The organism is Burkholderia sp. Bp9004, from assembly GCF_003858025.1.
Taxonomy (GTDB): domain Bacteria; phylum Pseudomonadota; class Gammaproteobacteria; order Burkholderiales; family Burkholderiaceae; genus Burkholderia; species Burkholderia diffusa.
Map to the genome: position 1 here is coordinate 1 of NZ_QTQD01000027.1, position 56,489 is coordinate 56,489.

Sequence of the window (56,489 nt, forward strand, 5' to 3'; positions counted from 1 at the left end):
GCGCTCGCTCGCGAAGGGCGAGGCGATCACGCAGGACACGTCCACGCTCGAGAACCCGGCGATCCTCGAGCAGCTCGGCCAGTCGCTCTGAATGACGGGGCCGGCATCCGCCGGCCTTACCCAATCTCTTCGACGCACGCGCGTTCGGGCGGCCATCCCCGCCATGAACGCGTCGCATGCGGCCGACACCCGGCCACGCACGTGCGTTCCGCCGCGCCCCATCGTGCGTATGCGGCCCGCGCGCCGGACACCGCTTCGCGGCGGTCCGTCGCATTCCCCGTTCGATGCATCGACGTACAACAACACTGGAGACACCCAATGAAAAACAGAATCGTGATCGGTTGCGCTGCGCTGGCAGGCGCGATGGTCAGCAGCAGCGCCTTCGCACAGAGCAGCGTAACGCTGTATGGCAACCTCGACGCCGCGGTGCTGTACACGAGCAAGACGCTCGACGCCGCCACCGGCGCGAACGCCGGCCATCAGTTCGCGATGACCGACACCGGCATGACGCCGACGACGTTCGGGATGATCGGCACCGAGGATCTCGGCGGCGGACTCAAGGCGAAATTCCAGCTCGAAAGCGGCTTTGCCGTCACCAACGGCGCGTTCGCCCATTCGAACGGCAACTTCTTCGGCCGCCAGGCGTGGGTCGGGCTCGACGGCGGCTTCGGCACGGTCAAGGCCGGCGTGCAGTACTCGCCGTTCCTGCTCGCGATCTTCGATTCGGATCCGCGCAGCTTCTCGCACTTCGGCAGCGGGCTGATCAACTACGTCGACAACGTGCTGGTGACGGGCCTGTTCAACCCGAACGCCGTGTCGTACACCAGCCCGACGATCGCCGGCCTCACCGGCAGCGCGATGTTCGCGTTCGGCGGCAAGGCCGGCGACTTCCAGGCCGGCCGCCAGTATTCGGCGAGCCTCAAGTACGAACATGAGGGCTTCACGATCGACGCCGCGTTCTACGACGGCAACGACGGCACCAACCCGACTCCGACGCCGAGCACCGTCGCGTTCGTCGGGCGCACGATCGGCGCCGCGTACCGCTTCGGCCCCGTCACCGCGAAGGCATCGTTCACGAGCTACAAGATCGGCGGATCGTTCAGCAACAACGTGTATGGCGGCGGCCTCGATTACCAGGCAACGCCGGCCGTCGACCTGAACGGCGGTGTCTGGTTCACCAGCGATCGCAACGACACGGCCAATCACTCGCTGCTCGCGGCCGTCGGCACGACCTACAGCCTGTCGAAGGCAACCGCGCTGTACGCGCAGGTCGCGATGGTCAACAACCACGGTGCGATGAACACCGGGCTCGGGATCAACAACGCGCTTTATGCGGTCACCGGCACGACCGTCGGCGCGAACGTCGGAATCCGCCACATGTTCTGATGCGCAGGTGGCGGTTTCGGTGCCGAATCGCCACCGCCATGCATTCGCAGTCCGAATCATCTCGCGCCGATATCGGTACGCCAGGACGCGTTCGGATTCGGCGCGATCTCCATCGCGCACGAATCCGTGCCCGACGTATCGCCCATCTCACGCCCGCGCGATCCGCCACGTGCAGCATCCACGCACACCGCAAGATCAGCGTCCGGTATAGACCGCCATCGGCGCGGCCCGGACCGCCGGGCGCCGAACCTGCTGATACGCGGAGTTGCCCGGCTGCGCCATCCGTGTCGTTTTCGACCGGTTTCCGGGCGCATGACCGATAGTCCGCGTTTCCCGTTTCTCTACACTGCTTCACACCAGCACACACCTGCCGGATGTCGCATGACGCGCGCCGCATCACCGACATCACGGCGATCCCGAGACAACCGCCTTCGTCCCCGACGGTTCCGCATCCGCTCGGCCAGCCGAAGGCTCCTCCAGGAGCGTTCTTTGAGTTCATCGCAAGCGCACCCCGCGAAAGCCCGGTCTTCGCGCAAGTCCCTCAAGCTGGACGACATCACGATCGTCGACCCCGCCGTCCTGAAGCGAGCGGTCGGAGCCATGGCGTTCGGCAATGCGATGGAATGGTTCGACTTCGGCGTCTACAGCTATATCGCCGTCACGCTCGGCAAGGTGTTCTTCCCCTCCAGCAGCCCGTCCGCGCAGTTGCTCGCGACCTTCGGCACGTTCGCGGCCGCGTTCCTCGTGCGCCCGCTCGGCGGCATGGTGTTCGGCCCGCTCGGCGACCGCATCGGCCGCCAGCGCGTGCTCGCCGCCACCATGATCATGATGGCCGTCGGCACCTTCGCGATCGGCCTGATCCCCAGCTACGCGTCGATCGGCATCATGGCGCCGATACTGCTGCTCGTCGCCCGCCTCGTGCAGGGCTTCTCGACCGGCGGCGAATACGGCGGCGCCGCCACCTTCATCGCCGAATTCTCGACCGACAAGCGCCGCGGCTTCATGGGCAGCTTCCTCGAGTTCGGCACGCTGATCGGCTACACGCTCGGCGCGGCCACCGTCGCGATACTGACGGCGACGCTCTCGCAGGAAGCCCTGCTGTCGTGGGGCTGGCGTGTGCCGTTTTTCATCGCCGGTCCGTTGGGCCTCGTCGGCCTGTACATCCGGATCAAGCTCGAGGAGACGCCCGCGTTCAAGAAGGAAGCCGAAGCGCGCGAAGCGGACGAACGATCGCGCCCGAAACAGTCGTTCGGCACGCTGCTCGTCGAACAGTGGAAGCCGCTGCTCCAGTGCGTCGGCCTCGTGCTGATCTTCAACGTGACCGACTACATGGCGTTGTCGTATCTGCCCAACTACCTGTCGGCGACGCTGCACTTCAACGAAACGCACGGCCTGTTCATGGTGCTGCTCGTGATGGTGCTGATGATGCCGATGACGCTTTACGCCGGGCATCTGTCGGACCGGCTCGGCCGCAAGCCGGTGATGATGTTCGGCTGCGTCGGCCTGCTCGTGCTGTCGGTGCCCGCGCTGCTGCTGATCCGCTCCGGCGGGATGCTGTCGGTGTTCGGCGGAATGATGATCTACGGCACGCTGCTGTCGACCTTCACCGGGGTGATGCCGTCCGCGCTGCCCGCGCTGTTCCCGACGCGGATCCGCTACGGCGCGCTCGCGATCGGCTTCAACGTGTCGGTGTCGCTGTTCGGCGGCACGACGCCGCTCGTCACCGCATGGCTCGTCGATCGCACCGGCGACCTGATGATGCCGGCCTACTACCTGATGGGCGCGTCGTTCATCGGCATCGTGTCGGTGCTCGCGCTCCGCGAAACCGCACGGCGGCCGCTGCCCGGCTCCGCGCCGTGTGTCGCGAGCCGCGCGGAAGCGCAGGACCTGATTCGCCGCGGCGTTGACGAGGGGCGCGTGCGCGACCGCAAGTTCGCGCCGGTCGGCGAACGCGCGTAATCCAGTCATGCAGTGATGCAAGCCGTTGCGTCGTCATGCGACGCCGCGCGGCACCCCCTCGCGGGCGCCGCGCATCTGACTGTCAGCCCGCCGCGAGCTGCTGTTCGTCGAACCAGTCGAGCAGCGTCCGCGTGACGAACGCGGGATTCTCCAGGTTCGAGATGTGGCCGGCGTCCGGCACCAGCACATGGCGGCAACCGATCACGCCCGCCATCTTCGCCGTCTCCGACGGCGGCCGCGCCATGTCGCCCGCGCCGCACATCAGCAGCGTGCGCTCGGCATCCAGTTCAGCGAGCGCGACGAGCGTATCCGGCCGCCCGAAGATCAGTCGACCGAGCGGGACGATCGACTGCCGCAGCCGGTCGGCCGGAAGGTTCGCGAGCGCGGCGCGAAACGCGGTCGGCACCGGGTCGGCGAGGTTCACGTCCGGCCGGAAGAACAGCGGCACGATCGCATCCAGCAACGGCGGCGCGATACAACCGGCGGCGGCGATCGCGTCGAGCATCCCGAAGTAGCGCAGCCGCGTCGCGTCGGGTTCGGACTCCAGCGACGCATCCATCAGCACGAGCGAGCGCACGCGCTGCGGTTCGCGCAACGCGAGCCGCGCGCCCCACATCCCGCCGACGCTCAGCCCCACGACCGCGCACTGCTCGATCTCCAGCGCATCGAGCAATGCGCTCGCGTGCGCGGCGAGGTCGTCGAGCGTCTCGGTGCCTTCGGGCAGCGGGCCCGACGCACCATGCCCCCACAGGTCCGGCACGATCACGCGATAGCGGCTCGCCAGCGCGTCGATCTGCGGCGCCCACATCGCCGAATCCCACAGGTAGCTGTGTCCGAGCAGCACCGGAAATCCGGTGCCGTGATCCTGGTAATGCAGGGTGCTGCCATGAACGATGTGTGCGGGCATGTCGTCTCCGGATGTCAATGCGATCGGCGGCGGCCCGGAAACGGGCGCCGCGATCCGCGGCGTTCTGCGACGAACGCGAAGCGGCGAATCATCGCACAGCTTGCCCGCGCTGCGTGTGACTGCCGTCGCGCGTCCCGCGACGCATGGCGTCGTGCACTTCCGCCGTGCGACCGGGACGACGCCGGGCACCGGAATGTCGAGGCTGTCGCCGTTCGAGACATACCCTTACGACGCTGCGTGCGTGAGCGATGCGGCCAGCGCGAACGCGGCGGCCGCGACGGCCCGCCATGCTGTCTTCATGTTGATGTGAATGCGCCGTGCGTGACGCGACCGTTAACGTGTTCGCGGCACCGGACAACCAGGGTCGTCCGATGCCGCGACGGGCGAAACGCATGATCAGAACACCGCGTGCCCGCTGATGAGGCTCGGCAGCCAGGTGGAGAAGAACGGCATGTACGTGACGATGTTGATCGCACTGAAGATCGCGAGGTAATACGGCCACGCCATCTTCGTCGTCTCGCCGATCGACACGTTGCCGATCGCGCAGCCGACGAACTGCACCGAACCGATCGGCGGGTGAACGAGACCGAGCGAGCAATTCAGCAGCAGCATGATCCCGAACTGCACCGGCCCGACGCCGCACGCCATCGCGATCGGCAGGAACAGCGGCGTCGTGATCAGGATGTGCGCGGCCATGTCGACGAACGTGCCGAGGAACACCTGAATGATGTTGATGTACAGCAGCATCAGCCAGGGCGCGGCGGTCGACTGCTTCAGCAGCCCTTCGATCGCATCCGGAATCTCCAGGTACGACATCTGGAAGCGCAGCATGTTGGACACGGCGATCAGCAGCAGCACGACGCCCGTCGTGCGCGCCGCATGCGACAGCGCGCGGCGCAGTTTCTCGACGGTCAGCGTGCGGTACACGATCGCGGTCAGCACGAGCGAATACACGACGGCGATCGCGGCCGCTTCGGTTGCGGTGGCGATCCCCTTCGCGACGCACACGAGGATGATCGCGATCACCATCAGGCCCGGCACCGCGCCGACGAAGCTGCGCAACACCGCATACCAGCCCGGGAACGTCGGCAGCGCGGACGAACCGTCTTCACGGCGCGGATAGCCGTGACGCACGGCTTGCCAGTACGCGGCGGCGAGCACGAAGCCCATCACCCACAGCACCGGCAGGAGGCCGGAAAACAGCAGGTCGCCGATCGACACGCCGCTCACCTGCTGGCCGTGCAGCATTCCCGTGATCCCCTGTGCGGCGAACGCGTAGATGATCATGTTGGTCGACGTCGGCATCAGCGCGCCGGCGAGCGACGCGTGGGTCGTCACGTTGACCGCGTAGGCCGCGCTGTAGCCTTCGCGCTTCATCAGCGGAATCACCACGCCGCCCATCGCGGACGTATCGGCGGTCGGCGAGCCCGACACGCCGCCGAACAGCGTGCACGCGACGACGTTGGCCATCCCGAGGCCGCCTCGGAAGTGGCCGACGGTTGCCTGCGCGAAACGTAGGATCCGGTCCGCGATGCCGCCGTGCAGCATCAGCTCGCCGGAGAAGATGAAAAACGGCACCGCGAGGAACGAGAACGCGTTCATTCCCGAGATCATCGACTGCATCGCGGTCGCGATCGGGAGCCCTTCGACCATATAGGTCAGCACGCAGGCAATCCCGAGCGCGAACGAAACGGGCACGCCGAGCACGAGGAAAATCAGAAAACTGACGGACAGGATCGCGAGTTCCATGGCGTTATTGGGCCGACGAAGAACGACGAAGCGCGAGCAGGTGCTCGAGCGAGAAGAGGATGATGGCGATCGCCGCGGGAATCGTGATCAGGTAGCGCACGCCCTCGGGCAGCCCGATGATCGGAATGCGGTCGCCCATCGTCTCCGCGGCCATGCTGCCGCAGCCGACCATGATCGCGATCGCGAACGCAATCAGGCTCAGGTGCTGGATCGCGATCACCACGGTGCGCGCGCCCGGCGACAGGCGCCTCACGAGCGAGTCGAGGCCGATGTGGCCGCCGTCGCGCACCTTCATCGCCGCACCGAACATCGCGATCACGATCACCAGCAGCAACGCGATCGGCTCGACGAAATCGGGCGCGTTCTCGAACACGTAACGCATCACGACCGCGTAGAACACCAGCACCGTGAGCGCCGCGAGACACAGCGACGCGACCACGGCCAGCGCGCGGAACAGCAGGTCGTTCACGCAACGCAGGAGCGGCGCCGCCGCGCGCGGCCGGCACGGTGCCGCACCGTCCGCGACGGCCGCATCCGGCGAGCCCGCGGCCGCCGCGCCATTCAGGGAGGTGCGACGGGTCACTTCGTTGCCTCGATCTCGTCGACGATCTGCTTCATCTGCGGCGTCTTCTCGTACTTGGCCCACAGCGGCTGCATCGCCTTCACGAATGCCGCGCGATCGATCTGCGCGGCGGGCAGGATCTTCGCGCCGCCCTTCGTCACCGTCTGCTGCGCCGATGCCTCGCGCGCGGTCCACAGCTTCTGGTAGTACGGCACCGAATCGGCCGCGGCCTTCCTGATCGCGGCCTGTTCCTGCGGCGACAGCGTGTCCCAGATCTTCTTCGAGAACACCAGCACTTCCGGCGTCATCGCGTGCTGCGTCTCCGAGTAGTCGGGCGCCACCTCGAAGTGCTTGGTTTCCTCGTACGACGGCAGGTTGTTTTCCGCCGCGTCGACGAGGCCCGTTTTCAGGCCCGTGTAGACCTCGGCGAACGGCATCGGCGTCGGCGTGCCGCCCATCGCCCTGATCTCGTCGACCATCAGGTCGGACGGTTGCACGCGCACCTTCAGCCCCTTCATGTCGGCGGGCGTGCGCACCGGGCGCTTCGCGTAGATCGAGCGCGCGCCGCTCTCGTAGAACGTCAGCGCGATCATCCCCTTCGCCGCGAACGCGTCGAGGATCTTCTGGCCGGCCGGGCCGTACATCGCCTTGCGGAAATGGTCGACGTCGCGGAACAGGAACGGGAACGACGGGATCAGCGACTCCGGCACGATCTCGTTGAACGATGCGCCGTTCACGCGCGCCATGTCGATCGCGCCGATCCGCACCTGGTCGACCGTGTCCTTCTCGGAGCCGAGCGCGCTGTTGCCGAACACCTTGATCGAGTCCTTGCCGCCCGTCAGCTTCGACAGCTCGTCGCCCATGTACTTGACCGCCATGTTGGTCGGGAAGCTGTCGCCGTGCACGTCCGCCGAGCGGAACACGCGGGCCTGCGCGGACACCGCGAAGCCGGCCATCAGCGCGACGGCCAGTGCGGTACGGGAGCGGGTGAATCGGTGCTTCATCGTCAGTCTCCTTGCTGGTTGCTCGTTGTTTGGCGGCGATCCGGTCGGCCTCCGCATGCATCGATGCACGGCCTTCGCGGATTCGCAGTCATACGTTGTATGACGTGTCGGAGCGAATGTACGTCGGTTAATCGTTTAACTCACTTGGTGCATACCCTATAACGGGCTCTGTAGCGGGCTTGCGGCGGGAGATGGGAAAAAATCGTCTCAACTCGGTGGCTGACCTGCAAAACGTTTTCCGGAAACAGGTCTGCATTTGAATCGGCACGATGTTGAATCGCTTTCGCGAGACCGGACGCCGGCTTTCGCTTCTATTTCATGCGTTATAGGATGACTGACTACTGCGCGCCCGCAGCCGCACGACGCCAAGCCAGGACGATCAATCGGCCGTGAACCTCACGCTGCACAACGTGAACCTGCCGGTTTGAGCGTCGACCGCGAACCGCGTCGTCGTGAACGTCGAGGCAACGCGCAATATGCGTCCGGCCAACGTGGTCGAGTTCGTCGACTTCCTCCGGCATCGGACCAGTCAAACCCGTTCGGCTCGACGGGGGCGCCGCCGTTGTAATGATGATGCGATGACGCTATTCCCCGCCGTTACGCGGGAATGGCGTCATCGGGCCCGGTGCGCCCGTCGTTGCGCGCTTCCGGCATGCGGGCCGGCGCCTGCGCGCGTGTATACGCCGCGGGCACGCGCGATGCGTGCTTGCGGCGACATCGGAAATGCGAATGGAGGTGTGCGATGCAGACGACCAGAACGTCGGCCGGTCCGAATCAGGACACGCCGCTGAATCCGGGCGACGAAGGGCCACCCGATGCGCCGGGCGTGGGCGAGGACCTGTGCGGCGTGTGCCGCGGCACGGGCATGGTCGAAGGACAGCCATGCACGGTGTGCGGCGGAACGGGCAAGGTGCTGCAGGGTATTGGCGGCGGATAGGCGAACGACACGCATGCAGGCCGGTTGCCGCGATGCCCGGACGGGCCGCGCCTCACATGCGACGCCTCGGCACTGGAATCTGCCGCAACGCGGTGTTCGCAGCGTCCTGGCCGGACGTGCTCTCAACGACCGAGGCGTCGATCCCGCAGGAACGCGTTCAGCTCGCCGCCCGCATGCTCGATATGCCGCTTGAGCAGCGATGCCGCCGTGCGCGCGTCGCCCTTGCGGCACAACGCGACCAGCTCGGCATGTTCGGATTCGGCCACGTCACGCGCGGCCTCGGACAGCGACAACTGCACGCGCGTGTAGCGGTCGGTCTGCTGCAGCAGCGACGCGACGATCGCCGCCGTCTTCGGCTGGTCGGCCCGCGACAACAACACCTGATGCAGCTCGGTGTTCAGTTCGCCCCAGCGCCCGGACTGGCTCGCATGCAGCACTTCGCTGTATTCCTCGAGGATCGCATCGAGCCGCGCGAAATCCTCGGCGGTCAGCTTCGGAATCGACTTCTTCAGCAGCACGGGTTCCAGCAGCGCGCGCAGTTCGAACAGTTCGGTGATGTCTTCCGGGGACAGCTCCGAGACGATCGCCCCCTTGTGGGGCAGGATCTTGACGAGCCCCTCGCTCTCGAGCTGCACGAGCGCTTCCCTCAGCGGAATCCGGCTGATGCCGAGCTCGGTCGCCAGCGCATCCTGGCGAAGCTGATAGCCGTCGACATACTCCCCTGTCAGGATACGGCGGCGCAATTCGTTCGCCGCGGCTTCGGCGCGCGTGGCGTAGACAAGAGGAGGGCGTTTCTCGTTCATGTTCGGATTGGGGGAAGGCGGTCAGGCAGATGTCGGCGCGACGGCGGATATTGCATATTTTCTACAATATTAGCAGAGCGCCCGCGCCGTCGAGCCGCCGCCGCATGGGGCTTCACCCTGTCGGGGCTTCACGCTGTCGCGCCCTGCGTTCGGCCGCCTGCGTATGTCGCTTGCCATCCCGAAGCGGTCACCCACGCGATGTGCCCTTGAGCGGCCGGTTCCGGATCGGAAGCAGCCGCTCAACAATGCTGCGCATCTCCAGCGCGACTTACCTGGAAATCCGGTTCGACTGTGCTGCCGGTGAATGCAGGACTTTCAACGCTATAACGACTCCGCAAACGATGGCGCCGATGCCGAATGCCTCGTCGAACCTAGGCCACCGATGACTTGCCACGAGCCCGAACGACGTCGCGAATACCGTCTCGGTCACGATAAGCTGACCTGCAAGCCCGATTGGCAGCTTCTTCGATGCTATCGTCCACGCCCACGAACCACCAATCGACCCTACTGCGGCCAGAACAAGTGAACTCGCCAGAACAAGTCCGAATGACGACCACTGGATGCCAAGTCTGGTGATATTCAGCAGCGACAGTGGTGCAGCGATTGGAATAAAGAGCGCAATCTCCAGCGCGCCACCGATCATCATCATCGCCGTCCACTTCCTCGGGTCCATCCCCGGGCGCTTTCTTAGCGCGTTTCGATTGGATAGGGCGAAGGCGGTCCACAGCGATACTGCGCCAAACGAGATTGCGATGCCAGCGATGACTCGAGTCGACAGGCCATCAAGCGCCTCCATCAGCCCGGACGAGTTGACCATCATCAAGCCCAACGTGATGAAGCCCAGAGGGATACTCAGAACTCTCCACGATGTGGCCTGTGCGCCCTGATTCCCAACGATGGCAAGCACCACGGGTACAGTCGCGACAATCGCTGGCGGGACAATCGGCCCGGCGAAGCGTACGGCTGACATGATCGTCACGAAATAGCCTACATACCCGACGAGACCTAGCCATGCCGCGACCAGCCAGTCGACTAAGGTCGCGTGCGACCCGCGATCCTTCACGGCGATGAACAGAACAGCGCCCAATATTCCCGAAAGCAGAAATCGCGTAACAGCCAGGTCGTAAATGGAGTATGGACCGATCACGTAAGGCGCAACAAAATTGAGCGACCAGGAGAATGCCGCGAAAACGGCAGCAAACACACCCATCAGAGACCGCGCCTGCATTCTCAGCTCCCGGAGTCAACGCAATCAGGTTAGCGGGTGCAGCGCCGTCGACCTTCCGAAAACAGCCCTGTTCTTACCCCGGAACGACAAGTTTTATGACGCCAACCCGGTAATAAGCGGCCCTCAGCGCGGCCGCTCACAGGAAAACGTCAGCGACTCTTGATGGCCGGCAAACGTCACCGTCATATAGAATGATGCGCTTTGCCCGCACGCCTATGTGGTTCAAGAATCTTCAGCTTCATCGTCTTCCGGCACCGTGGGCCGTTACCCCCGATCAGATGGAAGAATGGCTGGCGCCCCACGCGTTTCAGCCGGGCACCAGCGTCGAGATGCAGCGCTTCGGATGGGCGTCGCCGCGTGACGACGGCGCGCTTGTGTATTCGATCAACCAGCAGATGCTGCTGATGTTTCGTGCCGAAAAGAAGCTGCTCCCGGCCTCGGTCGTCAATCAGGTGACCAAGGCCCGGGCGCTTGAAGTCGAGGAGCAGCAGGGCTTCAAGGTCGGGCGAAAACAGCTGCGCGAACTCAAGGAGCAAGTGACGGACGAACTGCTGCCGCGCGCGTTCACCATTCGCCGCGATACCCGCGTGTGGATCGATACGGTGAACGGCTGGCTCGTCATCGATGCGGCTGCACAGGCTCTTGCCGACGACGTCCGCGGCCTGCTCGTCAAATCGATCGATCAATTGCCGCTCGCCGGCGTTCAAGTGGCGCTTTCGCCGGTCGCCGCGATGACGGATTGGCTGCTGTCCGGCGACGCGCCGGGCGGGTTCACCGTGGACCAGGACGCCGAGTTGCGCTCGAGCGGCGAAGGCGGGGCCACGGTGCGATACGTCGGCCACGCGCTGGAAGCGAACGACATGCGCCGGCACATCGAGGCCGGCAAGCAATGCATGCGCCTCGCCATGACCTGGGATGACCGAATCTCCTTCGTGCTGACGCCGTCGCTGACGATCAAGCGCGTCACGCCGCTCGACGTGATCAAGGAAGCGGCGGATCCCACCGCGCAGAACGACGACGAACGCTTCGACTCGGACGTCACGCTGATGACGGGTGAATTGGGGCGGATGTTGACCGATCTGGTCGATATCCTGGGTGGTGAGCGGCACGACGCGATTCATCAGGCGGCAGCAGCCTGAGTCTCGCCGGCTGTCAAGGATCATCGCCCTACGGCGGCGAGGCTTCGCGCTGACGCGACATGTCGAGCAGGAGCGTCGCCGCTCTGGCGCGGGTCGCGGCTGCGCGCTCGCGATCCGTAGGAGACCGGTGCAATCCCTGAACGCGGCCGCGATCGTCAAGGTCGCCAGGCAATTCGTATAAGACCACCGACCGTCTTCCCCGCTCTCCCCGGGAAATCCGCGCTGAACCGAAAAAAAACCACCCTCGCGGGTGGCTTCGGTGCGTTCGACCGGGCTTCGGTCGCATACGTCACGCGTGGGTGCGCCGGCTCGCCTCGGCATCGACGTCGCGCAGCGACTTGCCGCGCGTTTCCTTCGCGAGGCCCACGCAAACGATCGAGATCGCCGCCGCCGCGACCAGATACAGTGCGATCGGCGTCGACGAGTGATAGCGCTCGAGCAACGACAGCCCGATCAACGGCGCGAGCGAGCCGGCCATCAGCGGCGCGACCTGGTAGCACAGCGACAGCGCGGTATAGCGCACGTTGGTCGGGAACATTTCGGTCATCAGCGCCGAGTACGGCGAGTAGGTCATCGATTCGATGAACAGGCCGAGCACGATCGCGGCCATGATGATCCAGTCGTTGCCGGTGTCCATCATCGGGAACGCAACGAAGCCCCAGCCCGCGGTCAGCACCGCGCCGGTCAGATATACGGGCTTGCGGCCGACGATGTCCGACATGAGCCCCATCAGCGGGATGAAGAAGAAGTGAATCGCGTTGGCGGCGAACATCAGCTTCAGGATCCGCGTAGTATCGAAGCCGACGACCAGCTTCAGATAGGTCAGCGAGAACGTGACGACCATGTAGTACAGGATGTTCTCGGCAAAACGCGCGCCGATGCCGATCAGCACCTGCCGCCAGTGGTACTTCAGCACGTGGCCCACGCCGAGCTGCCTTTCCTGCTTTTGCGCGCGGCGCGCCTGCGCTTCCTTGAAGATCGGCGCATCGTCGACCTTGCGGCGAATCCAGAAACCGATCAGCACGACCACCGCCGAGAACCAGAACGCCGCGCGCCAGCCCCACGCAAGGAAGTCGGCCTCGGACAGCGAGCTCGACAGCACCAGCAGGATAATGGTCGCGACCAGGTTGCCGGCCGGCACGCCGGCTTGCGGCCAGCTGGCCCAGTAGCCGCGGCGGTTGTCCGGGCTGTGCTCGCTGACCAGCAGGATCGCGCCGCCCCACTCGCCGCCGAACGCGAAGCCCTGGATCAGGCGCAGCGACACCAGCAGCACCGGCGCCCAGTAGCCGATCGCATCGAAGGTCGGCAGGCAGCCCATCAGGAACGTCGTGATGCCGACCACGATCAGGCTGACCTGCAGCAGATACTTGCGGCCGAACTTGTCGCCGTAGTAGCCGAACACCAGCCCGCCGATCGGGCGCGCGGCGAACCCCACCGCATACAGCGCGAACGCCGCGAGCAGGCCGTCGATCGGGTTGCCCGTCTTCTTGAAGAAGTGCGTGCCGAACACCAGCGCCGAGGCCGTTCCATACAGGAAGAACTCGTACCACTCCGCCACCGATCCGACCATCGACGCCGCGACAACCCGCTTCAATTCCCGTTTCGACGCCGTGTCCTGCACGGCCGTCGCACCACCAGGCGAGACTGCCTCGCCGACCTGACTTGTCATCTCCGTATCTCCTCTCGTTGTCTTCCATTTCCCTTGACGGGCCGGTTCGCGGGTAAGCGCGCCGAAAGATTTTATACAATACACAATCCAAGCAATCTCAAAAATGCTTTCGGCGGAAATGCGACACGTCGGCGAGCCGCCGCCGGCCGTTCCGGGAGCCTGCGGGGGAACGGATTTCGGTCAGATGAAAGCGCGACGGGAACGGGCTTGCGCAACGCTGGTCGGGATTCGCGGGCATCAGGTGGTGGAGCCGGGACGCGCATCGCGCCGCCTTCGCCGGGATCGCCCACCATCCTCGCCGGAGGCCGTCGCGGCGCGGTTCGCCGCCCTCCCCGATGCCCCGAAACCAGGGGCTATGTCATGCCCTTTTTATTTTATATTGTATAAAATATGCGAACTGGCTAGAATGCCTTCGTCGATGGCTGACTTTCGGGCGAAACCGGAGGCAACGTTTCGGCACCGAGGCACGCAAGAGGTGGCCAGCCGCCATCCGGATCACGTGAAGCACCGACGAGACGGCGAGCGCGCGTACCGCCCAGGTTGTGCCAGCTATGGCAGTTGACCCTATCTGAATGTGAGGAAACGAGATGAGCGACAACATTTTTACCGGCACCATTCCGGCCCTGATGACGCCGTGCACCGCTGACCGTCAGCCGGATTTCGACGCGCTGGTAAAGAAGGGCAAGGAACTGGTGGCACTCGGCATGCGCGCGGTGGTGTACTGCGGCTCGATGGGCGATTGGCCGCTGCTGACCGAAGCGCAGCGCCAGGAAGGCGTCGCGCGCCTGGTCGAAGCCGGCGTCCCGACGATCGTCGGCACCGGCGCGGTGAACTCGAAGGAAGCCGTGTCGCACGCCGCGCATGCCGCGAAGGTTGGCGCGCACGGCCTGATGGTGATCCCGCGCGTGCTGTCGCGCGGCGCATCGCCGGCCGCACAGAAGGCTCACTTCGCCGCGATCCTGAACGCCGCGCCGAACCTGCCGGCCGTGATCTACAACAGCCCGTACTACGGCTTCGCGACCCGTGCCGACCTGTTCTTCGAACTGCGTCGCCAGCACCCGAACCTGATCGGCTTCAAGGAATTCGGTGGTGCGGCCGACATGCGTTACGCAGCCGAGAACATCACGTCGCAGGACGACAGCGTGACGCTGATGGCCGGCGTCGACACGCAAGTGTTCCACGGCTTCGTGAACTGCGGTGCCGCCGGCGCGATCACCGGCATCGGCAACGCGCTGCCGCGCGAAGTGCTCCAACTCGTCGACCTGTGCAAGAAGGCCGCGCAAGGCGATGCGGTGGCACGCGTCCGTGCGAAGGAACTGGAAGCGGCGCTGGCCGTGCTGTCCTCGTTCGACGAAGGCTGCGACCTGGTCCTGTTCTACAAGCACCTGATGGTGTTGAACGGCGACAAGGAATACACGCTGCACTTCAACGAAACCGATGCACTGAGCGACGCGCAACGCAACTACGCGGAAGCGCAGTACACGCTGTTCCGCAACTGGTACGCGAACTGGTCGAAGAGCATCGCGTAAGCGCGCTCGCACGATGCAGTGCAATATGCGGCCATGACACGGCTGCGTGATGGAAAGGGAAAGCCACGGATCACTCCGTGGCTTTTTTCTTGTCTACGCCCCGCCCTGAAGCAGCACGCCCGCACACGCTCGGCAGGCATCCGCCGCATCAGTGTTGCTGCACGGCCGCGCCGCTCGCGCGCTCCTGTTCCGTGAGTTCCGTGCGGCAGCGGCCGATCGCGTGCAACGCACCGGCCGCGACGAGCGCCGGTACCGCAAGCAGGCTGAACACATCGCCGAAGCGCCAGCCGAACCCCATCAGCATCGCGCCGGCGAACGCGCCGGCCACGCCGCCGATCCGTCCGATGCCAAGCATCCAGGCCACGCCCGTCGCGCGGCAACGCGTCGGATACAGGCTCGCCGCATAGGCCGACATCGACGTCACGGCGCTCGTCACCACGGTGCCGCACAGGAAGATCAGCGTGCCGAGCCACGCGGCATGCCCGATCGTGCGGCTCGCCACGAGCACCAGCAGCGCTGCGACGACATACGCAATCACGATCGTCCGGTTCGGATTGAAGCGATCCATCAGCCACCCGACACCGAGGTTGCCGAGCACGCCGCCCAGCGGGAACAGCGACGTCATCAGCGCGCCGCCTTCGGCGCTGAAGCCCGCATCGCGAAGCAGCGTCGGCATCCAGTTGGTCAGCAGGTAATAGATCAGCAGCCCCATGAAGTAGGCCGCCCACAGCATCAGCGTCCGCGAACGAAACTGCGCGGACAGCACCTGCGCGAGCGCGGACGCCCCGCCGGCCTGCGGGCGCGCGCCGGCGGCCACGAACGCACGGTCGTCGAAGCGCTCGTTCGGTGCGATCCGCGCGAGGATGCGCGCGATGCGCGCATGCGTGCCGGGTCGTGCCGCGAGATACTGCGCCGACTCGGGCAACAACATCACGAGCGCGACCGCCAGCGCGATCGGCCCGATGCCGCCAGCGGTCAGCACGCTTTGCCAGCCGAAGTGCGGAATCAGCCATGCCGACGTGATGCCGCCCACCGCGAGCCCGCACGAGAAGCCGCAGAACATCGCGTTGACGGCCACGCCGCGGATCCGGGCCGGCGCATATTCCGCCATCAGCGTGACGGCGTTCGGCATCGCCGCGCCGAGGCCGAGCCCGGTCAGGAAGCGAAAGGCGGTCAGCGCCTCGATCGACTGCGCGTGCGCGGACACCATGCTCCACGCGCCGAAGCACGCAACCGACAGCACGAGCACGGTCTTGCGGCCGAGCCGGTCGGCGCAGGGGCCGGCGGCGAGTGCGCCGATGCCGAGCCCGGCCAGCGCTGCGCTCATCACCGGGCCGAGCGCGCTGCGCGCGATGCCCCAGTCGTGGGTCAGCGCCGGCGCGATAAAGCCGATCGCGGCCGTGTCGTAGCCGTCGGCGGCCACGACCAGAAAGCACAGGATCAGGATCAGCCACTGGCAGGGGGAAAAGCGCTCGGCGTCGATGAACGACTGCACGTCGAGCGTACGCGGTTGGGTTTTCATCGTGTGTCTCCTTCGATCCGGTGCAAGACGGCGCTGATGCGCCGCACGCACGCGGACATCTCCATGTTCATGTTTCGTTGTAGGCCCGGCGTCCGGGTGACGTGCACAGGTCAGCCAGGCGGCGAATCCCCGGCGCCAATGCCGTCCGCGCAGCTCGTCATCATTGCCACTCTCTCCATGCGAATGGCGTCCATGTCGTATCGGGGTGTCGTCGTCATGGGCTCAGCGCGTCAGGTACGGGAGGCTCGGTAACTCGACGCGGCGGATGATGCGGCTCTCCTGCGCGACGATCAGATGGCCGGACGCCTGCAGGTACGCGGGCCAGTCCGGATCGGCATCGCGCGCGGTGCGCCGCGCGTCGTAATCGGCGATGCTGTCGTAGCCCCACAGGTGGACAACCTGGTTCAAAGCGCCGATGTCGCTCATGTAGAAGCCGACGGGCGCGCCGAGATACTTCACCTGGATCGGCATCGCGAGTCGGTCGAAGATCTCGATGAATTCCGCCATGCCGCGCGGGCGGATCGTATAGATGCGATGGTCGATGAATGCTTTCGCGGTAGTCATGGTGTGCTCCGGGTTCACGCGGTCGCGCGCGCGTCGGCGGGATGCGCCACGGCAGCGCCCGGTGTCGGTTCGGTGAGGCCGGTCAGGTCGACGAGCCCCGCGATATGGCGCGCGCTCAGATAGCCGAACGTCATGATCGGACCGAGCGTGATCCCTGCACCCGGGTAGTTTCCGCCCATGATGCTGGCGCGATCGTTGCCGACCGCGTACAGGCCGGCGATCGGCCGGTCGTCGGCTGCCAGCACCTGCCCGACCGCGTTGGTGCGGATTCCGTCGAAGGTGCCGAGATCGCCCATCACGACCTTCAGTGCGTAATACGGCCCGTCGCCGAGCGGTGCCACGCACGGATTCGGACGATGGTCCGCGTCGCCGAGATAGCGGTTGAACGACGTCGTGCCGCGGCCGAATTCGGGATCCTCGCCACGCGCGGCGTCGCGGTTGTAGCGCCGCACGGTTTCCTCCAGATTCGCCGCATCGATACCGGCCCGCTGCGCGAGTTCCGCCAACGTACGGCCCTGCACGAGATAGCCGTTGCGCAGCAGCGGCCCGAGCGGCACCGGTGCGGGCTTCGCAAAGCCGAGCCCGTATTTGCGGATCGTCGCGCGATCGCACACGAGCCACATCGCCGTCTCTGTCTCGTCGCGACATGCGGCGATCATCGCCGCACCGACGTCGTGGTAGGAATTCGATTCGTTCGCGAAACGCGTGCCGCGACGGGTCACGCCGATGACACCCGGCTTGTAGCGATCGAGGAGATGCGGAAACACCCCGAAACGGCCATCGCCGAGCGGCACGCGCGAAACGGGCATCCATGCGGCCGGTTGCGGATAGCGAATCTCCACGCGGCCGCCGGCCTGCTCGGCCAGCTTCGCGCCGTCGCCGGTGTTGCCGGCCGGCACGGGCGACACATGCACGCCGCCGCGCGCAACGTGTGGATACGCACGCGCGATTCGCGCGACGTCGTGCGAGAAGCCGCCGCTCGCCAGCACGACCGCACGGCGCGCGGTAATGCGATACGTCTCGCCATCCGCCCCGACCGTCGCGCCGGCGATTCGGCCTCCGTCGGTCACCAGTTCACGTGCGGGCGTGTTCGTCAGGATCGGGATCCCGAGGTCCAGCGCCGACTTCGCGAGTCGTGCAGCGAGCGCGTTGCCGCTCGTGATCTGCACGCCGCGCCGGTACAACGCGAGATCCTTCAGATGCGCGGCGAGCCGCTTCGTCACGTACCACGCGGACTTGAGCGAGCGCGTTGCGTTGAAGAAATGCTTCAGATCCGCATTCGACGAATTGAACATCATCCCGATAAACGTGATCGTCTTCAACGGCGGACGCAGGCGCTCGAGATCCTGCCCGAGCCGCCGCGCGTCGTACGGCGCGGCGACGACCGAGCGGCCGATGTCGACTCCGCCTGGCTGGTCCGGGTGATAGTCGGGATACAGCGTCGGGACGAATTTCACGTCCGTTTCGCGCTCGAAGAATTCGAGCATGCGCGGGCCGTGCTCGAGAAAGGCCTCGATTGCCGCGTCGTCACGGAACGCGCCCGTTTCGCCGCGCAAATACGTGCGTGCCGCCTCGCGCGTATCGCGCACGTCGTTTGCACTCGCGTGGCGATTGCCGGGGATCCACAGCACGCCGCCGGAAAACGCGGTCGTGCCGCCGAAGCACGCGTCCTTCTCGACGACGATCACGTCGAGGCCGGCCTTGCGCGCGGTAATCGCGGTGGACAGGCCGCCCGCTCCCGATCCGATCACGAGCAGATCGCACGTGACGTGCTTCGAACGATGCCGATCGTTCATCATGTCTTCCTCCATGGATGGAACAGCCGCGCCGCCACGCCGCTGAACGCGGCGTGTCTGCATCACGCGCGGCAATGTCGTTGAACTACCTTGCGCCGGCACCGGCCTCATAGCCAGGCCGCGGAACGAGATCCATCAGCATCGCGTCGAGTCCACCGTCGACCACCAGTTCCGCCCCGTTCACATACGCGGCGCGCGGGCTCGCGAGAAAGGCGACGACGTTCCCGATGTCGTCGGGGCGGCCGATGCGCCGGCTCGCGGTCATCGCGCTGCGTCGCGCCTGGATGTCGCCGCTCTGATAGAACGCTTCGGACAGCGGCGTGCGGATCATCCCCGGGCACACCGTATTGCTGCGGATGCCACGCGGCCCCCACTCCGCCGCCAGCTGCCGCGCGAGCATCGCGACCGCTGCCTTGCTCGCGCTGTATGCACCGCTATGTGTCTGCGGGTAGCGCGCCGCAATGGACGCGACATGCACCATCGAGCCCGAGCCGCGTGCCAGCATCGCGCGGCCGAACGCCTGCGAGCAGAGCATGTAGCCGGTGAGATTGACCTGCAGCATCGCGTTCCATGCGTCCAGGCTGATCGTCTCGATGCCGCCGGCACGCAACAGGCCGGCGTTGTTCACGAGTACGTCGACGGGACCGAAATCGCGCTCGACGCGTCCCGCGGCCTGGCTCACGCTCGCCGCGTCGCCAATGTCACATCCGATCGCGACGACATCGCCGCCTGCCGTCCGCAACCGCTCCGCGACGGCGATCGTCCTGTCCGCGTCACGGTCGAGCAACGCGACCCGCGCACCGGCTGCCACGAGCGCTTCGACAATCGATGTACCGATGCCGCCCGCCGCCCCCGTCACGACACACACCTGCCCGTCGAGACGAAGCCAGTCCGCCTGTCGGGTATCTGCTTGCGATATCATTAGGTTTCCTCTTTAAATAGGCTTGAAATGTCCGGATCGATCCGGCATACGCTGCCGGAACGTCGCGCGATGCGTCAGTTGCAAGCGCTACGTCGATGAGAAAAGTATAGAAGCGCGCATCGCGCGAAAACTGGACAAACGCCGCAAGCAACAGGACAATTTGTACACAGGAGGCCGCGCGGCATGAGGAGAATCCCTAACTACGATCTGTATGGCGAATCGGCTCGTCCGCCTTGGTACGACGCGTTCAACTTCGAATGGATACCGGAGCGCAGCCGGCCGAACGACTGGCATATCGCCGCGCACCGCCACGATGCGCTATTGCAGATTTTGTACATCCGCGGCGGGCACGGGCATGTCGTGATCGAGAGCGGGAAGCACACGTTCGCGCCGCCGTGCCTCGTGCTGCTGCCCGCGCAGACGGTCCATGCTTTCGAGTTCTCGCCGCAAATCGACGGCCTCGTGGTCACGGTCGTGCAGCACGCGCTGGAAAAGCTGGTCAAGACGGTCGCGCCGGGCGCGCTGTCGACCCTGCAACGTGCGGCGATGATTCCGGTCAAGGGGCCGGACGCGAGCGTGTCGATGCTGATGCCGCTGTTCGCGTTGCTCGAACAGGAATTCCGCAGCACGTCACGCGGCCGCGGCGCGGCCGGGATGGCGCTGCTCGTCGCGCTGGTCGTGCATGTCGCGCGCTTGAGCGATCTCGCGGCAGCGCCGTCGCATGCCGGCATCGACCGGCGCGGGACGCTGCTGCGACGTTTTCGCGAGCTGATCGACGCGCATTTTCGAGAGCATCGACCGGTGGAATTCTATGCGGAGCGGCTCGGCGTGACGGCCGCGCAGCTTGCGCGCGTCTGCCGCGAGGAGCTGGGGATTTCGACGACGGCGGTCGTCAACGCGCATCTGATTCGAGAAGCGCAACGCGAGCTGGTTTATTCGAATCTGAGCGTAAAGCAGATTGCGCACGAGATGGGCTTTGCGGACAGCGCGTACTTCAGCCGTTATTTCCGCAAGCAGACCAGCCAGACACCGGGCGAATTCAGGGAATCGGCCCATCGCGAGCTGATGCCCGGCCAGTCTTGAACCGGCCCGATTCAGCCGGTGGAGCCGGTCGCGACGCCGGGGTGTCGCGACCGGAACAGCCGACCCGCTAGCGGCACGTCAGACCGCGACGGCGCCGACGTAGTTTTCCGCCATCGCCATCGCCGCCGGGCGCGACGTCGTCACGTGCTCGAGCTCCGCGACCTGCAAACGCTGCTCGAACGGCGACGCGTCGTCGAGACGATGCATCATGCGCGTCATCCAGTACGAGAAGTGTTCGGCGCGCCAGATCCGGCGCAGCGCGGTTTCGCTGTATGCGTCGAGCAGATCGGTGCGGTCTTCGTCATAGAACGCCTGCAACGCGGACGTCAGGATGCGCACGTCGGACACCGCGAGATTAAGGCCCTTCGCGCCGGTCGGCGGCACGATATGCGCGGCATCGCCGGCGAGGAACAGCCGGCCGTGCTGCATCGTCGTCGACACGAAGCTGCGCATGCCGACGATGTTCTTCTGGAAGATCCGGCCTTCCACGATCCGCTGGCCGTCGGCGGAATCGACACGCGCATGCATCTCCGCCCAGATACGATCGTCGGACCAGTTGTCGACCGAATCCTTCGGGTCACACTGGAAATACATGCGCTGCACGTTCGGCGAACGCGTGCTCACGAGCGCGAAGCCGCGCTCGTGGCGCGCATAGATCAGTTCGTCCGACGACGGCGGCGCTTCGACGAGAATGCCGAACCAGCCAAACGGAAAGACCCGTTCGTAGTCCTGCCGCAATTCGGCTGGGATCATCGTACGCGACACGCCCTGCGAGCCGTCGCAGCCGATCACGAAATCGCAGTCGAGCGTCTGTTCGACACCGTCGTGCACGAAGCGGATCGACGGTGCATTGGTCTCGATGCCGGAAATCGTCGTCCCGGATACGTTGAAGTACGGCGCACCGCCGGCCGCGACACGCGCGGCCACGAGATCCTTGAGCACCTCGTGCTGCGCGTAGACGGTAATCGCCTTGCCGGTCAGTTCGGTGAGATCGATGCGGCGGCGCTTGCCTTCGAACGCGAGTTCGAAGCCGTGATGCAGCGCGCCTTCCGCTTTCATCCGGTCGCCGACGCCGGCTTCGGTCAACACGTCCATCGTGCCTTGTTCGAGCACGCCGGCGCGAATGGTGGACTCGATCTGTTCGCGACTGCGCGACTCCAGAACGACCGACTCGATGCCGCGCAGATGAAGAAGATGGGAAAGGAGCAGGCCCGCGGGCCCCGCGCCGATGATGCCGACTTGCGTACGCATGAATGTCTCCGGGTGGAATTGATTTTGCGCAAGTTTGGCGGCGGCACGCGCTATCCCGCAACGCGATATCCGGAATATGGACTATCTCGATAATAGATAAAGGCCGGATGCGCTTCACGCATCCGTGGCGTGCGCCCACTCGGTCAGGGTTTCACCGTCGCCAGGCGCGACTCCATCCCGTCGATCTTCGCGAGCAGGCCATTGGCGAGTTCCGTCACATGGCGCGGCATGTCGGGGATCGCCAGCAGCGCTTCGATCCGCCCGCGCCAGTAACTCGGACGACTCACACGCATCGCACACGGCATCGCCGCATCGCCGCTATCGGCATCGCTTTCCAGCAGCGCGACCATTCTCTCGATATGAGAGAGCTCGCGCTCCACATAGTCTCTCGTGAGCATCTGATCGATACCCCCCGCAACACTGCCCTGGCCTGTCGTCATCGCCGCGTCACCGCATGGTCTCTTCGGGGAACACGTCGTACTCGCTTCCCGTCACGGTACGCGCGCTCTGTGTCAGAACACCGCCGATCCGCGCAACGATTTAGTTCATATCATCGGATCATTCCCGCGCGGCCTTCGAAACGTCGCCGTTGTGCCGCGTCGGTTGCATCCGCACTGCGATCCTTCGTTGACGATCGTAGATGCTCCGCCTCGCGACGGCATCCCCAATATTGAGGATGCCTGCTGGAATCGATCGCACCGCATCCGCGCGATGCGGCACGTGCGGCAACCTGGGAATGGGGATATCCAAGGCACGCTCATGCGTGCGGAAATGGCCATCACGACCGACATCGGCAGCGGCACGCACGGCGTGCGCATTGGCACCATGCGCAGCAAGATCAAGGCGATCGTCGCAAGCACTGGCGTGAGAGGAAGCGCGGGTCCCGTCTCGCTGTGCGGCGACCGAACCCACTCAGCGGCGCCGGCCGCGCATGCCCTTGCCTGCCGGCGGTTCGCGCACTCGTCCGGTCCAGTTGCCGGACCACGCGGGCCGACGCGACTCAGGTTATGGCTTGCCGTGCAGCGACTCGACGATCCGGTACGCGGTCTTCACGCGATCCTCGATCGGGAAGCTGCGGTTCGCGAGCATCACGATCGCGATCTGCTTCGCGGGAACGAACGCGACATAGGCGCTGAAGCCGTTGGTCGACCCCGTCTTGTTGATCCACGTGTCCGCGCGCGGCGCGAGCGGCGGCTCGAGTTCGGTCGCGGGTGTCGCGTTGTGGAGCATCGGCGGCGCATTCCCCGCGAGCAGCGTCGGCAACGCGACCGGATACGGATACTGTTCCCAGATCAGGTCCTGCGTGAACGGGCCCGCACGGAAATAGCCGGTATGCGTGCGTTCGAGCGCGCGCTGCAGCCGCGGCGACGTTTCGACGAGCCCCATGTTCGCCTGCACGAAGCGCAGCAGGTCGGCCGCCGTCGTCCTGACGCCGTACGCAGGCTGCCACAGCATGCCGCCGGTCATCCGGATCGGCTTGCCGTCCTGCGTATAACCCTGCGCATAATCGGCCTGGCGTGCGGCGGGCACGTCGATGTAGGTATGCGTCATCCCGAGCGCGGGGAACAGCCGCTGTTCCATCAGCACTGTGAAGTCTTCGTGCATCGCCTTCGCGGTGAGAAAACCGAGCATTCCGATCGCGACGTTCGAGTACGTGCGACGCGTGCCCGGCGCGTATGCAGGCCGCCACGCGTCGAGATAACGCATCAGGTCCGCGTCGTCGCGGATGCTGTCCGGCACCTGCAGCGGCATTCCGCCGGGCGTATGCGTGCCGAGATTGAGCAGCGTGACGACGCCGAACGGCTTGCCCTGCAGCGCGGGGAGGTACTTGCCGGCCGGGTCCGAGAGCGACAGCTCGCCGCCTTCCTGCGCGTTCGCCGCAAGCGTCGCGGTCAGCGTCTTGCTGACGGAGCCGATCTCGAACAGCGTGTCGCCGGTCACCGGCTTGCCGGTTTGCGTCGACATCACGCCGTAGTCGAACACATAAGGGTTGCCGTCGATGACGACGCCGATCGCCATGCCGGGAATGGCAAACTGCTTCATCAGCGGCGCGACGTGGCGGGTCACGGTGTCGTGAATTTCGTCCTGCGTGGCAGCGGCCGCGCGGCCAGCCATGGCAGCGGCGCACGCGGCGACGAACAGGGTCGCGGCGATGCGGATCGCGTTGAATCGCATGATTGCGGTTCCTTCGATTTTATGATGGTTGCGTGAACAACAGGTCCGGCCGCGCCGCGCGAGGACCGTGGGCAGCCGGCCTGTCGAGCAGGACTATCGCCCGCCGGCCGCTTGCCAACAATCGATGAAATTTTGCGCGAGCCTAAAGAAAATCTTATGCGGCGCGTGAACCGGCCATGCGGACGTCAGTCCGGCAACCGGTCGAGAAATGCCAGCATCGCGGCGTTGAAGCGCGCCGGCCGCTGCAGCGGCGCGAAGTGGCTCACGTCCGGCAGGATCGTCAGCGTCGCGCCCGGAATCGTGTGTGCGAGATACGCTGCATGGTCGGGGCGGATGAATTCGTCGTGCTCGCCCTGCACGATCGCGACCGGCACGGCGATCGCCGCGAGGTCGGCCGCGCTGTAATCCGGTTGCGTGCGCATCATTTCGCTGACGGCCGCGACGAACGCATCGAACTCGCCCGGCGTCGCGGACAGCCGCACGTAGTCCTTGCGGTGCCGCGCGAAGCAGCGGTCGATCAGCGGGCCCGGCACCATCTCCTTTGCGCCGCCCGGATCCATGTTGCACGCAAAGAAGAACACGCCCGCCGCACGCTCCGGCGCGCGGGCAGCCAGCACGAGCGACACGCACGCGCCGTCGCTCCAGCCGACGAAGCGTGCGCGCCCGATGCGCAGCGCATCGAGCACCGCGAGCACGTCGGAGGCCATGCGTTCGTAGGAATAAGGGCGATCGTCGCGCGTGCTGCGACCGTGGCCGCGGCTGTCGATCACGATCGCCCGGTAGCCGGCCGCGAGCAATGCCGGCACCTGGTTACCCCAGTTGCCGCCGTGACCGAGGCCGCCGTGCAGCAGCACGACCGGCGCGCCATGGCCGAACGACGCGTGCCAGATGCGCGCGCCGTCGTGGTCCAGCCATCCTTCGGTGTCGGCCGCCGGCAGCGGCGTGCCGCCTTGCGCGTCGAAGCGGACGAGATCGTCGTCGGTGAATTCCGCATTCATCGTTCTGCCGTCCTTTCGAGGGAGACGAGCTTCGGATTGTAATGCGCGGGGTGGCGTGCCGCGACGCGTGCGCGCGCGGCGGGACGATGCGGCGCCGTGCCGTCAGGCCTGCGTCGACACCAGCCCGCCGGACGTCGAGCCGCCCGACTTCTGGATCGCCTGCGCGAGCTGCGCGATCGCCGTCGACAGCGCGGCGGAGATCGTACTGGCTTCCGCGCTCAGCGTCTGCTGCTCGATCGCCGCGGCCGGATCGTTCTTCGCGCGCTGCGCGGCGGCCGCCATTTGCTGCTGCACTTGCGCGAGCTGTTTCTGCAAGCGCTCGATGAGTTGCTTGAGCTGCCTGACTGCCGGATCCTCGGCCGAGGATCCCGACGCGCCCTGCGTCTGCCCCGCGCCGCCTGCCGGCGCGGCGCTGCCCGTCGACGACGACGCGGCACCGGTGCCGGACGGGTTGGCAGTCGCCTGACCGGTGGCAAGCGAAGTTTGAGCGGCGGAAGAAAGATCGATCTGCATCGTGTCGGTCCGTAATGAGTGTGCAACTCGGGTTGGTTGAACAGGGAATACCTTGCAACTTGTTTACGGTATTCGTCAGATAAAACTTTAGCCCCGACTTCCGAAGTGCCTTGAAGCGGCGGTTGCCAAGCGCGTACGGTCGATTGTCGCGAAGGGGCCAGATTAGCCGACCGTCGACGCTGGTAAAATCGCCCGCTGGCCTGCTGCCGCAGCACACCGGCTGCTTCCGGCAAGGCCTCGCGGGCTACCCCCGCGTTAGCGCCCGCCCCGTCGGGCCCGATACGCGATGCCCTCCGGCGCCGTCGATGCGCGAGCCCCGCGCCCGCATCGACATGACGACGCGCCGACTCCGGCACGCACGCCCTTCATCACGCATTTCGAGGAACTCACGATGGCCCGCATCGGCGCCTTCTGCCTGACCACGTGGCTCGCAGCCGCGATTCTCTATTTCGGCCAGCATTCGGTCGCGATGATTGCGCTTAGCGGCGTGGTCGTATTCGGCGGATTCGACCTGTTGCGTCCGTAACGGCGACGGCGCGTGCAGCGACGCGATTTGCCGCTGCGCTGAAAAATGCCGACCGGCGGGCCGTGACGCAGCGTAAGATGCTGGTCGGAATCGTCATCCTCGCGCAGTGCGAACACGGCAATCACCCACGAACGCCATCCGACCATGAAACAAGGCATTTTCGTCGCCACGCCCGCTTACGGTGGCATGTGCTATCTGCCCTACGTGAACGGGTTGCTGGAGCTTCAGCGTGCGTGCCTGAATGCCGGCCTCGCGTTCGAATACTTCTACGTGAGCGGCACTGCATTGTTGCATCAGCAACGAAACGTCGCGGTCGAGCGTTTCCTGCATAGCGGCCTGTCGCACATGATGTTCATCGATGCGGACATCGGCTTTCGCGGCAGCGACGTGATCCGGATGTTCGAACAGCAGCACGACGTGATGCTCGGGCTGTATCCGTCCAAGAGCATCAACTGGCCGGCGGTCGCCGAGGCCGCGCGCTCGGATCCGTCGGCACCGCCCGAACGGCTCGCCTTGTTCAGCTCCGATTACAGCCAGACCGTGTATGCGGTGGACGGTTCCGCGCCCCGGATCCAGCTCGATTCGGTTTCCGAAATCCACTCGGGCGGCGCCGGTCTGATGATGATCGCGCGCGGCGTGTTCGAGAAGATGGCGCAAGCTTTTCCCGAGACGAAGGTCCAGTTCCCGCCGAGCTATCAAAACCTGTCGCCGAATTCGACCACCATGTACGAGCATTTCGAATTCCTGAGGGAACCCGACGGCCGCTCGCTGTCGGAGGATCTGTCTTTCTGCAGGAAATGGCGGATGTGCGGAGGCAAGCTGTATGCGTGTTCGTGGTTCAAGACCGTCCACGTGGGCGTTCATCTTTATGAAGGCAACCTGCCGGCGTTGCTCGGTCAATGACCCGCGGGCGCGAACGGCTGGCGCTGCGCGACGCGTAGCGGCGCGAGCCGTCCGGCTTGCGGAAGGCGGCTGACCGTCGCCAGCGCCGCAGCGTCGAGCTGCGTGCGCAGCCCCGCATCCCGGACCGGCTCGATGCGCGCATCGACCAGCCCGTCAACGCTTCAACACATCACCGCGGCAACGTCCTCAACGACGACGGCCCGCCCGACAGCGCAATGCGCTTGCCCGTATCGCGCAGCTTGCCGCCTTCGACCGCATACAGCGCGAGCTGGCGCTCGACGTTGAACTGCACGATCACGTGCCGGCTATCGGCGGTAAACACGATGCCCTGCGCGGCTTCGCCGCCCGGCACTTCACTCGTCTGCACCGCACGACCGTCGCGGATCTCGAACAGCACCACCTTGCCGAGCTTGCGGCGGCCCGGGTTGTCGGCCGTCAGGTTCGAGCCGTCCATCGCCTGCACGGCGATCCACTTCCCGTTCGGCGAGATCGCGACGCCCTCCGGCAGCGACGGCACCGTCAGGTACTGGACCGTGCGGAACGGCGTGCGCGACACGTCGATCAACGCGACCGAATCCGCATCGCCCGCGAGCGTGCCCGTGTAGCCCGGCAGCCCCGCGAGGCCGACGTTGCTCACGACGGCCCAGCGATTGTCGCTCGACACGTCGATCGTATAGGGCGCGACGCCCGTGCTCAGTCGTGTGCCGCTGTCGGTCACCTTGCCGTCGTCGACGTTCAGCACCGCGACGCCCTGCTCGTCGCGCAGCGACACGAGCGCATGCTTGCCATCGTGCGTGAAGCTGATCCCCGCGAGCCGCTTCTTGCCGATCTTCAGGTTGCCGTCGAGCGTCACCTGCGTCCCGTCGATCCGCAGGATCGACACGCTGCCGTCGAGGTTCGCCACCAGCGCGAGCCGGCCCGATCGGTCGATCACGACCCCCTGCGGGTGCGTGCCGAGTTCGATACGCGTGATCGCCGGCGGCGACGCATCGAGGTCCACGACCTGCAGGAACGTGTCGTACACGAGCTGCTTCTCGTTCATGTCGTAGCGCGTCGGCGCGCCGACCAGCACGAGCTTTGCGCCCGGCGCGATCGCGACGGCCTGCGGCGGCCCCTGGATGCCGTTCTCGACATCGACCTGCAACGCGACCTTCGGCGGAAATACGCTCGCGTCGAGCAGCGTCAGCGTGTCGGCGGGCGGCGACGCGAGATAGGTATCGCGCCCTTCGACGCGCTGGTACTTGCCGTCGTTGCCGGACACGATCCAGTCGGCCGCGTGCGCGGCGACGGCAGTGGTGACGAGCGTCAGCGCGGCGAGCAGGCGGGCGCGACGAAGGCGAAAGAGATTCGAATGCATGGCGGTCGGTTCTCCGGATCGGTTGCGGACGCAATGATTCGCACGGCCCTGCTGCTCGACGGGCCGATGCAACCGCATGATGCACGAAAGCGCGCGAATCCGGCGTCTCGCGCCCGCCGCTCAAGAACGCGCCGGGCGGGTTGATGCGTCCAACGCTATGTCACATACCAATTAATTTGTGACAAAGTGTGCGAGAATTCCAAACCGACGCATTCGGTCGGCACACCGGCACACGCCGCGCAACGCACGGCATCGAGGAAAAGAATGGATCGGCAACTGCGCTGGGGTGACGCCAGCAGGATGGACAGTGTCAACGACGGGCGAAATGCAATCCTGCGCGCGACGCTCGACGCGATGATCGAGCACGGGATCGACCGTCTGTCGATCGACGACGTCGCACGTCGCGCGAACATTTCTCGACGCACGCTGTACCGCTATTTCGGCACGAAGAAGGAACTGATCCAGGGCGTGATCGGCGTCGAGAATGCCGCTTTCTTCGACGAGATGCAGCGCGCGCTCACCGGCTTCGAGCACGACTTCGAGGCCTATTGCGCGGAAAGCGTGTGCTTCGCGGTGCGCTACCGCGATCGTCATCACGGCGGCTTTCACCACAACTATCTCGCCACGAGCGTCTCGACGGAAGTGTTCGGCTACATCGTCGAGAACGTCGCGCCGATGTGGCAACGCGTGCTGGAACAGCCGTACCGCGAATACGCTGCCCTGCACGGCGCGCAGGTGCCCGCACTTGACGACGTCATCGCGCTGATCAGCCGCATCGCGCTGGCGTACTCCCTGATTCCGGCTGACGAGCAGGCAATGCGCGCGCAGATGCGCATCCTGTGGACGTTCCGGCGCGAGCCGGCCGGCAAGCCGGTCGCGGCCAGGATGAAGGCGGCGCGCTGAACGGCAGCGCGCGCGATGTCGCGCAACCCGGTCGATGCCATCCGATACCGGCCACGAACCTTTCAACTCACACTGGATTTCTCCATGACGACTTGCGGAGCTTCCGTCTCCGGCCGAACACTCGATCGCGCCGACCTGCTGCTTCTCGTCGAAGGCTCGCCCGCGCCGATTCGTCTCGAAGACTGCGACCTCGAAGGCGCGGACCTGTCGCGGCTCGATTTGCGCGGCGTGCGGTTCGAGCGCTGCGCGCTCGCGGAAGCGTCGTTCGTCGGCGCGACGCTCGCGCAGACCGCGTGGATTCGCTGCCGCGCGCGCCAGGCGAGCTTCGCGTCGGCCGATATCGAGGACGCGCAGTTTCAGTCCTGCGATCTCAACAACACGAGCTGGCGCCGCAGCAAGCTCGGCTCCGCACGCTTCGACGAATGCAGGCTCACCGGCGCCGACTTCGAGGAATGCAAGTCGCTCGGCATCGAATTCTCGAACACGCTGCTGGTCGGCGCGAGCCTGCGCCGTTTCTCGTTCCGGAAGACGCGCCTCGTGGCGCTCGACTTCTCGGATGCCGATCTCGCCGGCACGGACTTTCGCGACGCCGTGTTCGAAGGCGGCAGCCTGCGCAACGCGCATCTGAACGACGTCCGGTTCGATGGAGCCGACCTGCGCGACGTGGAGCTCGGCGGCACGCCGAAGCTGCTCGCGTCGGGCGTGCTGCGCGGCGCGACCATCTCGTATGACCAGGCCGCGATGCTGATCGAGAATCTGGGGATCCGGGTCGCTTGACGACTGCACACGCATTTCTTCGCGTCGCGGTCGATATTCGCGACTTCGCTCGCGAGCCGCGCATGCGGCAAATGCCGCCCGGCAATCTGTCGAATATTCTCATCACGTCAGCGGCATTCCGACCGGCGCATGTCACGCATGCCCCGTGCGCTCATATTCGCCGACCGGACCCATCGGCACTCGAATGACTAGGGAAAATCCTGAGACATCCTTCGTGAAGCCCGCGATCGCGCGCGATCCGTCGGTCTATCCGGCCGACGAGGTACTGAGCAAGATGACGCTGCTCAAGCCGATGCCGCCCGAGATTCGCCGGCTCCAGAACCGGTTGTGGGCGCAACTGAAGACCGGGCGCTGACGGGGCAGCTCGCGTCGGGCAACGGCGCGACGGCCACGGCCACTATCCCTGCGCCCGCTCCGCATACGGCAACGCCGCAGCAAATGTTGCGTCGATGAACCGGATCACGTCGTCGAGCGACGACGTGCACGTCGCGCCCGCGGCGCGTTCCCGAAACTCGCCGTCCGGCCCGAGGCAGATGAGCGGCTTGCGCCAGCGCTGCGCGAGCGCGATCTCCTCGGCCGTCCCGTGCCCGCCGGGCAGCGCGACGATCAGGTCGCTGCTCAGCACGTTCACGTAGTTCCGGTTGATGGTGTGCGGATCGGCGCCCGGTTCGCGGCGCGGCAGCGGCGTGAGGATCGGGATCTCGACGAACGGATGCGGATAGCCGTCGAGCGGCACGAAGCCCGCGTGCGGATCGGGCTGCGTCGGCACGATGCCGATCGACCGGCCGGCCCGCCCCGGCACGCCGACGAATGCGCGCGCGACCGCCAGCATCACGCCCTGGCCGCCACCCGTCAGCAGGTTGAAGCCGGCCTGCGCGAGCCATGCGCCGAGCGGCTCGGAAAACGCGAGCCATGGTTCCTTGCCCGAGCCCATCACGCCGATCGTTCGGTTGTTGCGTTGCATCGTGAATTCCGGTGATGAAATTGAATTGAACCGTGCCGAGGCGCCGGGTCGCGAAACCCGGCGCGCGCCGCGCAGCATCATTCGAGTTCGACGCCCTTGAGTTCCGGGATCAGGAACAGCGTCGCGACCATGTCGAGCACGTAGAGGCCGGCGAGCAGCGCGATCGCCGTCTGGTACGAGTAGTTCGCGGCCAGCGCGCCAACCGCCACCGGCCCGAAGCCGCCGACCGCGCGGCCGATGTTCCACAGCACGTTCTGCGCGGTCGCGCGCGCGGCGGTCGGATAGCCTTCGGACATCAGCGTGCCGTAGCCGCCGACCATCCCGTTGACGAACATCCCCATCAGCGCGCCGGCCCACAGCATCGCCGTCGGATCCGACAGCCGCGCATACACGATGACCGTCACGACCGAACCGAGCTGGTACAGCAGGAACGTCGGCTTGCGGCCGATGCGATCGGCGAGCTGCCCGAACACCCAGACGCCGATCATCATCCCGACGACGGTCGCCGCCGTCCATAACCCCGACTTCGTCAGCGAGAAGCCCATCTGCTTCGACAGAAAGGTCGGCAGCCAGATCATGATCCCGTAGTAGCCGAAGTTCTGGACCGAGCACAGGATCACGATGCCGAGACTCGTGCGCGCGGTGCGGGCGTCGGCGACGAGCATCCGGAACGCGTTGGCGCGCGGCCGCGTCACGCGCTGCACGAAGACTTCCGGTTCGTGCAGCCGGTTGCGCAGCATCCACGCGAGTAGCGCGGGCAGCACGCCGACCACGAACATCCCGCGCCAGCCGACATGGAGCAGCAGCATCGGCGTCAGCAGCGCGGCGAGCAGCACGCCGGCCTGCCAGCCGAGCGCGACGTAGCACGAGACGCGTGCCCGCTTGCTCGCCGGCCACGCTTCGGCCGCGAGCGCCATGCCGATTCCGAACTCGCCGCCGAGGCCGATGCCCGCGATGGTCCGATACACGAGCAGATCCCGGAAACCCTGAGCGAACGCGCACAGGCCGGTGAAGACCGCGAACAGCATGATCGTCCAGGTCAGTACGCGCACGCGGCCGTAACGATCGCTCAGGGCACCGAACAGAATGCCACCAGCGACGGCGCCGATCAGCGTCCACGTGACGAGCGCGCCGCCCTGCCCGGGCGTCAGCTGCAATGCCGCCGTGATCGCCGGCAGCATGAAGCCGAGGATCAGCAGGTCAAAGCCGTCCATCGCATAGCCGATCGCCGAACCGGCCAGCGCCTTCCACGCGTATGCCCCGACCTGCTCGTCGCGCGGCGCCGCCGGATCGCCAAGCGCCGAAGATTTCATGTTTGCTGCCATGGTGTCCTGCCGGAAATGTCCGGGCGACATTCTAAAGCCTGTTCCCGCGCATGACGGGCGCCGGACGCACACGCGGAAAGCGCCGCGCGGCCCGCTTCCGGGAATGGAAGCAGGCAGCGCATGAAATGAATCTGAAAGATATTGAAGCCGGCGATCCCGCAGTCAGGCGGGACACCAAAAGAACGCGATGAAGCGGGTGTTGCGAGGCCGACGTCGCCTCCGGCGCGGGTCGAACGACACCGGAGCGGTGCCGGTGCGGTGCAGCCTCAACCCTGATCGTCGCCGGGCCACCAGGTTTTGGCTTCGCGATCGACGAGCAGCGTATCGAGATCCTTGCCTTCGAGCCATTTGGGTCGCGGGCCACGGCCCGACCACGAGCGGCCGGTCGTCGGATCGTAATACTTGGCAGGCGCCTTGCGTTTTCGCTGGACGATGTAGCCGAGGGCGCTCAGCACTTCCTGCTGCGAGATGCCCAACAACTCGACCTGCTCCTTGAATGCCGCGAGCGCGGCTTGCTTCTCCTTCTGCTTGGCTTCCGACAGCTTGATATTCAGGTCCCGAAGTTGCGCTTCGAGATCCCGCAGAGCCTGGGTCATGTATTCATCCTCTTTGGGCATGTTTTTATTCAAAAAACCTCCGATGGCCGAACCTATCACGAAGTTCCGCCAATCGGTGTTGCGATATGTGACTCGTTGGCCTGGACCTGTAAGATTTTCGAAGTGTGCCGAACGCCACGCCGTCGTCGAAAACCGCACGGGATCGGCACGCAACACATGACGCGCCGCGTCCAAGCGCGCGGCGAGCCATCGGTGGCGACCTCCTCGCCACCTGGCGCCGCACCCGGGCACAGGCGCGGCATGGCGCGAATGATAGCAGTGCGCATCCGTCATGTTCGAGGACTTTTGCGGTCCGGCGCACACTTGCCTGCGCCAGCCGGCGAGCGTCGACGCCGGTGCGGCGGTTTGCGTGCCGAAGCTGCACGCGCGCGTGTAGTGGATGCAGCGGAGAGCCGCTGCCGTGCGCATCGACTCGCTAGCGGTCGGACAGCCAGTCGAGCGCGAGACACGGGTACCCGCCGCGCGATCGGTTCGCTGAACGCGATCGGCGACACACCGACGTCGGCCATGTCATTCAGCATCGTCGCCCGGGTTGCATTGTCGGCGCGGACCGAAGACGGTCGCACGCGGTTCGCAGTCTTGTGAATCCGGCTGCGGAAAATCCGTGCTCGTCGAGTCGCAGCGCATGGAACGTGTCGACATCGATATGGATGACGTAACGTTCCACTTCTCCGGGCGACGCGGCAAGAAAGCTGTCGGCCTCGCCCGGAGCGGGCACGCGCGAGGTCGCGCGCGCGATCGCATCCGAGACGAAGACACGTCACGATGGGTCCTCTCTTGCTCTCGTGATTTTTCGAATGCGTCAGGGCGTCGGCGAACCGGACACACCGCCACGCGGCCCTGACGCTTCCCGCCAAACGGGAATGTTGCGCGGTGGCGAGTCTTGCTTTGCACCGGCGATGAGCGGCCGCTGCCACGCGTCGCGGCATCGCGGTGCGACGCCACACCATGCAACCCGACGCGCTTACGGCAGCCGCGGCGCGTCGCGCAGCACGGCTTGCAGCCCTGTCGCGAACGGCGTCGCATGATCGATCCCGAGTGCGCGCACGCGCGATGCATCCAGGTGGCAATCGTACGGACGCGGCGTCGCATCGGCCGGCGTGTCGATCGGCGCGAGCGCCGCGTCGACGCCGAGCGCGGCCGCGATCCGCTGCGCGATGTCGTACTTCGTCATCGGCTCCTCGCCCGACCAATGACGGATGCCCGTGACGGGCGAGCCCGCGAGATGGCGCAGCGTCAGGTCGCGGATGACCGCCGCGACGTCGGGCGTGTAGGTCGGATAGCGGATCGCCCATGCGTCCATCCCGACTGCGTCCGCGCCCGGTCGCGCGGACGCGACGATCGCCGGCACGAGGCTCGTGACGGCCGACTCGCGCCAGTCGACAATCGGGCCGTAGAGCAACGGCAGCCGCAGCACGCAGGCAAGCGGCGACGCGGCGAGCAATGCGGCCTCGCCTTCCAGCTTGGTACGGCCGTAGATGTTCAGCGGGTTCGGCGCGGCGTCTTCGCGGTACGGCGCAGCCTTGCCGTCAAATACGTAGTCGGTGGAGATGCCGAGCGCCCACGCGCCGTAGTACGCCGCGAGCGCGCCGATGCGGGCCAGTGCGTCGACGTTGATCGCACGCGCGGCCGCGGGGTCGCGTTCACAGACGTCCGGGCGACGTTCGGCAGCACAGATGATCACGGCGGCCGGGCGACGGGTTGCAAAGAGGTGTTCGAGCGCCGGCTGATCGAGCGCGTCGAGCCGGACGACGTTTTCCGGCGGCAAAGCGAGCCGCCGTGCGCCCGCGGTGTCCGGATTGCGGATCGTTCCGATCGGCGTCAGCGACGATTCGCGGGACAGCGATGCGGCAACCGCGCGGCCGAGCAGGCCGGACGCGCCGATGAGGAGGATGGTCGGATGCGACACGGTAGCCAACGATGAAAGGGGATGAGGGCCCCCAATCTATACGAGAACATGCGGCCGATGTCGATTTCGATCGCACGTCGACGACGTGTGATCGATGAAAACAAGGCCCGGTGCGCGATTGCGCGCACCGGGCCCGTCGTGCGGCACGAAGTCTCGCGCCCGCTTACTTCCGGTCGAACGAATAGCGCCCCGGCCCGCTCACCGCGAGCAACAGCAGGCCGCCGATGATGCTGATGTTCTTGTAGAAGTTGATCATCGCGAGGTACTGGTCCATGCCCTGCAGCGCCCAGTAGCGATGCCCGATCAACGCGGTCGCGAGCGTATAGACCGCGAACACCAGCGCGAGCGGACGCGTATAGAACCCGACCGCGATCAGCGCGCCGCCGACCAGCTCGACCGCCACCGCGATCACCGCCGACAGCTCGGGCGACGGTGCGCCCGTCGATGCCATGTACGCGACCGTGCCCGAGAAGCCGTTCAGCTTCTGCCAGCCGAACAGCACGAACAGGATCATCATCAGCACGCGAGCCGCCAGCAGCAGCTCGTCCTTCTTCGACTCCAGCGAAACGTAACGCATAGCAATCACCTTGAATTGACGGTTTGACGCATTCGGTGCCGATGGCCGCCGCAACGGCGAACCCACGGATCGGCAACGAACCCGCCTCGCACGATCGAACTGCGGGCCGGCCGGCCCGCTGCCGAAGAATCCGTCCGGTCGCGCCGTCATGGCGCGCTGCGGTGCGGTTCTGGCGAAGCACGGGTGCAGTCTACTGTCTCACCGGAAATCATCAATCCGCCGAAACAAGATTGGCTGTCGCTATGTAGTGGACAATTGTCACGTAACAAACACATTATTGCGGCCGGGCACATCGGCCGGCGCGCCAGGCTGCCGGATCACATCAAATCGACCGGCAGCGTCTTGTCGAGATTGTCGTGCCATGCGCGAATGGTCTTCGGCACGGTCTTTTTCCACGCCGGCACGCTGGTGTAATAGCGCATCCGCACCTTGTCTTGCGCATCGAACACGAGCAGACCGATCCACAGATCGGTGCCCCGGCGCATCACGATCGCGGCGTTCGTCGTCGCGATGCCGCGTACCCAGTACGACTTCACGCCGGCATTCAGGCCGTCGAGATCCTGTTCGTCCGCGCTGGAATTGACCGTGTCGACGAGCGTCTGATAATCGGCGCCGAGCAGCTTGTGCGCGATCGCGTTCTCCCGCGCATCGGCCAGCACCTTCAGGGTCACGAGATCCGGCGCCTGACTCGCCTGCGCCTTCGACGCCGTCACGTAGTCGCCCGAATACACAACGCCCGCACCGGCGCCGCAATCGGCATCGCCGCCCTGCTGCGCGACCTGCACGCGCCCGCCCTTGCGGCTGAAATCGAGCCGGCATCGATCCTGGCGAAACGTGCCGCTGTCGCCGTGCAGTTCGATATCGCCGCTGAGACCGCCGGTATTCGCGCCGTTGTTGCCGCCCAATTCGAAGTGAAGACGCGGTGCCGTGCCGGTGAACGTCAGCACGCCGCCGAACGACGGGTTCGCGCTGTCGCGATACCACGTCTGCTGCCACCGATCGGGGGCAAGCGGTGTGCCGTTCAGGCTCGCGAGCCGCTCGCGATAGCGCTCGCCGAGGCACGGCGCATCGTTGCCGCAGCGATCGCGCTGCTTGAGCCATTTCAGCTGCGCGGCCTTCAGCGCGGCCGTATCGCCGCCTTTCGTGAGCACCCTCTTCCACGCAGCCGCCAGTTCGCCGTCGAGCGACGACAGCCCGGCGTCCGCACAGATGGCCTTCTCGGTCGGCGAAGCGGCTTTCGCGCAATCGAAGCCGGCGGCATGCGCGGCCATCGGCGAGATCGTGAGCACTGCCAACATCATGACGGATCGCAGATTCGCGCGCCGCGCATGCCGGCGGTGAAGCGTGGCTTGCCCTCGCTCGCCCGCGCGAGCATTCGATCGATTCTTCATTGTCATTGGACTGGACTCGTCGTGAATGGCGGTGAGTAGAAGCTACGTGCTCGATGCGATTCGCGGTAAAAACACCCGGCCCGGCATGCACTGCCGGCCGTCGCCCCCGGCGAAGCCTAACGCGAATGCGCGCCGCCGATCAATCGTCGCGCGGCACCGCGCGCGAGCGAATGGAAAACCATCCGAAACCGGCACACGAGCGCCGAAACGAGACCATCACCGCGCTCGACGCACGGGCCCGCATGGCGGCCGCCGACGAGCTCACGCCACTCGCCATGCCGCTCGACGAAAGCCGTCGCGACTTCCACCGCGCGCGCAACGTCTCCTTCGTCGGGTCAAAAAAACGCCATCCAACGCATACCGCGCGCCCGCTACCCGCGCCCGCCCAACCGCTCCGCCAGAAACCCGATGAACGTGCGCAGCGTGACGAACCCTTCCCGGTGTTGTGGAAACACCGCGTTCAGCGTGATCGGCGACGGCGCATACGCGTCGAGCACCGGCACGAGCGCGCCGCTGTCGAGCGCCGCGCCGACGATGAAATGCGGCAGCAGCGCGATGCCGAGCCCCGCGATCGCCGCGTCGCGCACGACTTCGCCGTTGTTCGCGACGAGCGGCCCCTGCACGTCGAACGTGCGCGCCGCGCCGTCGACCCGGAATTCCCAGCCGACGCGCCGCTCGCGTCCATACATCAGACATGTGTGGCCGGCGAGGTCGGCCGGCGTCGCGGGCGTGCCCTGCCGCTTCAGGTAAGCGGGGCTCGCGCACGCGATCATCTCCCACGCGCCGAGCGGGCGCGCGATCAGCGTCGAATCCTCGAGCGCGCCGATCCGCAGCACGAGATCGAAGCCCTCGCCGATCAGGTCGACACGCCGGTCGGTCAGGTCGACGTTGAGCCGCACGGCCGGATGCGCGGACAGGAATTCGGCGATCAGCGGCGACACGTGCGTGATCCCGAACGACAGCGGCGCGCTGATCTTCAGCGAGCCGTGCAACTCGGTGCTGCGCACCGACATCGCCTGCTCGGCGTCGGCGACCTCGGCGAGGATCCGCTGCGCGCGCGCATAGAACTCCTGCCCCGATTCCGTGACCGCGAGATTGCGCGTATTGCGATGCAGCAAGCGCACGCCGAGCGCTGCCTCGAGCGCCATCGTGCGCCGGCTCACGAACTGCTTGGACAGCATGAGTTGATCGGCCGCCGCCGTGAAGCTGCCCGCATCGACAGTCGCAACGAAGATCCTCAGGTCGTTGAGTTCCATATTGTCCACTCCAAAGTGACAGTCATTATCTCTACAGCCATTTATTTGTCAAATCGATTGACCTAAGATTCATCTCAACGAACGGCCGGCCCCACTTCCGAGGTCCGGCGACATCCAGGAAAAAATCATGATCGAGACTCGTGCAGCAAACCAACGTGGCCGTGCCGAGCATGGCTGGCTCAGCTCCCGTCACACGTTTTCTTTCGCGAATTACTACGATCCGAAGCAAGTCGGCTTCTCCGACCTGCTGGTGATCAACGACGACCGCGTCGCGCCGGGCCGCGGCTTCGGCACGCACCCGCACCGCGACATGGAAATCCTGTCGTACGTGCTCGATGGCGCGCTGGAGCACAAGGATTCGATGGGCACCGGGTCGGTGATCGTGCCGGGCGATGTCCAGCTGATGAGCGCGGGTACCGGCGTGCGTCACAGCGAGTTCAACCACTCGCACGAGACGCCCGTCCACTTCCTGCAGATCTGGGTCGGGCCGGCCGAGAAAGGTGCCGAGCCGCGCTATCAGCAGACGAACGTCGCGGCAGAGGACAAGCGCGGCAAGCTCACGCCGATCGTGTCGCCCGACGGTAACGGCGGTTCGCTGAAGATCCGCCAGGACACGCGCATCTACGCGGGCCTGTTCGACGGTGACGAACGCGCAACGCTCGAACTCGCACCGGACCGCTTCGCCTACGTGCATGTCGCACGCGGCAGCGTGACGGTCAACGGCGTGACGCTCGGCGAAGGCGACGGCGCACGTATCCGCGACGAGCAGGTGCTGACGTTCGCGGACGGCAAGGATGCCGAAGTGCTGGTATTCGACCTGCGTCCGGTCGAAGTGACGGCCGAGTGGGCATGACGCCCGTTCGGAACATCGGGCCCCGCTGAACGCGGGGCCTTCTTAATCGGAGATTCGCAACATGGCCAAGGTACTCGTTCTCTACTACTCGTCCTACGGGCACATCGAAACGATGGCGCAGCACGTCGCGGAAGGCGCGAAATCGGTGCCCGGCGTCGAGGTCACGCTCAAGCGCGTGCCTGAAACCATTCCCGTCGACCAGGCGAAGGCGATCGGCGTCAAGGTCGACCAGGCCGCGCCCGTCGCCACCGTGGACGAACTCACGGGCTACGACGCGATCATCTTCGGCACGCCGACCCGCTTCGGCAACATGGCCGGCCAGATGCGCACGTTCCTCGACCAGACCGGCGGCCTGTGGATGAAGGGTGCGCTCGTCGGCAAGATCGGCAGCGTGTTCGCATCGACCGGCACGCAGCACGGCGGCCAGGAAACGACCATCACGTCGTTCCACACGACGCTGCTGCACCACGGGATGGTGATCGTGGGCGTGCCCTATGCGTGCAGCGGGCTCGTCAACATGAACGAAATCACAGGCGGCACGCCGTACGGCGCGACCACGCTCGCGGGCGCGGACGGCAGCCGCCAGCCGAGCGCGAACGAACTCGACATCGCGCGCTACCAGGGCAAGCACGTCGCGGAACTCGCCGCGAAACTCGCGTCGTAACGCGGGTGCCGTCCGTCCCGGAAAACCCCGGGACCACGGCGCGCACGAAAACGAACGGCGCCGGTCGACCCGGCGCCGTTTTCCGTCGCGCGAACGCCGGCCGTTACTGGCCCGATGCCGGCGCGGCAGGAGCAGCGGGCGCCGCCTTCGTCGCGGGCGCCTTCTCGACCGCGTTCTGCGGATAGTTGCTCTGATCGTTGGTCAGCCGGTAGCCGGTGCCCGTGCCGATCGCCTTCAGGTCCTTCGCGTGGCGCGCGCGGGCCGCCTTGCGGGCTGCCTTCTTCTGCGCCTTGTCGAGCTGCTTCTGCGTCGGTGCGGACGCCGGATCCTGCGCGTATGCCGCCGGCGCGGCGGTCAACAGCAGACCGAACGACGCCGTTACTGCCACTGCCACCGAAACCACGCGAGACTTCGTCATGGCCGGATCTCCTTGTCGATTGTCGGTTGTGGGTCGAACGCCGGCACGCACGCGACGGACGTCGGCGTGCGACCACGGCGCCGATGCAACGTTAGCCGATCGCTGCGCAAATGTCCGTGCCGGTTCCTGAATTCTCCTGATAACGGCAACGATACATGCGCGGCAGGCGCCCGGCCAGACGGCGCGGCGCACGTGCCATCAGGGAAACCGATAGCATCGCGCGCGGCCAGCACCAGCCGCCGCTCAGATCCAGCGCGACAGCACCGGCAGCAGGATCGGCACGACGAATGCGGTCAGCACGCCGTTCAGCCCCATCCCGAGGCCCGCGAACGCGCCGGCCTCCTCGCTGACCTGGAACGCGCGCGCGGTGCCGATCCCGTGCGACGCGACGCCGAGCGCGAAACCGCGCACCGCCGGCTCCTCGATGCGCAGCGCGTTCAGGATCGCGCGGGCGCACACGGCGCCGAAAATTCCGGTCGAGATCACCAGCACGGCGGTCAGCGACGGAATCCCGCCGATTTCCTGCGCGACGGCCATCGCGATCGGCGTGGTCGCGGATTTCGGCGCAAGCGACGCGATCGTCTGGTGCGACGCGCCAAACAGCGCGGCGATGCCGACCGCCGACACGATCGCGGTCAGCGAGCCCGCCAGCAGCCCGACGAGCAGCGGCACCGCGCTGCGCCGCAGCTTCGCCCACTGGCGATACAGCGGCAGCGCCAGCGCAACGGTCGCCGGGCCGAGCAGGAAGTGGACGAACTGGGCGCCCTCGAAATACGTCGGATACGGCGTGTGCGTGATCGTCAGCAGCACGACGAGCAGCGCGACCGCGATCAGCACCGGGTTCGCGAGCGGGTTGAAGCGCGCGCGTGCATAGACGGCCTGTGCGAACAGATACGCGACCAGCGTGATGGTCAGGCCCAGCAGCGGGCTCGCGGCGAGATACACCCAGATCGCGCCGAGTTTCGGGAAGGCCGTCATTGCGTGCCCTCCGCAGTACCGCCCGTGCGGCGCTGGCGCCGCAGCAGCGCACGCGTGACGAGCGCCGTCACCGCGATCGCGAGCGTCGTGCTCACCGCCAGCGCGACGACGACCGCAACCGCGTCGCCGCGCACGCGGTCGGCCGACACCATGATGCCGACGCCGGCCGGCACGAACAGCAGCGACAGATGGCGCAGCAGCTCGAGCGCGGTCGGCTCGATCGCGTCGGCGACCTGCGGGCGCAGCATCACGAAGCCGAACAGCAGCAACATGCCGATCACCGGGCCCGGCACCGGCAGGCCGAACAGATAGGACACCCCTTCCCCGAGACACTGGAAGGTCAGCAAGACCGCGAACGCCTGCAGCATGAACCGCTCTCCCGAAGGTGGTCGCGATACCGGGCGGCCGCGCGACCGATTTGCCGGCGGCGTGCCGCGCCGACGTGGACGATACGCGCGATCGTATCAACAATGCTCGCAACCAGCCGCGACGGTGCGATCGCACGATCCCGCTTCGACCGTTTCAATCTGGTTGGATCAGGCAAGAGATCGGGCGGAACCGGGCAAGACGAAGGAGCGATAGCGCCGGTCCGGACGCCCGTGGTGCCGCCTTTCACCGCGTCCGTCGACCGCATGCAAAAACGGCGGGCATGAGCCCGCCGTTTCGTCGTTCGCATTCAAACGCATTCGAATGCCACCCGCCGCGTTACTTCAGCCGCGTCGCGATTTCATTCGCGAGCGCCTTCGTCGCGGCCTTCGTCGGTGCATCCGCTGCCAGCGCGTTCAACAGACCGAAATCATGGATCGTGCCGTCGTAACGCGTGGTCGTCGCATCGACACCGGCCACATCGAGCTTGCGACCGTACGCTTCGCCTTCGTCGCGCAGCACGTCGAACTGCGCGACCTGGATCAGCGCGGGCGGCAGGCCCTTCAACTGCGCGGTGCTCGCGCGCAGCGGCGACGCGTAGATGTCGTTGCGTTGCGCTTCGTTCTTCGTGTAGGCGTCCCAGAACCACTTCATCATCGGCCGCGTCAGGAAGTGACCCTGCTGATACGCGTTGTATGAGCCCGTATTGAAGTTGTGGTCCGTGACGGGCCACATCAGGCCCTGGAAGCGGATCGCGGGGCCGCCCTTGTCCTTCGCCATCAGCGACACCACGGCCGCCATGTTCCCGCCGACGCTGTTGCCGACCACCGCGAGGCGGCTGCCGTCGACACCGATCTCCGCGCCGTGCGCGGCCACCCACTTCGTCGCCGCGTACGCCTGATTGATCGCGACCGGGTAATGCGCTTCCGGCGACGGCGTGTAGTTCACGAACACCGCGACGGCGCCCGATTGCACGACGAGATCGCGCACGAGGCGTTCATGCGTCGGGAAGTCGCCGAGAATCCAGCCGCCGCCGTGGAAGAACATGAACACCGGCAGCGTGCCCGTCGCGCCCTGCGGGCGAACGATCGTGATCGGCACCGACAAGCCGTCCTGCTCGATCGTGCGGTTCGACACGTCGACGCCTGACAGGTCGACCTTCGCGCCGTTCTGCGCGTCGACGAGCACCTGGCGTGCCTTCGCGGGGCTCAACGTTTCGAGTCCGGGGCCCTTCTGGCCGTTCAGCGCGGCGAGGAACCCGCTCGTCGCCACATCGGGCCGAGCGGCTTCGGCGCCGGCGGCAAATGCGGTGGACGCGATGGACAACGTGGCTGCAACAGCGGCGGCGACCAGCAGCGGCTTGACGATCTTCATGATGAAACTCCTGGGTTCAACCCGATGAATGACGATAAACGGTTCGTAGTGCGATTGATCAGGCGAGCGTGAGCGTGACATCGATGTTGCCGCGCGTCGCGTTCGAGTACGGGCAGACGATGTGCGCGCGGTCGATCAGCGTTTGCGCGGTCTCGCGATCGAGGCCCGGCAACGAAATCTTCAGTTCGACTTCGATGCCGAAGCCGTTCGGGATCGCGCCGATACCAACGCTGCCTTCGATGGCGGCGTCCGCGGGGATCGCGATCTTGTCGCGGGCCGCGACGAACTTCATCGCGCCGATGAAGCACGCGCTATAGCCGGCCGCGAACAGTTGCTCGGGATTCGCGCCTGCGCCGCCCGCGCCGCCAAGTTCGCGCGGCGTGGTCAGCTTCAGGTCCAGCCCGCTTTCGGGCACCGTGGCACGGCCGTCGCGGCCGCCGGTGGCTTTTGCATGGGCGCGGTACAGCACTTTTTCGATCGACATGACAGACTCCTTTTCAACCAGTGAGTGAAACAGCCTTCCAACCCGGGGACCGCGTACCGAAAGCCTTGCTGCCGGCATCACGTTTGTTTATCTACTCATAGATAGATAAACATCCCCAAAAAATGCAGGCGGTCGATCCACCTGCTCCGATAATCTATCTACCAAAAGATAGACGGCAAAAGCCGACAAAAGGCGGCGAACCGCCTGACTGCTCGCCCCGCCCGTCAGGACCGGACTTTCCAGACGGCCTCGACATCCTCGAGACGCGCCCTGGTGTGAAACAGCCGACTGCCCAGCACGCTGCCCTGGAACGCCGCGTACAACGTGCGCGCCGCCGTTTCGGGCTTGCCGCTGAACTGCAGCGTACGTTCCTTCGCGCCCTGCGCCAGCAATTCCGCAAGCCAGTTCTCGTTGGCCTTGAAAAACGCCTGCACGGCCTGCCGCACGTTCTCCGGCAACGATTCGATGTCGGCCGCGAGCATCCCGCACAGGCAAATCTGGTTGCCGTCGCCGAGCGTCCGGCCGAACAGTTTCGTGTACAGGCTCAGCTTCACGTCGGCCGGCAGCGCCGGATCGATCGCCCGCATGGCCGCGAGGACTTCGTCGCTGTAGGCCGCCACCGCTTCCAGCACGAGGTCGTCCTTCGACGGGAAGTAGTAGTGGATGCTCGACGTTTTCACGCCCACCAGGTCGGACAGGTCTCGATAGCTGAAGCCGTTGTAACCGCGCAGCATCATCAGCGTGATCGCGTGGTCGAGAATCTGTTCACGGACGGTCGGTTTCGTTTCCATGGATCGAACGTTATCTACTCATAGATAGATAGTCAAGGACTTTTTATGGGGTGGAATCGTAAAGCCTCGAAACCCCGGGCGCGGTCACACCCGCCCCGCCCAGCCGCGGCTGCTTACAACCGGCCTGCGGCCCAATCGAATCAATGCGACACTCGCAGCCAGGCGACGCGACCACGACGCAATCGTCGGTTGGTCGAATGTGCGCGCCAGCGCCCCGATATCTCGTCGCATCCGGCACCTGCATCACGGGTCCGTCCACTTCGCCGGACCGAATAAGGAGAACAGTTGATGTATTCGTGGTTCGAACGGCGCCTGCCGACTTTCCCGCTCGAAGATCCCGTCACGCCGCCGAGGGGATTCTTCTCGTTCGTCTGGGCGTGCACGAAAGGCGCGCGGGGCTGGATCCTGCTGATCGCGCTGACTTCGGCCGCGCTGGCCGCGTACGAAGCCGCGCTGTTCGCGATGATGGGGCGCGTGGTCGACTGGCTGTCGTCCGCGACACCGGCGGAATTCGGCGGCCGACACTTCGGCACGCTCGCTGGCTTCGCGGCGATCCTTGCCAGCAGCGCATTGCTGATCGCGCTGCATACGATGGTCAAGCACCAGGTGCTCGCGATCAACTTCCCGATGCGGCTGCGCTGGCTGTTTCACCGGCTGATGCTCGACCAGAGCCTGTCGTTCTATGCGAACGAGTTCGCCGGCCGCGTGACGACCAAGATCATGCAGACCGCGCTTGCCGTGCGCGATGCGCTGTTCATGTCGGTCGACGTCGTGATCGGCGTCGCAGCGTACCTGATCGGCATCCTCGCGCTCGCGGCGAGCTTCGACTGGCGGCTGATGATTCCGCTCGCGCTGTGGGCGCTCGGCTACGGCGCGGCCTGCGCGTATTTCGTGCCGCGCCTGGGTGCCGTCGGCAGCCGGCAGGCCGACGCACGCGCGCTGATGACGGGCCGCATCACCGATGCGTATTCGAACATCACGACCGTGAAGCTGTTCTCGCACACGCGGCGGGAAGCTGACCACGCGCGCCGAGCGATGGAGGCGTTCAAGGCGACCGGCGACGCGCAGATGCGGCTCGTCAGCGCGTTCGAGATCGTCAATCACCTGCTGTCGACGCTGCTGCTGGTCGGCTCGACCGGCCTCGCGTTGTATCTGTGGATGCATGGCGAAGCGAGCGCGGGCGTCGTCGCGGCCGTGATCGCGATGGCGCTGCGCCTGTCGAGCTATTCGCACTGGATCATGTGGGAGATGACCGAGCTGTTCGAGAACGTCGGCACGATCCAGGACGGCATCAACACGCTGACGAAGGTGCGCAGCGTGGTCGACGCACCCGACGCGAAGGCGCTCGTCGTGCAACGCGGCGGCATCGTGTTCGACAACGTGCGCTTCGCGCACGAGGACAACGAGCGCGCGGTATTCGACGGGCTGAACCTGACGATCCGGCCGGGCGAGCGGATCGGCCTGATCGGCCGCTCGGGCGCCGGCAAGTCGACGCTCGTGAACCTGCTGCTGCGCTTCTACGACGTGGACGGCGGCGCTATCCGGATCGACGGGCAGGACATCGCGCACGTGACGCAGGACAGCCTGCGCGCCGCGATCGGGATGGTCACGCAGGATACGTCACTGCTGCACCGGACGATGCGCGAGAACATCCTGTATGGTCGCCCCGACGCGACCGAGCGCGAGATGCACGACGCGGCCGTGCGCGCGGAAGCGTCCGACTTCATCGAGCGGCTGCGCGACCGGCACGGGCGCAGCGGCTATGACGTCGAGGTCGGCGAGCGCGGCGTGAAACTGTCGGGCGGCCAGCGGCAGCGCGTCGCGATCGCGCGCGTGATGCTCAAGGACGCGCCGATCCTCGTGCTCGACGAAGCGACCAGCGCGCTCGACTCCGAAGTCGAGATCGCGATCCAGCGCAGCCTCGACGGCCTGATGAGCGGCAAGACGGTGATCGCGATTGCACACCGGCTGTCGACGATCGCGGCGATGGACCGGCTGATCGTGCTCGACGAAGGGCGTATCGTCGAGGAAGGCACGCACCAGCAACTGCTTCAGGCGGGCGGCATCTATGCGGTGCTGTGGGCGCACCAGAGCGGCGGGTTTCTCGGCGAAACAGCGGAGGCGGAGGGCGCGGAGCAGTAACGCACGCCAACGCATCAGGCGTTCGCCACGCGCGCGCGGATGCCCGATGCCGCGCCCGTTTAACAGGTTGCACGCGCAACGATACGGCGATACACCACCGCGCCTCATAACGATTCGAAAATTTGTTGGTTCCCTTGACGATGCGCTGTCCGTATCGTTCACCAACTCGTCAGACAAATCGACCAACGGGGGAATCCGACCATGAAACGAATCCGCTCATTCGCACTGTTCGCGCTGCCGGCCGCGCTCTGCTCCGCAGGCGCGCACGCGCAAAGCAGCGTCACGCTTTACGGCATCGCCGACGCGGGCATCGCATACGTGCACAACGCGCAGAACGCGAGCGGCGGCAACGCGTCGAGCCTCATCAAGTTCAGCAGCGGCAACCTGTCGGGCAGCCGCTGGGGGCTGCGCGGCATCGAGGATCTCGGCAGCGGTCTGTCCGCGCTGTTCCAGCTCGAGAACGGCTTCAACATCGGCACCGGCGCGCTCGGCCAGGGCCAGCGCGAATTCGGCCGCAAGGCCGTCGTCGGCCTCGCGAGCAGCACGTACGGCACCGTGACGCTCGGCCGCCAGTACGATCCGGTCGTCGATCTCGTGCAGGGCCTCACGCAGGACAACTACTTCGGCGGCGTATTCTCGACGCCGGGCGACCTCGACAACTACGACAACAGCCTGCGCGTCAGCAACTCGGTGAAATACACGAGCCCGCTGATCTCGGGCTTCCAGTTTGAGGCGCTGTACGGCTTCGGCGGCGTCGCGGGCGCCACCGGCAACGGCCGCACGTACAGCTTCGGCGCGAGCTACGCGAACGGTCCGCTGTCGCTCGGCGCCGGCTTCTTCTACGCGAACGGCGGCTCGACGGTCGCGAACGGCGTGCGCACGTGGTCGAGCAGCTCGGACACGCTGTTCAACACCGTGATCAACCAGGGTTTCTCGAGCGCGAAGTCGATCCAGATCGTGCGCGTGGCCGGCCAGTACGTGGCCGGGCCGGCAACCTTCGGCCTCGCATATTCGAACACGCAATACGGCGCGGACACGCTGTCGGCCTTCACGCAGAACGCGAAGTTCAACAACGGCTCGGCGTTCTTCAACTGGCAGTTCTCGCCGGCGCTGCGCGCGGGCGTCGGCTACAACTACACGTCGCTGACGGGCCCGGCTTCCGCGCACTACAACCAGGTGAACCTCGGCGCGGACTACGCGCTGTCGAAGCGCACCGACCTGTATGCGCTGTTCGGCTATCAGAAGGCGAGCGGCAATACGCTCAACGCGAGCGGTGCGACCGTGAAGGCCGCCGCGTCGGTCGGCTCGTACGGCGTGAACTCCGGCACCGATACGCAAGAACTCGCGGTCGTCGGGATTCGCCACAAGTTCTGATCGCGACATCGCATCGCGCGAACCACGCAGGCGCGCACCATGGTGCGCGCCTGCGCCGTTTACGCTGTCGCGTTCCCACTCGAGACGTTCAGATCGACCTGGCGTTCGAACCGGGCGACGCGGTTGCCGTACGTCGAAACGCCGGCCTAATGCCGCCGCAATCCGCCACCCCCGCTCATGCCACCGAATGAATGCATGCCGCCGAACCCGTGGCCCCCGCCGCCGATGAACGGGCCGCGGTGAAAGCCCGACCCCATCGGCATGCCGAAGTGGCGATGATCCATCCGGTTGAAGTGATCGAAGTGGTGGAAATGACGGAACCGATCGACGAAGATGAAGCTCACGCCCGCGCCGATGAAAAGCGGCGGCCCCCAGTACCACGGGTCGGGATACGGATAGGCCGCCACCGGGTACCACAGCACGCTGCCGTCGTCGCTTTGCACGATCTGCCATGTGCCATCGCGTTGCAGGCACGCTCGCCCCACGATTTGCTGTTCCGTGCCGTCGATGTTCGCGTGCGCGACGACCGCGCGGCAGTTTGTGCCGTAGTCCGGCAATTCGTCGTCCATTTGCGCAAGGACAGGCGCGGAAAGGCAAAGACAGACGATGCCTATTCCGAATCGAAACATGGTGCACATGATCGGCTCCCGCATTGTTGCCCCCGACCACACCACCACCGGTGTCACTGGCGGCGCCCGGCACGCCGGTTTGCTTGCGCAAGATTCATCGCGCGGCGGTAACGGGCCGCCGCTTCGTATCGGGTCTCCTGACAGCAGAACGAAGCGGCACGCCCGATTATTCCAGGGGTCGGGATGCGAATGAAGGAAGCGGGAACCGTCGGCAATCGTTGCCGCGGTGAGCGTCAAACCGGGCGTTTGACGACGTGGTAGACAGCCGCTGCCGTGACCCCGAATACCAGATGGGCCACCAGCGTGATCGCGCCGCGAACCGCGATGAACCACGGAAAGATCGCCGTGAAGGCGTGAAGGTTGACGCCGTACAGGATGAGTCCGAACACGCCGCCTGCGAGAAGCGCCGCCCCGAGCGACATGTTCCGCACCACCATCGCCAGCACGGCCGCATAGGCAAGCGAGAGCGCGGCATGCACGAGTGTCGCGACACCCATGACGATCGGGTCGAAGCTAGTGGACGTTCCGAGCACGCTGCGCCCCAACACGATGGCTGCCGTCAGGCGCGCGTCGCGAAACAGGTTCCGGATGGCATCATCGCCGGCGATCGACCAGAGCAGCAGCTCGATGACGGTCGACGCGGCCGCCGCGCCAAACGCCGCCCAGAGAATCGGGACCGGACTGGCTTGTTTCAATTGGCGCCCCCATGGCGACCGGCGGTTGCATCGACGCGGCGTGCGGCCCATCCGCTGCGACTACGATCGGGCAACGCGTGCGTGCGATACCGACCCGGCCCGCCACGCAACGTTACGACGCCCCTTCGCAGTCCGTCCAGTACGCAAACGGATCGCGATGCTTGGGATAGTTCTCGTCAAGCCATTTCAGCAACGTCGCGCGGGCATTGTCCATATCGGCCTTCAGCGACGAGGTCGTCAATTCGTGCACTTCGATGGACTTTTCCCGATCGATCACGAAGCAGTTCCAGTCGGGGCCATCGAGATCCGGATCGTCGGACGCCTTCGATGACTTGCCCCAGCCGAACCCCTTGCGGGCGTCGATGTAGTACCGCGGGTTCACTTTCAGATACGACATCTCGCCGCCCTGCAGGCTGCTCTCCGCGCGCAGCACGTCGTGTCCGTCGACGATCTGCGTGACTTCCGGAAGCCGGCGCGATCGCCATCCGGCAGGCAGCTTCGCGATGGCCTGAACGCTATCGTACGTCCCCCACTCGAGGCCCCACGCTTCGGCCATGCGCTTCATGAACGCGTCCGCACCCGGATAGCCGCGCAACTGGATTCTGGTCGATAGCGTCACTTCCACCCGGCCGTCGGCGTCGGTAGACACATCGTCCCCCGCCGCATCGAACGGATTGCCCGGGCGTGACGCGCTCTTCGCATCCGCCGGCGCAATGCCCGAGAACAACTGATCGAGCGCAGCACGCGCTTTCGACGACTTGTCTGGTCTGTTCATCGTGTACCTCCGGTGCATCCGAACGACTGCAAAATTACTCGATTTACGTTCATCTCTCCAACCTCATCATTTTCCGCGGTCGCATTGTCGACGATCCCGCGGCCCATCTGTATGTATCCACGCACAGGCCTCGGGCGCGCCGCCGAAGCAGGCCCCCACGCCCACACAACCTAACTCTGTTCCCCCAGCGCCGCCCGCATCCGCTCCATCAACGCGAGCACCTCCGGCCGATTCTCCCCCTTCGCATGCACGAAGTGATAACGGAGCGGCGAATCGACCTCACGACGGCTCACCCGAACGAGCGCGCTGCGCTTCAGATATGCGTCCGCGAGCGGCGTTCGCGCCAGCGCCACGCCGAGCCCGGCTTCGGCTGCCGCCAGCACCAGGTTGTAATCCTCGAAACGGCGATCCAGCACCCGCGGCTTGAACGGAATGCCCAGCGACTCGAACCAGGTGCGCCATCCGGTCACGTCGGAATCGTGCAGCAGCGGCATCTCGAGCAGCGCGGCATCACCGCGCCGGCGGCGCATCTTTGCCAGTTGCGCGGCGAGCCGCGGATGCGCGACCGGATAAAGCCGTTCCGGCATGAACGCGCGGGTTTCGAGCTGACGCCAGTTGCCGCGCCCATACCGGATCGACAGATCCGCTTCGCCGCCGGCGATATCGACGTTGCGAAGCTCGATGCCGAGTTCGATGCGCAACGCGGGTGCCTCGCTCTCGAGCGCCTGCTGCCGCTCGAGCAGCCAGAGCTGCGCGAATGCCGGCACCACACTCATCCTGACCAGTCGCGGTGTACGCGGCGAGCGCCACTGATCGGCCGCGCTGTCGATGATCGCAAACGCCTGTTCGATCCGCCCGACGAAGCGCTGCCCGTCCGGCGTCAGGCGCACGCCGCGTGCATGACGTTCGAACAGTGCCATGCCCAGCCAGTTTTCCACGGCGGCCACCCGCCGGCTGATCGCGCCGTGCGTCACGCCGGAGACGTCGGCGGCCGCCAGGAACGAACCCTGACGCGCAACCGTACACACGGTCTCCAGGCTGGCGAGCGGCGGCCGCGGGCCAGGTGCCGGCGCGGCAAGCGGCAGCGCATCCGTCACCTGACTTGCGCGCGCCGGACTCGCGGCTCGCCGCCGAACCGAGCTGTGAGTCATGGTCATATCTGGATGTTGATCTGTGCGCTAGCTTAACATCTCGCGACATCGCACCATTGCCGCATGAATACCCTTTCCTCACCGTCGTCGCGCGGCGCGCGACAACCGCTCGTCGCGGCAGGCGCGGTCGCGTTCACGATCATGTCGTGGGCCTCCGCATTCCCGTTCATCCGGATCGGCCTGCACGGCCTGGCGCCCCTGCAACTCGCGGCGGCGCGCTTTGCTACCGCCGCGTTGCTCGTGATCGCGTGGCTTGCGTGGCGACGGCCTCCAAGGCCCACGAAACGCGATGCGTTGCGCTTCCTGGCCTGCGGTTTCCTCGGCATCGCACTCTATAACGCACTGCTCAATACCGGCGAGCAAACCGTATCGGCCGGCGCGGCGAGTTTCATCGTGAACACGCTGCCGATCTTCACCGCGCTGCTTGCCGCGATGTTTCTCGGCGAACGATTCAATCGGTGGGGATGGCTCGGTTCGCTGGTCAGCCTCGCCGGCATCGGCGTAATTGCGCACGGGCAGCCGGGCGGGCTTGTCCTCGGCTCGGGGAGCACGCTGATTCTCGGTGCGGCCCTGTGTTCGGCGAGCTATTTCGTATTGCAGCGGCGGCTGATTCCCGTATACGGCGCGCTGCCCTGCGCCGCGTACACGCTGCTGGCCGGTGCGCTGCTGCTCACGCCCTGGTTGCCCGGCGCGCTCGACTCGCTCGGCGGCGCGTCGCACGACACGACGCTGGCGGTATTGATCCTCGGCGTATTTCCCGCGGCACTCGGTTACGCGACCTGGACCTTCGCACTCGGCTACTTCGGTGCGGCGCGCGCCGCCAACTTTCTCTATCTTACGCCAGCGGTCGCGACAGCCCTGTCGATGATGCTGACGGGCGAGCGGCCCGGCATCGAGACGGTATGCGGCGGCCTGCTGGCGATTGCAGGCGTGATCCTGGTCGCCTTGCGCGGGCGGTCGCAGGGTCGCGATCGCAACGCGTAACCTCACCTGTCCGTCGAGCCGGAAGCGGGCAGGCCCAGGCGAACTCCGGCATCTGCGAAGCCGAGTGCAATGTCCGGGCCGTCGGCCTGCGCCAATTCGTCGACGCCGGTAGGCTTGACCGTTAGTTGCACTCGAGGAAGCTTTTCCATGAACCCGGCTGCGCGATAGCGAGCGTCCAAACTGTGCAGACAAATCGACCGAACAGTTCCCGACTGACCGCACATCAGTGTCCATGGCTTCGCCCCTGCGACCGGCCGAATAATGGATACCGTCGTAAGGCCATCGACAGCGAATCGCAGCCTTTGGCTCGCTGCGGCGCACGATTTCCGGCATCCGGCACCCTGGCAGTCCGGGCGCCGAACCCTACCACGCCGCCCACTACGCGATTCGCCGCAGCGCGCAAAATCGGCTTCGGATATATTCATACGAATTGCATGGCGTCAGGCGCGGGGCAGTCGCTCGCCCGGGCGGCATGCAAGCGAAGCCCATGATGGGTACGGAGACTCGTCCGATCGCCCCGGCCCGCAGCCGGCCGGTCGAGACGTCAGTAGAAAGACATTCAATTCGGAGATGGCAGATGGAACGAAGCACTGTCGGCATGCGCTGCAAACCCCTGATCACCGTCGCACTGGCCGCCGCCGCGTTCGCGGCCGCGTCGGGCGCGATGGCCGACCAGGTCGTGAAGATCGGCAGCGTGGAACCGACGACGGGCGGCATCTCGCACCTCGGCAAGGACAACGAGAACGGCGCGCGCCTCGCGGTCGAGGAAATCAACGCGAAGGGGCTGACGATCGGTGGCAAGAAGGTCACGCTGCAGCTCGACGCACAGGATGACGCGGCCGACCCGCGCCAGGCCACCCAGGTCGCGCAGAAGCTCGTCGACGACAAGGTCGTCGCCGTCATCGGCCACCTGAACTCGGGCACGTCGATCCCGGCGTCGAAGATCTACAGCGACGCGGGCATCGTGCAGATCTCGCCGTCGGCCACGAACCCCACCTATACGCAGCAAGGCTTCAAGACGACCTACCGCGTCGTCGCGACCGACGCGCAGCAGGGCCCGGCGCTCGCGAGCTACGCGCAGTCGAAGGGCGTGAAGAGCGTGGCGGTGATCGACGATTCGACCGCCTATGGCCAGGGTCTCGCAAACGAGTTCGAGAAGAAGGCGAAAGCGCTCGGCCTGAAGGTGCTGTCGCACGACGCGACCAACGACAAGGCGGTCGACTTCCGCGCGATTCTGACGAAGGTCAAGGGCGAGAACCCGGACGCGATCATGTACGGCGGCATGGACGCCACCGGCGGCCCGCTCGCGAAGCAGGCGAAGCAGCTCGGCCTGCGCGCGAAGATCCTGTCCGGCGACGGCGTGTGCACCGACTCGCTCGCCGAACTGGCCGGCCCGGCGGCAGACAACGTGCTGTGCTCGCAGGCCGGCGCCGCGCTCGAGAAGATGCCGGGCGGCGCGGCGTTCCTCGCCAAGTATCAGAAGCGCTTCAACCAGGGTATCAAGTTCGATGCGCCGTTCGCGTACGACGCGGTCTACATCGCGGTTGACGCGATGAAGCGCGCGAACTCGACGGACCCGGCGAAGATCCTCGCGGCGATGCCGTCGACGAAGTATGACGGCGTGATCGGCACGACGACGTTCGACGCGAAGGGCGACCTGACGCACGGGATCATCTCGATCTACGGCTACAAGAGCGGCAAGAAGACCTTCCTCGACCAGGTGAAGATGTAACGCCCCGCGACGCCGGCACGACGGGAACGCCATCCGTCGGCGCCGGCGCCGTGCGGTGCCGATTCAAGTTTTGCGGAGATGAAGCGACATGTGTGCAATGGCGTATGCGGAATTTCAACAGGAGTTGAAGAAAGCGCAGTTGACGGCTCGGGAATTCGCCCGCCTGATCCGGATGAACGAAAGTTCCATCACGAACTATTCGAGCAAGGGCACCGTCCCGTCCCACCTCGCGGTCATCGCGACCCTGATCGGCGCGCTCGCCGCGCACGAGATCGATTTCCGGCACGTCATCGGTAAAACGGGTATCGAGCCTAAACGGCCGCGCGGCGTCGGTGCGTTTCCGGCAGCGCGCAAGCCGCGCGTGCGGAAGACCGCGAAAGCCGGCTCGTGAGCCGGGACGGGCGTCAGTCGCGGCATCGCACGTGTCGTTCGATCCGGCGCGCGCCCGATACCTTCACGCCTGCTGCCGCGCCACACGCGCGGCCCGCCCGTCACACCGCCGCACGCACGTGATCGAGCAGCGCCTGCAGCGGATGACGCACCTGCCGCGCGGACATGCGCTTCACCTGGCTGCGGCACGAATACCCGGTCGCCAGCGCTTCGCCCTCCTCTTCCGGCGCATTGACATGCGCGGCCCACGATTGCGCATAGATCGCCTGCGACGTCTGCAGGTTGCGCGCCTCGTGCCCGTAGGTCCCCGACATCCCGCAGCAGCCGGCCGCCTGAACCGCCAGGCGCAGCCCGCGACGCGCGAACACCTGTGCCCACTGCTTGCCGCTGTCCGGCGCGTTGGTCTTCTCGGTGCAATGCGGCAGCAGCCGATACGGTGCCGATACGCTGTCCGAACCCGCGCCCGCCGCTGCCTCCGGCAGCGCGTGCAGCAGCCACTCCTGCGGCAGCGCAACCTTCGGCACGTCGGCGAGCCCCGTCACCTTCAGGTATTCCTGGCGATACGTGAGCGTCATCGCCGGATCGAGGCCGACCAGCGCGACACCCGAGCGCGCGAGCGCGGCCAGTTGAGTCGCGTTGCGAATCGCCGCCTGCTCGAACGCGCGAAGGAAGCCCTGCACGTGCAGCGCCTTGCCGTTCGGCGCGAGCGGCGCGAGCCACACCTGAAAGCCGACGCGCGCCGCCAGCTCGATCAGCGTCGCCAGTTGCTCGGTATCGAAATAGCGCGTGAACGTGTCCTGCACGATCACGACGCTGCGCGCGCGCTGCGCATCGCTCAGCGCGGCGAGCGCCCGCGGATCGGCCGGCCGCACGTTCCACTGCCGGATCACGGCCGCGAGGTCGAAGCGGCTCAGGAGCGGGCTGTCGACCATACCGAGGTGCCGCTCGAGCAGCCTGCGCACCCAGCCGGCGCGCATCAGGCCGTTGTACAGCGCGGGCACGCGCGCCATCCACGGCATCGTGAATTCGAGCGAGCCGATCAGGTAGTCGCGCAGCGGCCGCAGGTAGCGCTGGTGATACAGCTCGAGAAAACGCGAGCGAAACTCGGGCACGTTGACCTTGACCGGGCACTGCCCCGCACACGACTTGCACGCGAGACAGCCGGCCATCGCGTCGTACACCTCGTGCGAGAAGTCGGCTTCCCCGCTGCGCGCGGCGCGGCTGTTGCGCCAGCGGGCAACGAGGCCACGCATGAACGGCTGCCGCGCACGCGCCGCCGCGACGACGTCGATGCCGGCCTGTCCTTGCAGACGCAACCATTCGCGCATCAACGACGCGCGCCCCTTCGGCGACTGCACGCGTTCGCGCGTCACCTTCCACGACGGGCACATCGCGTCGTCCGGATCGAAGTTGTAGCACGCGCCGTTGCCGTTGCAGTGCATCGCCGTGCCGTAGCTCTGCCACACGCGCTCGTCGATCTGCCGGTCATGGTCGCCGCGCGTCGGCACTTCGTCGATCTTCAGCAGCCGCAGCCTGTTGTCCGGCGGCGTCGCGATCTTGCCCGGGTTGAACTGGTTGTGCGGATCGAACGCGGCCTTCAGCTGCTGCAGCGACGGATACAGCTCGCCGAAGAACGCCGGCGCATATTCGGAGCGCACGCCCTTGCCGTGTTCGCCCCATAACAGGCCACCGTGCCGCCGCGTGAGTTCGGCCACCGCGTCCGACACCGGCCGCACCAGCGCGGCCTGCCGCGGGTCCTTCATGTCCAGCGCCGGGCGCACGTGCAGCACGCCCGCGTCGACGTGACCGAACATCCCGTACTGCAGCCCGTGGCCGTCGAGCAGCGCGCGGAATTCGGCGATATACGCGGCGAGATTCTCGGGCGGCACCGCAGTGTCCTCGACGAACGGTTGCGGACGCGCCTCGCCCTGCACATTGCCGAGCAGGCCGACCGCGCGCTTGCGCATCGCGTACACGCGCTTCACCGCATCGTCGCCAGTCGCGAGCGTGTGCCCCAGCCGCTCGACGCTCGTGTCGGTGCGCAAATGCTCGACGAATGCACGCACGCGCGCATCGACGTCGTCGACATCGTCGCCGCTGAATTCGATCAGGTTGATGCCGAGCGTCTGACGCGCGTCGTCCTGCGGAAAATACTCGGCCACGCTGCTCCACACGAAATCCTTCATCGCGAGCATCAGCACCTTCGAGTCGACCGTCTCGATCGACAACGGCTTGAGTTCGAGCAGCGCACGCGCATCGCGCAGCGCGTCCATGAAAGCGGCGTAGCGCACGTTGACCAGCACCGAATACTTCGGGATCGGCAGCACGTTCAGCTTCGCCTCGACGACGAAGCCGAGCGAGCCTTCGGCGCCGCACAGCACGCTGTTCAGGTTGAAGCGGCCGTCCGGTTCGCGCAGGTGCGCGAGGTCATAGCCGGTCAGGCAGCGATTGAGCTTCGGAAATTTCGCTTCGATCAGCGCGGCCTTGT

Annotated in this window: 53 protein-coding genes and 1 pseudogene (1 of these 54 running past the window's edge); 18 read left to right on the plus strand and 36 right to left on the minus strand. The window is 66.0% G+C overall.

The window, feature by feature from the left end:
- Positions 1–318: 318 nt before the first annotated feature.
- Positions 319–1,386 (plus strand): porin, encoded by a 1,068-nt coding sequence (locus DIE08_RS25385; RefSeq protein ID WP_124904191.1) that lies wholly within the window; start codon positions 319–321, stop codon positions 1,384–1,386.
- A 489-nt stretch (positions 1,387–1,875) separates the two neighbouring features.
- Entirely contained in the window at positions 1,876–3,345 is a 1,470-nt protein-coding gene (gene proP / locus DIE08_RS25390) for a glycine betaine/L-proline transporter ProP (protein ID WP_124904193.1), read from the plus strand.
- 82 nt (positions 3,346–3,427) lie between these two features.
- Here the strand turns inward: proP and DIE08_RS25395 are convergent, their stop codons facing one another.
- The 4 genes from DIE08_RS25395 to DIE08_RS25410 form a co-directional block, all read right to left on the minus strand.
- Positions 3,428–4,252, minus strand: a complete 825-nt coding sequence (locus DIE08_RS25395) for an alpha/beta fold hydrolase (RefSeq protein ID WP_124904195.1) — start codon at positions 4,250–4,252, stop codon at positions 3,428–3,430.
- 396 nt (positions 4,253–4,648) lie between these two features.
- Complete coding sequence (locus DIE08_RS25400; RefSeq protein ID WP_124904197.1) at positions 4,649–6,001, minus strand: TRAP transporter large permease; 1,353 nt, start codon at positions 5,999–6,001, stop codon at positions 4,649–4,651.
- Positions 6,002–6,005: 4 nt separating this feature from the next.
- Positions 6,006–6,584 carry a TRAP transporter small permease gene (locus DIE08_RS25405; RefSeq protein WP_124904199.1) on the minus strand — a complete coding sequence of 193 codons (579 nt, stop codon included), beginning with the start codon at positions 6,582–6,584 and terminating at the stop codon, positions 6,006–6,008.
- On the minus strand, positions 6,581–7,567 hold the full coding sequence (locus tag DIE08_RS25410) for a TRAP transporter substrate-binding protein (RefSeq protein ID WP_124629436.1): 987 nt from the start codon (positions 7,565–7,567) through the stop codon (positions 6,581–6,583). The genes DIE08_RS25405 and DIE08_RS25410 overlap by 4 nt, the downstream gene beginning before the upstream one ends.
- A 742-nt stretch (positions 7,568–8,309) precedes the next feature.
- On the opposite strand from DIE08_RS25410, the gene DIE08_RS25415 reads away from it, so the two are divergent.
- Positions 8,310–8,504 carry a hypothetical protein gene (locus DIE08_RS25415; protein WP_059600650.1) on the plus strand — a complete coding sequence of 65 codons (195 nt, stop codon included), beginning with the start codon at positions 8,310–8,312 and terminating at the stop codon, positions 8,502–8,504.
- 122 nt (positions 8,505–8,626) lie between these two features.
- On the opposite strand, the gene DIE08_RS25420 is transcribed toward DIE08_RS25415, so the two are convergent.
- Positions 8,627–9,307, minus strand: coding sequence for a GntR family transcriptional regulator (locus DIE08_RS25420; RefSeq protein ID WP_059600652.1), 681 nt, complete (start codon positions 9,305–9,307; stop codon positions 8,627–8,629).
- A gap of 268 nt (positions 9,308–9,575) precedes the next feature.
- A complete protein-coding gene (locus DIE08_RS25425) occupies positions 9,576–10,517 on the minus strand; it encodes a DMT family transporter (RefSeq protein ID WP_124904201.1) in 942 nt (313 codons plus the stop codon).
- A gap of 233 nt (positions 10,518–10,750) precedes the next feature.
- Between DIE08_RS25425 and DIE08_RS25430 the strand changes: the two genes are divergently transcribed.
- Complete coding sequence (locus DIE08_RS25430) at positions 10,751–11,674, plus strand: recombination-associated protein RdgC (protein WP_124904323.1); 924 nt, start codon at positions 10,751–10,753, stop codon at positions 11,672–11,674.
- 289 nt (positions 11,675–11,963) lie between these two features.
- Here DIE08_RS25430 and abaF read toward each other — a convergent pair whose 3' ends face one another.
- A complete protein-coding gene (gene abaF, locus DIE08_RS25435; protein WP_124629442.1) occupies positions 11,964–13,343 on the minus strand; it encodes a fosfomycin efflux MFS transporter AbaF in 1,380 nt (459 codons plus the stop codon).
- A 587-nt stretch (positions 13,344–13,930) separates the two neighbouring features.
- On the opposite strand from abaF, the gene DIE08_RS25440 reads away from it, so the two are divergent.
- A complete protein-coding gene (locus tag DIE08_RS25440; RefSeq protein WP_059525958.1) occupies positions 13,931–14,872 on the plus strand; it encodes a dihydrodipicolinate synthase family protein in 942 nt (313 codons plus the stop codon).
- Between the two features lie 148 nt (positions 14,873–15,020).
- On the opposite strand, the gene DIE08_RS25445 is transcribed toward DIE08_RS25440, so the two are convergent.
- The 4 genes from DIE08_RS25445 to DIE08_RS25460 form a co-directional block, all read right to left on the minus strand.
- On the minus strand, positions 15,021–16,394 hold the full coding sequence (locus tag DIE08_RS25445) for an MFS transporter (protein ID WP_124629443.1): 1,374 nt from the start codon (positions 16,392–16,394) through the stop codon (positions 15,021–15,023).
- 222 nt (positions 16,395–16,616) lie between these two features.
- Positions 16,617–16,958: an NIPSNAP family protein gene (locus DIE08_RS25450; protein WP_124904203.1), complete on the minus strand. Its 342-nt coding sequence runs from the start codon at positions 16,956–16,958 to the stop codon at positions 16,617–16,619.
- 14 nt (positions 16,959–16,972) lie between these two features.
- Positions 16,973–18,754: an FAD-dependent oxidoreductase gene (locus DIE08_RS25455; RefSeq protein ID WP_260436565.1), complete on the minus strand. Its 1,782-nt coding sequence runs from the start codon at positions 18,752–18,754 to the stop codon at positions 16,973–16,975.
- Between the two features lie 85 nt (positions 18,755–18,839).
- Positions 18,840–19,676, minus strand: a complete 837-nt coding sequence (locus DIE08_RS25460; protein WP_124904207.1) for an SDR family NAD(P)-dependent oxidoreductase — start codon at positions 19,674–19,676, stop codon at positions 18,840–18,842.
- A 183-nt stretch (positions 19,677–19,859) separates the two neighbouring features.
- Between DIE08_RS25460 and DIE08_RS25465 the strand changes: the two genes are divergently transcribed.
- Positions 19,860–20,759 (plus strand): helix-turn-helix domain-containing protein, encoded by a 900-nt coding sequence (locus DIE08_RS25465; protein ID WP_059600665.1) that lies wholly within the window; start codon positions 19,860–19,862, stop codon positions 20,757–20,759.
- 78 nt (positions 20,760–20,837) lie between these two features.
- Here DIE08_RS25465 and DIE08_RS25470 read toward each other — a convergent pair whose 3' ends face one another.
- From DIE08_RS25470 to DIE08_RS25490, 5 genes are all read right to left on the minus strand, one after another.
- The gene (locus DIE08_RS25470; protein WP_124904209.1) at positions 20,838–22,010 is read right to left on the minus strand and encodes a 4-hydroxybenzoate 3-monooxygenase; all 1,173 of its coding nucleotides are present in this window, start codon (positions 22,008–22,010) and stop codon (positions 20,838–20,840) included.
- Between the two features lie 143 nt (positions 22,011–22,153).
- Positions 22,154–22,408, minus strand: coding sequence for a hypothetical protein (locus tag DIE08_RS25475; protein ID WP_059600841.1), 255 nt, complete (start codon positions 22,406–22,408; stop codon positions 22,154–22,156).
- A 607-nt stretch (positions 22,409–23,015) separates the two neighbouring features.
- Entirely contained in the window at positions 23,016–24,185 is a 1,170-nt protein-coding gene (gene ampC / locus DIE08_RS25480; RefSeq protein WP_124904211.1) for a class C beta-lactamase, read from the minus strand.
- A 185-nt stretch (positions 24,186–24,370) separates the two neighbouring features.
- Positions 24,371–25,183 (minus strand): alpha/beta fold hydrolase, encoded by an 813-nt coding sequence (locus tag DIE08_RS25485; RefSeq protein ID WP_124904213.1) that lies wholly within the window; start codon positions 25,181–25,183, stop codon positions 24,371–24,373.
- A gap of 102 nt (positions 25,184–25,285) precedes the next feature.
- Positions 25,286–25,696: a hypothetical protein gene (locus DIE08_RS25490; RefSeq protein WP_124904215.1), complete on the minus strand. Its 411-nt coding sequence runs from the start codon at positions 25,694–25,696 to the stop codon at positions 25,286–25,288.
- A gap of 391 nt (positions 25,697–26,087) precedes the next feature.
- On the opposite strand from DIE08_RS25490, the gene DIE08_RS36300 reads away from it, so the two are divergent.
- Together DIE08_RS36300 and DIE08_RS25500 are read left to right on the plus strand one after the other, a co-directional pair.
- Positions 26,088–26,222 carry a hypothetical protein gene (locus DIE08_RS36300; RefSeq protein WP_006750603.1) on the plus strand — a complete coding sequence of 45 codons (135 nt, stop codon included), beginning with the start codon at positions 26,088–26,090 and terminating at the stop codon, positions 26,220–26,222.
- Positions 26,223–26,366: 144 nt separating this feature from the next.
- Complete coding sequence (locus DIE08_RS25500; protein ID WP_124904217.1) at positions 26,367–27,125, plus strand: hypothetical protein; 759 nt, start codon at positions 26,367–26,369, stop codon at positions 27,123–27,125.
- 169 nt (positions 27,126–27,294) lie between these two features.
- On the opposite strand, the gene DIE08_RS25505 is transcribed toward DIE08_RS25500, so the two are convergent.
- Positions 27,295–28,482 carry a beta-propeller fold lactonase family protein gene (locus DIE08_RS25505; RefSeq protein ID WP_124904219.1) on the minus strand — a complete coding sequence of 396 codons (1,188 nt, stop codon included), beginning with the start codon at positions 28,480–28,482 and terminating at the stop codon, positions 27,295–27,297.
- 264 nt (positions 28,483–28,746) lie between these two features.
- On the opposite strand from DIE08_RS25505, the gene DIE08_RS25510 reads away from it, so the two are divergent.
- From DIE08_RS25510 to DIE08_RS25520, 3 genes and pseudogenes are all read left to right on the plus strand, one after another.
- Entirely contained in the window at positions 28,747–29,385 is a 639-nt protein-coding gene (locus DIE08_RS25510; protein ID WP_124904221.1) for a TetR/AcrR family transcriptional regulator, read from the plus strand.
- Between the two features lie 84 nt (positions 29,386–29,469).
- Positions 29,470–30,162 carry a pentapeptide repeat-containing protein gene (locus tag DIE08_RS25515; protein ID WP_124904223.1) on the plus strand — a complete coding sequence of 231 codons (693 nt, stop codon included), beginning with the start codon at positions 29,470–29,472 and terminating at the stop codon, positions 30,160–30,162.
- A gap of 211 nt (positions 30,163–30,373) precedes the next feature.
- Positions 30,374–30,517 (plus strand): annotated as a pseudogene (locus tag DIE08_RS25520) (polyamine ABC transporter substrate-binding protein); the annotation flags it as partial.
- A 42-nt stretch (positions 30,518–30,559) separates the two neighbouring features.
- Here the strand turns inward: DIE08_RS25520 and DIE08_RS25525 are convergent.
- The 7 genes from DIE08_RS25525 to DIE08_RS25560 form a co-directional block, all read right to left on the minus strand.
- Complete coding sequence (locus tag DIE08_RS25525; protein ID WP_124904225.1) at positions 30,560–31,126, minus strand: DNA-binding protein; 567 nt, start codon at positions 31,124–31,126, stop codon at positions 30,560–30,562.
- A gap of 77 nt (positions 31,127–31,203) precedes the next feature.
- Positions 31,204–32,451 carry an MFS transporter gene (locus tag DIE08_RS25530; protein ID WP_124904227.1) on the minus strand — a complete coding sequence of 416 codons (1,248 nt, stop codon included), beginning with the start codon at positions 32,449–32,451 and terminating at the stop codon, positions 31,204–31,206.
- 266 nt (positions 32,452–32,717) lie between these two features.
- Entirely contained in the window at positions 32,718–33,047 is a 330-nt protein-coding gene (locus DIE08_RS25535) for an H-NS family nucleoid-associated regulatory protein (protein WP_124904229.1), read from the minus strand.
- Between the two features lie 985 nt (positions 33,048–34,032).
- The gene (locus DIE08_RS25545) at positions 34,033–34,977 is read right to left on the minus strand and encodes an SDR family oxidoreductase (protein WP_124904231.1); all 945 of its coding nucleotides are present in this window, start codon (positions 34,975–34,977) and stop codon (positions 34,033–34,035) included.
- Positions 34,978–35,140: 163 nt separating this feature from the next.
- Positions 35,141–35,554 carry a DoxX family protein gene (locus DIE08_RS25550; protein WP_059449243.1) on the minus strand — a complete coding sequence of 138 codons (414 nt, stop codon included), beginning with the start codon at positions 35,552–35,554 and terminating at the stop codon, positions 35,141–35,143.
- A gap of 317 nt (positions 35,555–35,871) precedes the next feature.
- Positions 35,872–36,855, minus strand: a complete 984-nt coding sequence (locus DIE08_RS25555; RefSeq protein WP_260436563.1) for a lysozyme inhibitor LprI family protein — start codon at positions 36,853–36,855, stop codon at positions 35,872–35,874.
- Between the two features lie 461 nt (positions 36,856–37,316).
- A complete protein-coding gene (locus DIE08_RS25560; protein ID WP_124904235.1) occupies positions 37,317–38,201 on the minus strand; it encodes a LysR family transcriptional regulator in 885 nt (294 codons plus the stop codon).
- A 127-nt stretch (positions 38,202–38,328) separates the two neighbouring features.
- On the opposite strand from DIE08_RS25560, the gene DIE08_RS25565 reads away from it, so the two are divergent.
- Complete coding sequence (locus tag DIE08_RS25565; RefSeq protein WP_059600702.1) at positions 38,329–39,054, plus strand: pirin family protein; 726 nt, start codon at positions 38,329–38,331, stop codon at positions 39,052–39,054.
- A gap of 61 nt (positions 39,055–39,115) precedes the next feature.
- Positions 39,116–39,718 (plus strand): NAD(P)H:quinone oxidoreductase, encoded by a 603-nt coding sequence (gene wrbA / locus DIE08_RS25570; protein WP_124904237.1) that lies wholly within the window; start codon positions 39,116–39,118, stop codon positions 39,716–39,718.
- Positions 39,719–39,821: 103 nt separating this feature from the next.
- On the opposite strand, the gene DIE08_RS25575 is transcribed toward wrbA, so the two are convergent.
- The 6 genes from DIE08_RS25575 to DIE08_RS25600 all read right to left on the minus strand — a co-directional run bounded on the left by DIE08_RS25575 (position 39,822) and on the right by DIE08_RS25600 (position 44,129).
- Positions 39,822–40,136 (minus strand): hypothetical protein, encoded by a 315-nt coding sequence (locus tag DIE08_RS25575; protein WP_124904239.1) that lies wholly within the window; start codon positions 40,134–40,136, stop codon positions 39,822–39,824.
- Between the two features lie 243 nt (positions 40,137–40,379).
- The gene (locus DIE08_RS25580) at positions 40,380–41,114 is read right to left on the minus strand and encodes an LrgB family protein (protein WP_124904241.1); all 735 of its coding nucleotides are present in this window, start codon (positions 41,112–41,114) and stop codon (positions 40,380–40,382) included.
- Positions 41,111–41,482 (minus strand): CidA/LrgA family protein, encoded by a 372-nt coding sequence (locus tag DIE08_RS25585; protein ID WP_059600713.1) that lies wholly within the window; start codon positions 41,480–41,482, stop codon positions 41,111–41,113. Before DIE08_RS25585 ends, DIE08_RS25580 begins: the two co-directional genes overlap by 4 nt.
- Before the next feature lie 337 nt (positions 41,483–41,819).
- Entirely contained in the window at positions 41,820–42,854 is a 1,035-nt protein-coding gene (locus DIE08_RS25590) for an alpha/beta hydrolase (RefSeq protein WP_124904243.1), read from the minus strand.
- A 58-nt stretch (positions 42,855–42,912) separates the two neighbouring features.
- On the minus strand, positions 42,913–43,338 hold the full coding sequence (locus DIE08_RS25595) for an organic hydroperoxide resistance protein (RefSeq protein ID WP_059449252.1): 426 nt from the start codon (positions 43,336–43,338) through the stop codon (positions 42,913–42,915).
- Between the two features lie 224 nt (positions 43,339–43,562).
- Positions 43,563–44,129, minus strand: coding sequence for a TetR/AcrR family transcriptional regulator (locus DIE08_RS25600; RefSeq protein WP_124904245.1), 567 nt, complete (start codon positions 44,127–44,129; stop codon positions 43,563–43,565).
- A 288-nt stretch (positions 44,130–44,417) separates the two neighbouring features.
- On the opposite strand from DIE08_RS25600, the gene DIE08_RS25605 reads away from it, so the two are divergent.
- Both DIE08_RS25605 and DIE08_RS25610 read left to right on the plus strand, forming a co-directional pair.
- The gene (locus DIE08_RS25605) at positions 44,418–46,271 is read left to right on the plus strand and encodes an ABC transporter ATP-binding protein (protein ID WP_124904247.1); all 1,854 of its coding nucleotides are present in this window, start codon (positions 44,418–44,420) and stop codon (positions 46,269–46,271) included.
- 201 nt (positions 46,272–46,472) lie between these two features.
- Positions 46,473–47,645 carry a porin gene (locus DIE08_RS25610; RefSeq protein ID WP_124904249.1) on the plus strand — a complete coding sequence of 391 codons (1,173 nt, stop codon included), beginning with the start codon at positions 46,473–46,475 and terminating at the stop codon, positions 47,643–47,645.
- 146 nt (positions 47,646–47,791) lie between these two features.
- Here DIE08_RS25610 and DIE08_RS25615 read toward each other — a convergent pair whose 3' ends face one another.
- From DIE08_RS25615 to DIE08_RS25630, 4 genes are all read right to left on the minus strand, one after another.
- The gene (locus tag DIE08_RS25615) at positions 47,792–48,283 is read right to left on the minus strand and encodes a hypothetical protein (protein ID WP_124904325.1); all 492 of its coding nucleotides are present in this window, start codon (positions 48,281–48,283) and stop codon (positions 47,792–47,794) included.
- A 224-nt stretch (positions 48,284–48,507) separates the two neighbouring features.
- Positions 48,508–48,969 carry a sodium:proline symporter gene (locus DIE08_RS25620; RefSeq protein ID WP_124904251.1) on the minus strand — a complete coding sequence of 154 codons (462 nt, stop codon included), beginning with the start codon at positions 48,967–48,969 and terminating at the stop codon, positions 48,508–48,510.
- A 112-nt stretch (positions 48,970–49,081) separates the two neighbouring features.
- A complete protein-coding gene (locus DIE08_RS25625) occupies positions 49,082–49,744 on the minus strand; it encodes a hypothetical protein (RefSeq protein WP_059600726.1) in 663 nt (220 codons plus the stop codon).
- Between the two features lie 170 nt (positions 49,745–49,914).
- Complete coding sequence (locus DIE08_RS25630; protein ID WP_124904253.1) at positions 49,915–50,901, minus strand: LysR substrate-binding domain-containing protein; 987 nt, start codon at positions 50,899–50,901, stop codon at positions 49,915–49,917.
- A 57-nt stretch (positions 50,902–50,958) separates the two neighbouring features.
- On the opposite strand from DIE08_RS25630, the gene DIE08_RS25635 reads away from it, so the two are divergent.
- Entirely contained in the window at positions 50,959–51,879 is a 921-nt protein-coding gene (locus DIE08_RS25635; RefSeq protein ID WP_124904255.1) for a DMT family transporter, read from the plus strand.
- A gap of 2 nt (positions 51,880–51,881) precedes the next feature.
- Here DIE08_RS25635 and DIE08_RS35735 read toward each other — a convergent pair whose 3' ends face one another.
- Positions 51,882–52,028, minus strand: a complete 147-nt coding sequence (locus DIE08_RS35735) for a hypothetical protein (RefSeq protein WP_185715894.1) — start codon at positions 52,026–52,028, stop codon at positions 51,882–51,884.
- A 428-nt stretch (positions 52,029–52,456) separates the two neighbouring features.
- Between DIE08_RS35735 and DIE08_RS25640 the strand changes: the two genes are divergently transcribed.
- Together DIE08_RS25640 and DIE08_RS25645 are read left to right on the plus strand one after the other, a co-directional pair.
- A complete protein-coding gene (locus DIE08_RS25640; protein ID WP_124904257.1) occupies positions 52,457–53,611 on the plus strand; it encodes a branched-chain amino acid ABC transporter substrate-binding protein in 1,155 nt (384 codons plus the stop codon).
- 88 nt (positions 53,612–53,699) lie between these two features.
- Positions 53,700–54,002 carry a hypothetical protein gene (locus DIE08_RS25645; protein WP_059509270.1) on the plus strand — a complete coding sequence of 101 codons (303 nt, stop codon included), beginning with the start codon at positions 53,700–53,702 and terminating at the stop codon, positions 54,000–54,002.
- Positions 54,003–54,102: 100 nt separating this feature from the next.
- Here the strand turns inward: DIE08_RS25645 and DIE08_RS25650 are convergent, their stop codons facing one another.
- Positions 54,103–56,489, minus strand: partial view of an FAD-binding and (Fe-S)-binding domain-containing protein gene (locus tag DIE08_RS25650; protein WP_124904259.1) — the 3' portion only. 673 nt of this gene lie beyond the right edge of the window; the window shows 2,387 of its 3,060 coding nt (coding positions 674–3,060); the start codon falls outside the window, past its right edge; it ends in the stop codon at positions 54,103–54,105.

Excerpts from the sequence above, each read along its gene's own strand:
- DIE08_RS25455 (WP_260436565.1), bottom strand. The coding sequence starts at position 18,754 with ATGAACGATCGGCATCGTTCGAAGCACGTCACGTGCGATCTGCTCGTG.
- DIE08_RS25420 (WP_059600652.1), bottom strand. The coding sequence starts at position 9,307 with ATGAACGAGAAACGCCCTCCTCTTGTCTACGCCACGCGCGCCGAAGCC.
- ampC (WP_124904211.1), bottom strand. The coding sequence starts at position 24,185 with ATGCGATTCAACGCGATCCGCATCGCCGCGACCCTGTTCGTCGCCGCG.
- DIE08_RS25400 (WP_124904197.1), bottom strand. The coding sequence starts at position 6,001 with ATGGAACTCGCGATCCTGTCCGTCAGTTTTCTGATTTTCCTCGTGCTC.
- DIE08_RS25500 (WP_124904217.1), top strand. The coding sequence starts at position 26,367 with ATGAAACAAGGCATTTTCGTCGCCACGCCCGCTTACGGTGGCATGTGC.
- DIE08_RS25415 (WP_059600650.1), top strand. The coding sequence starts at position 8,310 with ATGCAGACGACCAGAACGTCGGCCGGTCCGAATCAGGACACGCCGCTG.
- DIE08_RS25565 (WP_059600702.1), top strand. The coding sequence starts at position 38,329 with ATGATCGAGACTCGTGCAGCAAACCAACGTGGCCGTGCCGAGCATGGC.
- DIE08_RS25470 (WP_124904209.1), bottom strand. The coding sequence starts at position 22,010 with ATGCGTACGCAAGTCGGCATCATCGGCGCGGGGCCCGCGGGCCTGCTC.
- DIE08_RS25440 (WP_059525958.1), top strand. The coding sequence starts at position 13,931 with ATGAGCGACAACATTTTTACCGGCACCATTCCGGCCCTGATGACGCCG.
- DIE08_RS25600 (WP_124904245.1), bottom strand. The coding sequence starts at position 44,129 with ATGGAAACGAAACCGACCGTCCGTGAACAGATTCTCGACCACGCGATC.
- DIE08_RS25425 (WP_124904201.1), bottom strand. The coding sequence starts at position 10,517 with ATGGGTGTGTTTGCTGCCGTTTTCGCGGCATTCTCCTGGTCGCTCAAT.
- DIE08_RS25490 (WP_124904215.1), bottom strand. The coding sequence starts at position 25,696 with ATGCAGATCGATCTTTCTTCCGCCGCTCAAACTTCGCTTGCCACCGGT.
- DIE08_RS25430 (WP_124904323.1), top strand. The coding sequence starts at position 10,751 with ATGTGGTTCAAGAATCTTCAGCTTCATCGTCTTCCGGCACCGTGGGCC.
- DIE08_RS25575 (WP_124904239.1), bottom strand. The coding sequence starts at position 40,136 with ATGACGAAGTCTCGCGTGGTTTCGGTGGCAGTGGCAGTAACGGCGTCG.
- DIE08_RS25610 (WP_124904249.1), top strand. The coding sequence starts at position 46,473 with ATGAAACGAATCCGCTCATTCGCACTGTTCGCGCTGCCGGCCGCGCTC.
- DIE08_RS25450 (WP_124904203.1), bottom strand. The coding sequence starts at position 16,958 with ATGACTACCGCGAAAGCATTCATCGACCATCGCATCTATACGATCCGC.
- abaF (WP_124629442.1), bottom strand. The coding sequence starts at position 13,343 with ATGACAAGTCAGGTCGGCGAGGCAGTCTCGCCTGGTGGTGCGACGGCC.
- wrbA (WP_124904237.1), top strand. The coding sequence starts at position 39,116 with ATGGCCAAGGTACTCGTTCTCTACTACTCGTCCTACGGGCACATCGAA.
- DIE08_RS25515 (WP_124904223.1), top strand. The coding sequence starts at position 29,470 with ATGACGACTTGCGGAGCTTCCGTCTCCGGCCGAACACTCGATCGCGCC.
- DIE08_RS25640 (WP_124904257.1), top strand. The coding sequence starts at position 52,457 with ATGGAACGAAGCACTGTCGGCATGCGCTGCAAACCCCTGATCACCGTC.
- DIE08_RS25585 (WP_059600713.1), bottom strand. The coding sequence starts at position 41,482 with ATGCTGCAGGCGTTCGCGGTCTTGCTGACCTTCCAGTGTCTCGGGGAA.
- DIE08_RS25560 (WP_124904235.1), bottom strand. The coding sequence starts at position 38,201 with ATGGAACTCAACGACCTGAGGATCTTCGTTGCGACTGTCGATGCGGGC.
- DIE08_RS25630 (WP_124904253.1), bottom strand. The coding sequence starts at position 50,901 with ATGACCATGACTCACAGCTCGGTTCGGCGGCGAGCCGCGAGTCCGGCG.
- DIE08_RS25530 (WP_124904227.1), bottom strand. The coding sequence starts at position 32,451 with ATGGCAGCAAACATGAAATCTTCGGCGCTTGGCGATCCGGCGGCGCCG.
- DIE08_RS25645 (WP_059509270.1), top strand. The coding sequence starts at position 53,700 with ATGTGTGCAATGGCGTATGCGGAATTTCAACAGGAGTTGAAGAAAGCG.
- DIE08_RS36300 (WP_006750603.1), top strand. The coding sequence starts at position 26,088 with ATGGCCCGCATCGGCGCCTTCTGCCTGACCACGTGGCTCGCAGCCGCG.
- DIE08_RS25580 (WP_124904241.1), bottom strand. The coding sequence starts at position 41,114 with ATGACGGCCTTCCCGAAACTCGGCGCGATCTGGGTGTATCTCGCCGCG.
- DIE08_RS25555 (WP_260436563.1), bottom strand. The coding sequence starts at position 36,855 with ATGATGTTGGCAGTGCTCACGATCTCGCCGATGGCCGCGCATGCCGCC.
- DIE08_RS25460 (WP_124904207.1), bottom strand. The coding sequence starts at position 19,676 with ATGATATCGCAAGCAGATACCCGACAGGCGGACTGGCTTCGTCTCGAC.
- DIE08_RS25535 (WP_124904229.1), bottom strand. The coding sequence starts at position 33,047 with ATGACCCAGGCTCTGCGGGATCTCGAAGCGCAACTTCGGGACCTGAAT.
- DIE08_RS25510 (WP_124904221.1), top strand. The coding sequence starts at position 28,747 with ATGGATCGGCAACTGCGCTGGGGTGACGCCAGCAGGATGGACAGTGTC.
- DIE08_RS25465 (WP_059600665.1), top strand. The coding sequence starts at position 19,860 with ATGAGGAGAATCCCTAACTACGATCTGTATGGCGAATCGGCTCGTCCG.
- DIE08_RS25595 (WP_059449252.1), bottom strand. The coding sequence starts at position 43,338 with ATGTCGATCGAAAAAGTGCTGTACCGCGCCCATGCAAAAGCCACCGGC.
- DIE08_RS25590 (WP_124904243.1), bottom strand. The coding sequence starts at position 42,854 with ATGAAGATCGTCAAGCCGCTGCTGGTCGCCGCCGCTGTTGCAGCCACG.
- DIE08_RS25505 (WP_124904219.1), bottom strand. The coding sequence starts at position 28,482 with ATGCATTCGAATCTCTTTCGCCTTCGTCGCGCCCGCCTGCTCGCCGCG.
- DIE08_RS25385 (WP_124904191.1), top strand. The coding sequence starts at position 319 with ATGAAAAACAGAATCGTGATCGGTTGCGCTGCGCTGGCAGGCGCGATG.
- DIE08_RS25550 (WP_059449243.1), bottom strand. The coding sequence starts at position 35,554 with ATGCGTTACGTTTCGCTGGAGTCGAAGAAGGACGAGCTGCTGCTGGCG.
- DIE08_RS25395 (WP_124904195.1), bottom strand. The coding sequence starts at position 4,252 with ATGCCCGCACACATCGTTCATGGCAGCACCCTGCATTACCAGGATCAC.
- DIE08_RS25475 (WP_059600841.1), bottom strand. The coding sequence starts at position 22,408 with ATGCTCACGAGAGACTATGTGGAGCGCGAGCTCTCTCATATCGAGAGA.
- DIE08_RS25485 (WP_124904213.1), bottom strand. The coding sequence starts at position 25,183 with ATGAATGCGGAATTCACCGACGACGATCTCGTCCGCTTCGACGCGCAA.
- DIE08_RS25615 (WP_124904325.1), bottom strand. The coding sequence starts at position 48,283 with ATGTGCACCATGTTTCGATTCGGAATAGGCATCGTCTGTCTTTGCCTT.
- DIE08_RS25445 (WP_124629443.1), bottom strand. The coding sequence starts at position 16,394 with ATGAAAACCCAACCGCGTACGCTCGACGTGCAGTCGTTCATCGACGCC.
- DIE08_RS35735 (WP_185715894.1), bottom strand. The coding sequence starts at position 52,028 with ATGGAAAAGCTTCCTCGAGTGCAACTAACGGTCAAGCCTACCGGCGTC.
- DIE08_RS25605 (WP_124904247.1), top strand. The coding sequence starts at position 44,418 with ATGTATTCGTGGTTCGAACGGCGCCTGCCGACTTTCCCGCTCGAAGAT.
- DIE08_RS25525 (WP_124904225.1), bottom strand. The coding sequence starts at position 31,126 with ATGCAACGCAACAACCGAACGATCGGCGTGATGGGCTCGGGCAAGGAA.
- DIE08_RS25625 (WP_059600726.1), bottom strand. The coding sequence starts at position 49,744 with ATGAACAGACCAGACAAGTCGTCGAAAGCGCGTGCTGCGCTCGATCAG.
- DIE08_RS25635 (WP_124904255.1), top strand. The coding sequence starts at position 50,959 with ATGAATACCCTTTCCTCACCGTCGTCGCGCGGCGCGCGACAACCGCTC.
- DIE08_RS25410 (WP_124629436.1), bottom strand. The coding sequence starts at position 7,567 with ATGAAGCACCGATTCACCCGCTCCCGTACCGCACTGGCCGTCGCGCTG.